Genomic DNA, 57,671 nt, shown 5'->3' on the forward strand with positions numbered 1-57,671 from the left:
AAGGCGTAAATATCAAAGTGTGTTTGTATGAGGCCCTGGGGCGCCCCATGCAACACGTAATTGGGACATAGCCTTTTCTTTTGCCTGCTATTTGCCCTAGAGGCGTGAAGTCAGTGGTGGTGCACGCTGGTCGCTGTTGGCGTGAGCAGATTGTGCAGCCACCGCGCTTTATGTTGTAGTAACAACTCTGTTGCTCATTTGCCTGTCGAGGCCTCTCGTGTCTGCATCCCTATCTAAACCCTGTTGTCTGCTGATGCTCACCCTGCTGCTGGTGGGCTGCGCCACCCCTTACGAGAGTGAAAAGTCATTCTGGAACGGCCAGACCGGTTTTTCCCAGACCCGGCTTGGCCCGGACAAGTGGCAACTGGAGTTTGTCGGCAACGATCTGGTGGACAGGGAGACTGCCCGCAAATATGTGCTCAAGCGGGCAGGGGAGCTGGCACTGGCAGAGGGTTACTCCTGGCTCAAGGTCGATGAGCTGACCATTAACCGCGATGCCGTCAGGGTGACCCCATCACGGCCGATCTTTGGCTTTGACGAGGATGAACCGGATCTCTTTATGGCCCAGATGCAGGTGCAGCATACCATCTCGGCGCTGCTCACTTTTCGCCTGTTGCCACGGGCACTCGATGAGCGAACTCTGAATGCGAAATATCTCGCCGAAATCAAAATAAACAGTGATTAATATTGGTGGTTTGCAAGATCCATATCACATACACCTAATGACAAGATAAAATTCTGGATAAAGCCTCTAGATTTACCCCCTGCTTTTAGGCATTCTCCCAGCATACCAGCCGCCAGGAATCAACGGCTCGGATCACAAAAACGGACTGTAGTGGCTCCCACGCCACTGTTTACGGCTTGCACCAATCAAAACCGGGACTCCCCCATGAAAATGAATAAACTGACGGTCGCCATCCTCATCTCCATGATGTTTGGCATCCTCACCGGCCAGGGCTATCGGATGTTTGCCGCAGATCAGGCTGCGGATTTCGCCAATAACATCACGATCCTGACCGATATCTTCCTGCGCCTGATCAAGATGATCATCGCTCCCCTGGTCTTCACCACCCTGGTGGTCGGTATCGCCAAGATGGGCGACACCCGCACCGTGGGTCGTATCGGTGCCAAGACCCTCGGCTGGTTCATGCTGGCCTCCCTGATGTCCCTGAGCCTGGGTCTGGTGATGGTGACCCTGATGCAGCCGGGTGTGGGTCTCTCGCTCTCCCTGCCCAATGACACCGCCAGCTCGGGTATTGCTGCCGGTGCCATTACCCTGAAAGATTTTGTGACCCACGCCATCCCCAAGAGCGTGGTCGAGGCGATGGCCACCAACGAGATCCTGCAGATCGTGGTCTTCTCCCTCTTCTTCGGTCTGGCTGCCGCCGCGCTCGGCGATCTGGCCAAGCCGGTAGTGGTGCTGATGGCCAGCGCTGCCGAGATCATGCTGAAAGTGACCGGCTATGTGATGAACTTTGCGCCGTTCGCGGTGTTTGGCGCCATCGCCGCCATGGTGGCCAAAGAGGGGCTGGGTATTCTGGTTACCTACGGCAGCTTTATGGCCCAGTTCTATATTGCGCTGGCCTGTCTCTGGCTGCTGCTGATCGCCATGGGCAGCGTCTTCCTGCGTGGTCGCGTCATCAAGCTGTTGGCGATGATCCGCGAACCCATCCTACTGGCCTTCTCGACCGCCAGCTCCGAAGCGGCCTATCCGAAGACCCTGGATCGTCTGGAGAAGTTCGGTTGTGACAAGCGCATCGCCAGCTTCGTGCTGCCGATGGGGTACTCCTTCAACCTCGACGGCTCCATGATGTACTGCACCTTCGCGGTGATGTTCATCGCCCAGGCGTATGGCATCGAGCTCTCCATGGCCCAGCAGATCACCATGCTGCTGCTGCTGATGGTCACCTCCAAGGGGATGGCCGGGGTACCGCGCGCCTCTCTGGTGGTGATTGCCGCCACCCTGAACCAGTTCCATATTCCGGAAGCGGGCATCCTGCTGCTGCTGGGGATCGACCACTTCCTCGACATGGGCCGCTCAGCCACCAACGTGCTGGGCAACGCCATCGCCGCCAGCGTGGTGGCCAAGACCGAAGACAGTCTGGGTGAAACCGTCGCGCTGGGCGAGAGTGAGCCAGCCAAAGCCTGATCACAACGCCATGAAAAATAAACAACAACGGCCCGCCAATGCGGGCCGTTGTTGTTTATGGCTCGTCTACACTGCTAGATAGTTTCCATCTGGAGTGTACGGTTATGAATATTGCTCGTCGACTGCAACTGATAGCGCTGTTGGTGATGCTGACGCTCATTTTTCTCAGTTGGTTCAGTATCAATCGCCTTGGGGCAGGCAACCGTGATTTGAGCTATGTGACGGACAATACGGTGCCCAGTATTTCGCTGATTAAGGAAGTGCAGGCGGTCTTCTATGAGCTGCACTCACGGGTGCAGAGCCATATCCTCAACACCGACAATGACAAGATGCAGCAGATAGAGACGGACATTGCCGATAAACGCAAACAGATTAATTCGTTGTTGGACAAATATAAGGCCGAGATGCTCTCCAATGACGAAGATCGCCGCCTGACCGACGATGATCAGCGCCTTATTGCGCAATATAATCAGGAGATAGACATGGTTCTGCAGCTCTCCAGACAAAACAAGAATGATGAAGCCAGGGACATGTTGGCGGGAGAAGCCACCAGCGTGTTCCAGCAGTTTGCCAAGGCAATCGAGCTTCACGTCAACTTCAATATGGATTTGGGACTGGCGCTCAAGAAGCAGGGTCAGGAGAACTACGACAACAGCCTGCAAACCCTGTTGTTTATCGCCGGTGGTGCCACCGTGCTGACGATGGGGCTGTTTGTCTGGTTGTTCAATCAGGTTGCCAATCCCCTTCGCACCGCCATGGATACCCTGACCCGGATCCAGTGTGACCTCAACTTTACCCTGAGAGCAGATGTAAAACAGCAGGATGAGATTGGCCTGACCCTCAATGCGGTCAACCGGCTGCTCGATACGCTGCTGCAGACATTTACCGAATTTTCCGTCGGCAGCTTGCAGATCAAGAGCACTGCCGAATCCCTCTCTCAAGCGGCGCAGCACCTCGCCAGCTCGGCCAGTCAGGCCAATGATGCTACCAGTCTGATCGCCGCCGGTGTGGAAGAGATGACTGTCAGCATCACAGATATCTCCCAGCGTACCCAGGAGACGAGCCGTATCACCAATGAGTCAGGGCAGCTGGCTAGCGAAGGAAGCAGAACCATAGATCGTACCGTTCATGCCATCAACGAGATCGCCGACTCCATTCGGCAGGCCTCGGCCGAGGTCATTGCGCTGGGTGAGGGCATTTCGCGCATTGGCGGTGTGGTCAACGTGATCCGTGATGTGGCGGGGCAGACCAACTTGCTGGCCTTGAACGCGGCCATTGAGGCGGCGAGGGCCGGGGAGTCCGGCCGTGGCTTTGCGGTGGTGGCAGATGAAGTGCGCAAACTGGCTGAGCGCACAGCCCAATCCACTCAGGAGATATCTGCCACTGTAGAGGCGATCCAGCAGGAGTCGAACAATACGGTCTCCCGCATGCATCTGGTGGAGGAGAAGGTGAGCCAGGGGGTCAACATGGCTACCGAGAGTGGCGCCATTATTGCCGAAATCCGCAGTGCGTCGCACCGGGTGATGGAGCAGGTGGGCGAGATCACCAATGCCATCCGCGAGCAGAGTTCGGCCGCCGAGTCGATCGCTCATCAGGTAGAGCAGATTGCTCAGGTCGTGCAGCAAACCAGCAGCACAGCGGAGGAGACCTCAGCCGCAGCCGAGGAGCTCAATGTCACCACCGAGAGCATCCACCAGCAGATATCCCGCTATCGCATTCAGTAACGCCGAGAGTTGTTATCCATACGCTATCCCCGCCAGCTAGCTGGCGGGGATTTTTTATATGGCCTGCTTAGAAGCCTGAGCCCGGTTGCTGCAAAAATGTCGCCTCTTCAGGTGTGCTGGTGCGACCCAGAATGTCGTTGCGGTGGGGGAAGCGGCCAAAGCGTTCGATGATCACCTGATGGCGGCGGGCAAAGTCGGCAAATCCGGCAAAGGTCGCCTGCGCCGGTGTGCCAGCTTGCTCGGCAGCCAGTGCCTCGAACACCGCCACACTTCTGGCCTGTTGTTCGCGGGATTCGGCATGCTCCAGCGGCAGATAGAAGAAGACCCGCTCCAGTGGTGAGAGGGATTTGTCCGCCCCGATGGACAGCCCTTTCAGGCAGAGATCCCGTGCCAGCGGATCCCGGGCAAAGGCTGCAGGCGTGCCGCGATGGATATTGCGGGGCAACTGGTCGAGCAGCAGGATCAGCGCCAGCCGACCGCTGGGGAGATCGGCCCAGTGGGCGAGACTGCCCTTGGCTGCGGCCTCTGCCTGCTCGCCAAAGCGGCTGGCCAGCAGGGCATCCGTTTCGCTGCTTTTTCCCCACCAGAGCGGGGCTTGCCGTGTGGCCCGCAGGACGTCATCGGCTTCGTCGCCAAACCAGAAATCGATCAGAGGTTGCCAGGGTTGCATGGGAACTCCTTGATGTGATTCAGAGGGAACCAGGAACAAATGGCTCAGGGGTGCTGCCGAAACGGCAGCTTCTCGTTACACTGTGCCATCTTTTGCCCGAAAGACGTAACCCCCCGATGGCGAGCGCCGGATTCTTGGCTCGGCCGATGATGGCCTGCCATCGCCATGAGGTGGCCCTCTTGACCCCGGTGGTTATCGGGACGTACACCTCTCTCCCGGGGTTGTTCTCACTGATATAAGGAATCTCTGATATGGCCGGAACCAGTTTGTTGGCCCTGCTCGACGATATCGCCAGCGTGCTTAATGACGTGGCGCTGATGACCAAGGTCGTGGTGAACAAGCGCGAGACATTTTTCGGGAAGACGTTTCTCACTGATATAAGGGATCTTTGATATGGCTGGAACCAGTTTGTTGGCCCTGCTCGATGATATCGCCAGCGTGCTTGATGACGTGGCACTGATGACCAAGATGGCGGCGAAGAAGACTGCGGGGGTGTTGGGGGATGATCTCGCCCTCAACGCGGAGCAGGTTTCCGGAGTGCGTGCCGAGCGGGAGCTGCCGGTGGTGTGGGCGGTGGCCAAGGGCTCATTTCGCAACAAGCTGATTCTGGTGCCCGCAGCCATCGCCATCAGTGCGCTGGTGCCCTGGCTTATCACGCCGCTCTTGATGTTGGGAGGTGCCTACCTCTGCTTTGAGGGGGCCGAGAAGCTGGCCCACAAGTTCCTGCCCCATGAGGCGAGTGAGGGTGAGGCACACACAGCTTCTATTCCCGATGATCTGGTGGCCTTCGAGCAACAGAAGGTGAAGGGGGCGATCCGCACCGATTTTATTCTCTCAGCCGAGATCATCGTCATCGCCCTTGGCACGGTACAGGGAGCAAGCCTCGCGCTGCAGCTCTCGGTAGTGGCAGGCATCGCCCTGCTGATGACCATCGGGGTCTACGGGTTGGTGGGGCTGATCGTCAAGCTCGATGACATCGGCCTGCATTTGCTGCAAAAGCCCGATGGCAGCGGCCTGCGCCGCGCGGTGGGGCAGGGACTGTTGGTGACGGCTCCCCGTCTGATGCACCTGCTGGCACTGGTCGGCACCATCGCCATGTTTATGGTGGGCGGCGGCATTCTGGTGCATGGCTGGCCCTTTGCCCATCACCTGATTGAAGGCGCAGCCGCTGTCGTTGCCACCCTGCCCACAGTAGGGGCCGTACTGGCGGCGGTGACGCCGACGCTGCTCAACGCCGTGGCCGGTGTGGTGGCGGGTCTGCTGCTGGTTGCCGTGATGACGCTGGTGAGCCGTCTTGCCCCGGCCAAGGGATAAGCGAGCTTGCGGGCCATTTTTTCTTTTTCCTCTCTTCATTTTTTGGCCTTCGGGCTGCCCGGTGTCGGACTTGCTGCCCGCAGGTCTGCTGCGCCTCCCGAGAAAGGCCTTTGCGAGAAGTTATGTATCAACAACTGTGGAATAATGACCATATCTACCCGGGCCTCGACAGCCCAGAGCTGGAAGCGGACATGCGCGCCGCCCGCCACGCGCTGGAAGAGCTGGCCAGCTATATGGCGGGTCTGGACGGGGTGCGCGGCGATGACGCAGCGCTGCAGGATTTCTTGCGGGAAGTGCGGCTGCGCGCCCGTGATATTCGCCATATCGGCTGGAACGTCGCCATTCTGGCCGCCTGCCGTGGCAGTCAGGATGCGCTGGATCCGCAGGCCAAACAGCTGGCGTCCCGTGCCCGCGCCCTTAATGCCGATCTGTTCAAGACGCTCGCGCCGGTGGAAGATCTGATGCTGGCGTTGCCGGAAGAGGAATTCGCCGCGCTGATGGTGGATCCGCTGCTCGGTGAGGAGGCGTACCGCCTGCGCCACGAGCGTCGTTTGCAGGATCAGCGCCTGCCGGTGGAGGCGGAGCAACTGGTGATCGGTCTGGGCACCGATGGCCTGCACGCCTGGGGCAACCTCTACAACGATCTGGTGGGCAAGATCCGCTTGACCATTGATGGCCGCGAGATGGGGCTGGCCGAGGCGAGCAATCTGCTCTCCAGCCCGGTGCGGGCATTGCGCCTTGAGGCGTTTGATGCCATCAGTGCTGGCTGGGAAGATGAGCAGGAGACGGTCGCCGCCATCCTCAATGCCATCAACGGCTGGCGGCTGGAGCTGGCCCGTCAGCGTGGCAAAACCCGTTTGCTCGATGCGCTGGATCTCTCCTGCCACCAGAGCCATATCGAGCGTGCCACCCTCGATGCCCTGATGAGCGAAACCTGGCGAGCCCGTGGGTTGGGCCAGCGTGCGCTGGAGCTGATGGCCGAGCGCCTTGGTCTCGACGATCTGGGGCCGGAGGATCTCTTTGCGCCGCCGCCTGCTTCCAGCAGCCGCGACATTCCTTTTGATGAGGCGATCGAGTTGATTGCCGATGCCTTTAGCCGTTTCGATCCCGAGATGGGGGCATTTGCCCGCATGATGGCCGAGAGGGGGTGGATTGATGCGGCGCCCACGCCAAATCGCCGCACCGGCGCCTACTGCACCAAGTTTGCCGAACCGGTCGAGCCACGGGTCTTTGTTACCTATGCTGGCACCATGGACAACGTCATTACCCTGGCCCATGAGCTGGGCCACGCCTGGCACAATTGGGTGATCCGCGATCTGCCGATGAGCCAGCGCAGCTACCCCATGACGCTGGCGGAGACCGCCTCCATCTTCGCCGAAACCCTGGTGCGCAGCGCCCTGTTCGAGCAGGCGCAAAGTCCGGAAGAGCAGCTGGCCATCGCCTGGGCTGAGGCCGACGGCGCGGCCACCTTCCTGGTCAATATCCCGGCTCGCTTCGATTTCGAGCAGGCCTTGGTGGCCGAGCGGGCGCAGGGTTATGTGTCGGCAGAGCGGCTCAAGACGTTGACCGACGAGGCGTGGGGACGCTGGTATGAGGGGAGCCTGACCCGCTATCACCCCATGTTCTGGGCGGCCAAGGCGCACTTCTCCATCGCGGGGCTGGGCTTTTACAACTATCCCTATCTGTTTGGTTATCTGTTTAGCCTCGGGGTCTATCAGCAGTTGATGAGCCGCAAGGCGGCGGGGGAAGAGGGCATTGCCAAGGCGTATCGCGCCTTGCTGCGCGATACCGGCCGGATGAGTGCCGAAGATCTGGTAGCCAAGCATCTGGGGCAGGATATCCGTGAGGCCGCTTTCTGGCAGGGGAGTCTGGCACAAGTAGCGCAGGCGGTAGAGCGCTTCGCGCAGTTGCCTGCCTGATTGGGTCAGCTGTGATATGAACAACAGGCCCCCGGACAGTCTCGCTGTCCGGGGGCCTGTTTGCTATGCCTGCTCTTGCTGCGGTTTGATGGGACCAACGAACAGAGGACGGGTCTGGTGAGTCAGATCCGGCTGATAGCCGTTGAAGAAGAGGTTGAGCAGCACCGAACTGATGGTGGCCAGCAGGATACCGCTATGAAAAAGCGGTTGTAGCTGCGCCGGAAGCTGTTGGAAAAAATTCCCGGAGACCGTCGGGATCATGCCAATTCCGAGACTGATGGCGACGATATAGAGGTTGTGGCGGTTGCTGTTGTAATCGGTGCGCGCCAGGATGCGGATCCCGGTTGCCAGCACCATGCCGAACATCACGATGCCGGCGCCCCCCAGTACGAAGGGCGGGATGGAGGCGACCAGCACCGACATCTTGGGGATGAGGCCAAAGGCGAGCAGGATCCCCCCCGACATCACGCAGACCCAGCGACTCGATACCCCGGTCACGCTCACCAGACCGATATTCTGGGAGAAGGAGGTGTGGGGGAAGCTGTTGAATATCCCACCAATAATGGTGCCGATGCCATCCACCCGCAGCCCGCGCACGATATCACCGCGTCTGGCCGGATGGCCGACGATGTCGCCAAGGGCCAGAAACATCCCCATCGACTCGATAAAGGTGATGAGCATGATCACCGTCAGGGTGGCGATGGAGATGGGATCGAAGGTGGGCCAGCCGAAGGCGAAGGGCACTATGGGGGCAAACCAGGCTGCCTCGCCGAGGCCATCGAGGCTCACTTCGCCCATGGCGATGGCCACCACGAAACCGAAGATGATCCCGAGCAGCACCGAGATATTGCTGAAAAAGCCCTTGGTGAAGCGGGTCACCAGCAGGATAAAGACGAGCACCAGAAAGCTGGTGCCGATATAGCGCAGGCTGCCATATTCCGGATTGCCCTTGCCCCCCGCCATCCAGTCGATCCCCACTTGCATGATGCTGATCCCGATGGAGGTGATAACCACCCCGGTCACTACGGTGGGGAAGAGCGGCATCAACCTACCTATCAGCGGCACCAGCAGGGTCGAGATGATACCGGCTGCAATGGTGGCGCCGAAGATGCCCGTCAGCCCCAGATCCGGGTTGGCTCCGATGGCCAGCATCGGCATCACGGCGGCAAAGGTGACCGACATGATGACCGGCAGCCGGATCCCGGCAAAGCGGCCAATCCCGACACATTGCAGCAGGGTGACGATGCCGCAGCAGAAGAGATCCGAACTGATAAGGTAGGAGATTTGATCCTTGGGCAGCCCCAGACTGCCGCCAATCACCAGCGGCACCGCCACGGCGCCGGCGTACATCACCAGCACATGTTGCAGGCCGAGGGTAAAGAGTTGGCCCATGGGGAGCATGCGCTCCACTTCATCCACCGGGCGCTTGCGCGCACCCGGTCGGGGGGAGGGGGGATTGGTCTCGTTCATGAACAGATCACTCCTTGAAGCCCGCGCAACTGCTGCAGGCAAGATAGTGAAAGCCGCAGCTTTCCCGGTCATTGATCTCGTGTATTGACAGAGGTGCCAGATCCCTCGGCAGTAGTGAGAGGGATCCGGTGCAGCACGGGTCAGTGCACAAAACATGCACAACGCCACTCACGAGAGAAAACGTTTGGCGATAACGCCTTGTTTTTGCGAAATGAGTCACATACCGGCCAGATAAGTGTCCGGCTGCTGGCAGGGGAAGGAGGTGAGGGCATCTCAGATTGGTAAGGGGTTTATCATTATTGGTCTGGCGATCTCACTTTGATAGCCGGGCACCATAACGTTGCTCGCAATGCGCCCGTCTTCATGTGACGGCGCTCGCGGGCTGCTGGGCGCAATCGGGGGCGGGGGCGTGATCCAAAGCAAGAAAGTTGGATGTTTTGGTGGCGCGCATGGCCGCCGCTGGGGTAGTTTCGATAAAACCGACACAGATCCTGAGGTCTTATCCATGATCATCTATCTGCATGGCTTTGATGCCACCAGCCCAGGCAATCACGAGAAAGTGCTGCAGTTGCAGTTTATTGATGATGATGTGCGTTTCGTGCACTACAGCACGGTTCACCCCCGTCATGATATGAGCCATCTGCTCAAGGAAGTGAAAAAACAGCTCGATATGAGTACCGATCCCAAACCGCTGATCTGCGGCGTGGGTCTTGGTGGCTACTGGAGCGAGCGGATCGGCTTTCTGTGCGGCATTCGCCAGGTGATCTTCAACCCCAACCTCCATCCTGAAGAGAACATGCAGGGCAAGATCGACCGGCCGGAAGAATATGACGATATTGGCACCAAGTGTGTAACTGAATTTCGTAAGAAAAATTCAGGAAACTGCCTGTGTATCCTTTCCGTTCAGGATGAAGTGCGCGATAATCGGGACACTGAACGTGAATTGAAGAACTATTACGACATCGTGTGGGATGAGCGCGAGACTCATAAGTTCAAAAATATCTCGCATCATCTGCAGCGGATGAAGGCCTTCAAAGAAGCCTGATCCATCACGTCGACCGATTTCGTTTTAGGGAGCCAATGGCTCCCTTTCGTTTTGAGGAACCGAGGAAAATCATCATGATGAATATTGTCGTTGTAGGCGGCGGCGCCGGTGGCCTGGAGCTGGCCACCAGTCTGGGTCGCAAGCTTGGCAAGAAGAACAAGGCCAAGATCACTCTGGTCGATCGCAACCGCACCCACCTGTGGAAACCCCTGCTGCACGAAGTGGCCACCGGCTCCATGGACGCGGGCATCGATGCCCTGAGCTACCAGTCTCACGCCAAGAACCACGGTTTCGACTTCCAGCTCGGCACCCTGACCGACATCAAGCGTGACGATAAACGCATCGTGCTGGCCCCGATCCACGACGACAATGGCGACATCGTGGTCAACGAGCGCGAACTGCCCTACGACTATCTGGTGATGGCCATCGGTTCTGTCTCCAACGACTTCAACACCAAGGGCATCAAGGATCACTGTATTTTCCTCGATAGCCCCTCCCAGGCGCACCGTTTCCACAACAGCATGATGAACCGCTTCCTGCAGTTCGCCACCGAATATAAGCCGGGCGACAAGGTGAAGATTGCCATCGTCGGCGGCGGCGCAACCGGCGTCGAGCTCTCTGCCGAGCTCTACAATGCGGTCGAGCAGCTCTACGCCTACGGCTTCAAGAACCTCACCACCGACAGCCTGAAGGTGACCCTGGTGGAAGCGGGCCCGCGCATTCTGCCGGCTCTGCCGGAGCGCATCAGCGGCGCCGCCCATCAGGAGCTGGTCAAGCTGGGTGTGGACGTGCGTACCGCCACCATGATCACCGAAGCGACCAGCGACGGTCTGCACACCAAGGATGGCGAGCTGATTGAAGCGGATCTGATGGTGTGGGCGGCCGGTATCAAGGCACCTGACTTCATGAAGGATATCGCTGGTCTTGAGACGAACCGCATCAACCAGCTGGTGGTGAAAGAGACCCTGCAGACTACCCGTGACGAGAGCATCTTCGTTATCGGTGACTGCGCTGCCTGCCCGCAGCCGGATGGCAAGTTTGTGCCGCCGCGCGCCCAGTCTGCCCACCAGATGGCCAGCCAGGCGTTCAAGAACATTCTGGCCAAGATGAACGGCGGCGAGATGAAGCCCTACCTCTACCACGACCACGGTTCGCTGGTCTCCCTCAGCCGCTTCTCCACCGTGGGCAGCCTGATGGGCAACCTGATGCGTGGATCCATGATGGTCGAGGGCTACATTGCCCGTCTGGTCTACATCTCCCTCTACCGGATGCACCAGATCGCCCTGCACGGCTATGTCAAGACCGGCCTCATCATGCTGGTGGGTCGCATCAACCGTGTGCTGCGTCCGACCCTGAAGCTGCACTAAGCCAAGGTTTGACAGAATTCGGAATACCAAAAGGAGAGGCGATGACCTCTCCTTTTTTATGGGCGCAGATCAGGAAAGAGAGCGTTACTTGCCCAGATAGGTACGGTCGAAGAAGGTATTGACCCAGTGAGGGCGGTAGATGGCCAGCACCGTCATCGCCATGCCGTTGAGCAGGGCTTCGGGGAACAACAGCAGTGGCCAGATGGAGAGGTAATCCGCCGTGATGGTGTGCCAGGGGTAGCTGTCACTCAGCCCCATCAGCAACGCACTGGCGGCCACCTTGACCGAGATGGTGATGGCGCCGCCGAGAAAGGCGGCCACGAAGATATAGACAAAGAGATGGCGCGGCAGCCAGGCCCAGCTGGCCAGAAACAGCAGCCAGCTGGTGGCTACCGGCAGGGCGATGCCAACCAGTGCCTGCCAGCCAAAATCGGCCAGATTGGTGACACCGAAGTAACCGAGCACCAGCAGGGTCAGGCAGGGGGCGAGCAACGCCAGTCGCCAGCCCAGCAGCAGGGTGAGGGAGGTGAGCCCGAGAAAATGGACCTCCAGCCCCTCATGCAGACCGGCCCTTAGATACCAGAGCGGCACCAGCGCGATGGCACTCCCCAGCAGCAGGTGCTGATAGAGGGGGTTGTCATAGAGGGTTTGCCACAGGGAGCGGCGCAGGCTGAAGGCCAGCAGTACCAGCCAGATCAGGAGGGCGGCGAGTTGTCCTTCACTCATCTTGTCGTCCATTTATGCAGTAGAGTCCGGGCGGTCTTCCCGACCGCCCATAGCAGAGCAGGCTGACGAGTCAGCCTGCTTTTACCATCAATATTTGACGTTGTTGTGGTACTTGCCGAGGATGCCCTTGACCCGTTCCATGGTCTCCTTGCTGGGGGGCTTGATCCCGCTCAGCTCGTACGGATCGCCCAGCACGTCCCACTTGTGTTTGCCCAGCTCATGGTAGGGGAGCAGCTCCACCTTCTCCACGCTCTCGCCCAGCTCGGCGATGAACTGGCCCAGCCCTTCGGCGCTCTCGTCGTCGTCGCTCCAGGTCGGCACCACCACGTAGCGGATCCACATGGTCTTGCCTTTGGCTGCCAGATAGCGGGCAAACTCCAGGGTGTATCTGTTGCTGACGTGGGTCAGCGGAATGTGTTTCTCGTCATTGATCTGTTTGATGTCGAGCAGCACCAGATCGGTCTGGTCGAGCAGCTTGTCCACCTGTTCGTCGAGATGACGGACGAAGCCGTTGGTGTCGAGACAGGTGTGGATCCCTTTCTCTTTGCAGGCGGTAAAGAGTTCGGTAATGAAAGCCGGTTGCAGCATGGCTTCACCGCCGGACGCTGTCACGCCACCGCCGGAGGCATTCATGAAGTGGCGATAGCTGGTGATGTCACTCATCAACTCCGGTACGGTCACTTCGCGGCCACCTTCGGTATCCCAGGTATCGCGGTTGTGGCAGTACTTGCAGCGCATCAGGCAGCCTTGCATGAATACGATAAAGCGTATTCCCGGGCCATCGACAGTGCCGCAGGTTTCGACGGAATGGATCCGGCCAACGGTGCCGTGAGCTCCGGCTGGCTGGCTGATTTCAACGGCTGGGATCCGATTAATGACAGACATAAACAACTCCAACGATTCGAGCAGGCCGTTATTTTATTACATAAACCCCTATTGATCCTACACCTTTAGTCCGGTGCCCGGCTGCCAAGCAGCTGCTCCAGCCCCTTGACTGTGAGCGGCCGACTGGTGAGAAACCCTTGATAATGCTGGCATCCCAGCGCTTTGAGGATGGCCAGCTGCGCCTCCTCTTCCACCCCTTCGGCGGTGACGGTAAAACGGAAGACCTGGGCCAGATCGAGTATCGCCTTGACGATGGCTCTGTCCTGTTCGCTGTGTACCAGGGTCTGAATGAAGCTTCTGTCCAGCTTCACCTCATCGGCGGGCAGATCCCGCAGATAGGCCAGCGACGAGTAGCCGGTACCGAAGTCATCGATGGAGATGAGGATGCCGAGCTCCTTGAGCTGGCGCATTCGGGCAATACTCTCCTGCCTATTCTCCAATACTACAGATTCGGTCACCTCCAGCAGCAGGCGGGAGGGGGGCACACCGGTGTCGCGCAAGATGTACTCCACCTGTTGTACGAAGCCTTGGGTGTGGAACTGGCGGGCACTGACGTTGACCGACAGATGGGGGATCTGCAGGCCACGGTTGAGCCAGAAGCTGTATTGGGCACAGGCGGTCTTCATCACCCAGTAGCCGATCTCGAGGATCAGGCTGGTCTCTTCGGCGATGGGGATAAACTCCCCGGGCGGCACCATGGTGCCGTCGCTGCGCTGCCAGCGCAGCAGCGCCTCGATACCCGACAGCGAGCCATTGTCGACCCGGTATTGCGGTTGGTAGTGGAGTTGCAGCTCGTGGTGACGCAGGGCATCGCGCAGCTCATTGGTTAGGGTCAGCCGGTTCTTCTCATGCTGGGCCATCGCCTCGGTAAAGAAGACGTAGTGGCCCTGACCGGCGCGCTTGGCCATGTGGGTTGCGGTGTCGGCCTGTTGCATCAGGACCAGATGATCCGTCTCGTTGCCGGAGAAGAGGCTGATCCCCACCGAGGCGCTGCAGTGCAGTTTGTGATCGCCGATGTCGAACGGGGTGCGAAACAGCCCCATCAGCTCGCGGGCGAAGTGCTCTGCCAGAATTTTGGCGGTGACTTCCCCTTGTCCCAGCTGGGTAAAGAGCAGGGCAAACTCATCCCCCGAGATACGCGCCTGCACCAGATTGTCCTGGGGCAGCTCCCTGAAACGCTGCACCACGGCCTGCAGCAACAGATCGCCGCAGGCGTGACCGAGGGAGTCGTTGATCGACTTGAAGTTGTCGAGATCCACCAGCAGCAGGGCGCCCCACTGGCCGTTGGTGGCGCTCAGGGTCTGCTGCAAAATATGGTTGAGGCTGCGCCGGTTGTGCAGACCGCAGAGATCGTCGTAGTAGGCGAGCTGCTCGATATGTCTGGCCGCCTCTTTTTCCTGGGTGATGTCGTAGAAGCTGCAGATGAAGTGGCTGAGCTCCCCCTGCTCATCCTTGACGCCGTTCACCATCAAGCGAACCGGAAAGAGGTGACCATCCTTGTGCAGGCAGCGCTCCTCCCCAAGCCAGAACTCCTGCTCGTTGACGGTGCGGCTGACATCCTCCTTGAGATGATCCCCGTAGTAGGTGGGGCGCAGCTTGCGAATGGAGTGACCGATCACCTCTACCTCGCCAAATCCGGTGATCCGGCTGAAGGAGTGGTTGACCTTGAGGATGATGCCGTTGTGATCCATCACGATCAGCCCATCGTGGGTATTAAAGGCTACCTCGGCCAGTCGCAGGGCATCGTCGGTGGCGAGGCGCTTGAGTTCGATGGCGGCCCGCTCGTGCTGGCTGCTCAATAGATCCAGCAGCTGTTCGGGCTCCTCAAGGGGGGTATCGAGCAGCAGGGTGATCTGGCCAATGGGGGCGCCGCTCTGGCCATGGAGCGGAATGCCGATGTAGGCGCTGGCATTGAGAGCAAGCAGCCGGGTCGCTTTGGGATAGCGCACGGGCAGATCTTCCACATAGATGGCCTGACCATGCTGGAACAGCTCCTGAGCGGGGCCGGGGTCGAGCTGGATGGGCTTGAGGGTGGAGCAGATCTCCTCGTTGATGACGCAGCGGGGGATGATCCAGAGATCCTGACCGCGGGGTTGGAACTCGCCGATCCAGCCCACCCGGGCACCGCTGGCGCTCATGGCCCAGCTTACCAGCGTCTTGCAGTAGTCGATGCCGGTCTGCTGGTGCAGTTCGGGCGGGAGGGCCAGCTCGGCGCGGTGCTCTTCCGGTTGCCAGTGGCCGAGCAGCTGGGCGCTGCTGCGCACCAGCTGCAACATCTCCTCGCTAAGCGGGGTGGGATCGAGATATTCCAGACTCAGCACCCCGAACAGCTTGTCCTGCTCCAGCAGGGCACCATCGAGGCGTGAGCGCACACCGGCACTGGTCAGATAGAGGTGATTGCTCAGCATCGGCTGGTGGGCGGCCTCCGAGAAACTCAACGCTTTGCGGGTACGCAGGGCGCGGATATAGCGGCTGTCACCACGAATGGGGTAGAGCGCCTCGACCCCCAGGGTGAACACAGGGGTGAGTTGCTCGCTGCCGAGATCACCGTTGGCCTGATAGTGCCAGAGGATGAGCCGATCGGCCCCCAAACTCTCTTTAAGGGCCTCTAGCAGGGGCGCATACTGTTGCTGGCTCGCCATCTGGCTGAGGCGCGGCAGTTGCAATGCCAGATCGGCGATGGGCTCCTGGCGAAGGTTCTGCAGACAGATGAGCCAGAAGCCATCCTGCTCGTGGGCGAGGGCGATATGCCACAACTGGCTGGCAAAGCGCACGGTGATCTTGCCGCCATGGCCGTTGGCCAACAGTTGTTCGATGGGCAGGCGCAGGGCATCGGGCAGCTGGGCAGGCCAGGGGGCGCGCGGTTCGTCGAGCCAGTAGAGCGGGGTTTGCATCACGTCGGTCAGGGCGACCAGCCGTTGACTGCGCAGGTCCAGACGGAAAAAGAGCGGCGTCTGGAGGGCAGGAGGAAGATGACTGAGTGCGGTAGACGACATGAACAAACAACATCCTGTTAAGCAACCGTCGGGGTTGCAAGAATACTGCAAAATGGTGTGAAACAAAATTTCATTGAACTCTAAATTAGAAAAGCCTAATTTATTGCCCATTATCATGTATGAGGAGTCTTGCAGATGAAACGGATCCTGATTATCGGTGGTGTCGCGGGGGGCGCATCGGCGGCGGCTCGTGCTCGTCGTTTGAGTGAAGAGGCAGAGATCGTGATGTTCGAGCGGGGCGAGTTTGTCAGCTTCGCCAACTGCGGTCTGCCCTATCACATCGGGGGCGATATCCCCGACCGGGATGCCTTGCTGCTGCAGACTCCCCAGAGTTTCAAGCGCCGTTTCAACGTCGATGTGCGGGTCTTCCACGATGTGATTGAGATCGACAAGGCGGGCAAGACCTTGCTGGTGCGCAACCTGCAAACCGGTGAAGAGCAGCGCGAGCATTACGATGTGCTGCTGCTGAGCCCGGGGGCGGCGCCGATCCGTCCTCCCTTCCCCGGTATCGACAGCCCCCATGTCTATACCCTGCGCAACATCCCGGACATGGATCGCATTCTGGCGGCCCTGCATCACGATCAGCCACGCCACGTCACCGTGGTGGGCGGCGGCTTTATCGGGCTGGAGATGATGGAGGCGCTGCACCAGCGCAAGCTGGATGTCACATTGCTGGAGCTGGCCGATCAGGTGATGGCGCCGGTGGACAAGGAGATGGCCAACATGCTCCATGCCCGCATCCGGGAAGAGGGGATCGACCTTCGCCTGCGCACCGGCCTCACCGCCATCGAGAGTCTGGATCTGCCTGCCGAGAAGACCTCCGCCGTGCCGACCGCCAAAAGTGGTGGCCTGCGCCTGACCCTCAATGACGGCTCCCATCTTGATACTGGTCTCTTGATCCTCGCCATCGGCGTCAAACCGGAAACCCTGCTCGCCGCCAAGGCTGGGCTGGAGCTGGGGCCGCGCGGCGGCATCAAGGTCGATGCCGGGATGCGTACCTCGGATCCCTTTATCTATGCGGTGGGGGATGCGGTGGAGGAGATTGACTTCGTCACCGGCGAATCTGTGCTGATCCCGCTGGCAGGCCCGGCCAACCGGCAGGGACGCATCGCCGCCGACAATATGCTGGGCCGAAGCGAAACCTACAAGAAGACGCAAGGGACCGCCATCTGCAAGCTGTTCGATCTGGCGGTAGCCAGCACCGGCCTCAACGAGAAGCGACTGGTGCAACTGGGATTGCCGTTCGAGAAGGTTTATGTCCACCCGGGCAGCCACGCCGGTTACTACCCGGGTGCCCACCCGGTCAGCCTCAAGCTGCTGTTTGCCCCGGATGGCAAGATTTATGGCGCCCAGGCCATCGGCAAGGATGGCATCGACAAGCGCATCGATGTGCTGGCGGTAGCCCAGCGTGCCGGTCTCACCGTGTTTGACCTGCAGGATCTGGAGCTTACCTATGCGCCGCCGTTCGGGTCGGCCAAGGATGTGATCAACATGGCGGGCTTTGTGGCAAGCAACCACCTGAAGGGGGACACCCTGCTCTGCCACGTGGCCGAGGTACAGGCTCGTAACCCCCATCAGCTGGTGGTGGATGTGCGCAATGGCCCCGAGCTCGACAAGCTGGGCCGCATTCCGGGGGCGCTGCATATCCCCCTCGACGAGTTGCGTGGCCGCCTCCATGAGCTGCCCAAAGAGAAAGAGCTGCTGATCAGCTGTCAGGTCGGGCTGCGTGGTCACGTCGCTTGCCGCCTGCTGAGTCAGCACGGCTTTAAAGTGAAGAATCTCTCCGGCGGCTTCAAAACCTGGCAGATGGCCACCGCCGAGTAACCGTTTTATTTCTGTGCCTGTTTGCCCCTCTCCCTTGTGCGTGCAAGATGAGGGGCTTTTTGTTTCTGCTTTTCGCCCTTCTTGCATTCCCCTCGTTGCTGCAATATTTCGACACACTTTATTTCCTGTGCCGGACAAAATTAACGTTTTGTTCAGGGGATGGGTGCTATAACCCCTGCCTCGTTCATGATGAACCGTGTAGTAGGGAGAGTGACATGCTGGATATGCTGATGGCCATTTGGCATCAGGATTTTGACGCCCTGGTTCAGATGCAGGCGGTCCCCCTGTTGATCAGTTGCCTGATGCTGGTACTGCTGCTGGAGTCCGCATTCGTCTTCCTGCCCCTGCCGGGGGACAGCCTGGTACTGCTGGCCGGTGGGTTGGTGGGCATGGGGGTGTTTGGCCCCGAAGTGACTCTTGTCTATCTGCCGTTGGCTGCGGGCATAGGTTCCGTGCTCGCCTACTGGCAGGGACGGGCACTGCAGCGCACCCGCTTTATGGATCATATCGAACGAATGTTGCCTCCCGACAGCCTGCCCAAGGCGACCCGGCTGCTGAAAAAGTACGGTTTTCTGGCGATGTTCTCCTCCCGTTTTATCCCGTTCGTACGGGTACTGACCCCCATGCTGATGGGGATTGGCCGCCTGAGCGTGCTGCGGATGTGCGTGGCCAGCTTTGCCAGTGCCTTTATGTGGGCGCTCTGCCTCAGTTTGGTGGGCAAGCTGGCGATGAATACCCCCTTCTTTCTCCACCACAGCGAACTGTTGACCCGGGCCCTGCTGATTACCTCGCTGGTGCTGTTTCTGGCGGCCGTCATGGCCATCCTGTTTCGCTGGTTCAAAGGCGGAGCGAAAAACGAGACCAGCCACGACTAAATGACAACCCTTGCTGCACTGGATCTGTGGGCATGGGGGTTATCGTGCTGCAGGGGTGCGGAATTGTGCCCATTCGGGTAATGAGCTTTGTGTCGGGTGAGCAGGATGCCTTATCCTGTTTCCAGCCACGCTGCGTTTGCAGCGCTCCAACTCGGGATGGAACCTATGCGCCTCTTCGACTCTCCCTCTGCTTCTCACCGATCTACCGCTGAAACCTGCGCTCTGCGCCGCCGCTGGTCGGCCCTGCTGCTATCCGGGCTGACAGGTTTGCTGCTGGCAGGTTGCGGCCCTGACAAGCCCGCCAGCCAAGTACCGACCACGGAATCCACAGCCCGGCAGGAGGTCGGGGCGCCAACTTCTGTAGTGCAGGCCAATGCCCGCCAATATCGCGATGCCCCGGCGCTGGCGCTGGTCTTCTCCGGCCCCCTGGCGCCCAAGGCAAACTGGCAGAGTTGGCTCGGGGTCAGTGAGGGGGGCAAGCAGGTGCAGGGGGAGTGGATCCTCGCCGACGATGGTCGCACCCTCTATTTCCCGAACGTCCAGCCCGACAAAAACTACGAGGTGAGCCTCAAGGCGGGGCTGGGTCCATCCCCCCAGAGCTGGACTCTCAAGACCCGGCCGCTGGAGGCGGGAGCCTCTTTTACCGCCAGTGGCATGGTATTGCCGCTGCGCGACGAGCTGCGCCTGCCCATCAGTGCGGTCAATGTGGATGAGGTCAATATCGACTTCTTCCGGGTCGATGCCGAATACCTGCCCCGTTTCCTGGCCGAGTATCGCCCCGGTGCCGGCATGGGCAACTGGGAGCTCGAGCAGATCACCAAGCGGGCCAAGCGGGTGTTCAGCGGCCGCTATGCGCTGGAGCTTGATGCCAACCGGCGCGAGACCCGCCTCATCAATGTGAAGGAGCCGCAGCTGGCGGAGGCCGGCGTCTACTTTGCGGTGATGTCGCCCCTTGGCAACTACGACTGGCGCAAGGAGACCACCTACTTCGCGGTGAGCGACATGGGGCTCAGTGCCCGTCGTTACCGCGATCAGCTGGAGGTGTTCGTGAGCTCCCTGGCCAGCGCTGACCCGCTCAAGGATGTGCAGCTCTCCCTGCTCGACGAGAAGGGTAACCGGCTGCAGGTGCAAACCACGGATCCGCAGGGTCATCGTCGCTTCGATCAGGTGCAGGGGGCCCGCCTGCTATTGGCCGAGCAGGGCAACCATCTGGCGGTGCTGCGCCTCGATGGGGCGGCGCTCGATCTCTCCACCTTCGATCTCGGCACCCAGCCCTGGCGGGCCCAGCAGTTGTATCTGTTCAGTGGACGCGATCTCTATCGCCCCGGCGAGCGGCTCGACAGCGAAATCCTGCTCAAGGGGCAGGATGGCCAGCTGCTGCCGGGGATGGCGGTGGAGCTGGAGGTGAAGCAGCCGGACGGCCAACTGCTCGAACAGAAACGGCTGCTGCCGGACAATTTGGGCGCGGCCCACTACGGCCTGCGCCTGCCGGATGATGCGCCGCTCGGGCGCTGGACCATCAACCTCAAGACCGCTGCCGGTAGCCGCTTCGAGTGGCCTTTTCTGGTGGAGGAGTTTCTGCCGGAGCGGCTGAAACTGCAGCTTGGCAAGGGGCCGGATGGGGAAGTGACGAGTCTGGACGCCGCCCTGACGCTGCTACTGCAAGGCGACTATCTCTACGGTGCGCCAGCGAGCGCCACCAAGGCCAAGGCGGAGGTGAAAATCAGCCGCGCCACCATGCCCTTTACCCAGTGGCAGGAGTTCACTCTGGGTGACGTGCTGCTTGCCGAGCAGGCCAAGGATCTTGAACCGCTCAATCTCACCCTCAATGCGCAGGGGCTGGGGACTTTTTCGCTTGCTGATGAACTCGATGGGGTGCGCGCCCTAGGGCCGCTGGAGGTGGCCTATCGGGTGTCGCTCGCCGAGCCCGGTGGCCGCGCTGTCAATCGCAGCCGCACCCAGTATGGCTGGCCCGCGGGCAGCCAGTGGCCGGCGCTCAAGGCCGACTTCGTGGCTGATCGGGTAGAGGGGGGCAAGCCGCTCCCCTTCCAGATCCTCAACCTTGATGAGCAAGGCCAGCCGGTGGCGGGGGCGGTGAAGGTGCGCCTTGTCAACGAGTACCGCGACTACTACTGGCACTACGCCGATGGCGAGGGGTGGAAGTACGAGTTCAACAGCCAGCCCTATCTGGAGCAGGAGCAGACCCTGCAGTTGGATGGCAAGGGGCCGACCCCGCTCACGCTGCAACTGGCGGCGGGCTGGTATCGGTTGGAGGTGGAGAACAGTCAGGGCCATCAATCCAGCCTGCGGGTGGAGATCGGCAGTTACGCCTGGGGCGGCGGTGGCGAGCAGGCGCGCCCTGACAAGATTGCCATCACCCTCGACAAGCGCGCCTATCTGGCGGGCGACAAGGCCAAAGTGACCCTGGTGGCCCCGCGCCCCGGCAAGGGGTTGCTGCTGGTGGAAGATGGCGACGGTCTGCGCTGGTGGCAGCGCATCGAGCTTAAGGGGGCCGGTGGCGATGCCAAGGATGCTCGTGGCGAGTTCGAGATCCCGGTTAGCCCCGAGTGGCAGCGTCATGATCTGCACATTTCGGCCCAGATCGCCGCGCCAGACAGCGCCTCCAAACCGGCTGGCAAGCAGCAGAGCCTGCGCTCGGTCGGGCTGGTGCCGCTCACCCTGGATCGGGAAGCGCGCCGTCTGCCGCTCAGCCTGAGCGCGCCTGATAAAGCGGTGCCGCTTACCCGGCTGGAAGTGACCGCCACCTCCATCCCCAATAGCCAAGGGCGGGTGGTGCTGGCGGCGGTGGATCGGGGCGTGCTAAACATCAGCGATTACCAGCCTCTCGACCCGTTCGAGATCTTCTTTGGCCGCAAGCGCTTCTCCCTAGATTTGTTCGACAACTACGGGCAAGTGATCCCGCCGCAGGATGGCAAGCTGGCCCGCCTCAACTATGGGGGCGACCGTGCGCCGCTGAAAAAGGGTGGTGCGCTGGAGAGCCGGGTCGAGATCGCCGCGCTCTGGAGTGGCGAGGTGAGTTTTGACCAGCAGGGCAAGGCGGTGATCCCGCTCGATTTGCCCAACTTCAACGGCGAACTGGCTCTGATGGCGCTGGCCTGGAACGAACAGCAAGTCGGGGAGGCCGAGCGCGCCGTCAAGGTGGTGGCGCCCTTGGTGGCCGAGATTGGCTGGCCGCGCTTTGGCGCCAGAGGCGATGAGACCCGGGCGCTGGTGCAGCTGCGCAACATGAGCGGCGAGGATCAGACCCTTTCTCTTTCCTGGACCCTGAACGGTGGGCTCAAGGCAAACGGCGAGCTGCCCGGCACCCTTTCCCTTAAAAATGGCGAAGAGCAGTGGCTGACCCTGCCGCTCACCGTGACCGGGGCGAGCGGTGTGGCAAGCCTGCAGTTGGCTGCCAGCGGCAAGGATTTTGCCATCAACCGCGACTGGACTTTGCCGCTGCGATCCCCCTGGCCTGCCGAGACTCGCCAGCGTTATCAGATGCTGGCCCCCGGCCAGCAGATGAGCTTTGCGCCAGCTGAGCTGGCCGGGCTGGATCGCGCCAACCTGCAGGGGCTGCTCAGCCTCTCCGGCACCCCGCCCTGGGATCCGGCAGCCCAGTGGCAGGCGCTGGCCGATTACCCCTATGCCTGTCTGGAGCAGACCTTGTCCCGTGCCTGGCCTTACTTGCTGACCACGGCCGATGAGCGGGCCGCCTGGAGCAAACCCGCAGAGGGCAAGAAAGCGGCGAGCGAGGCGGACGTGCAACGTGCCCTGTTGCAGCGGCTGCAGCGGTTGCAACTGCCCAGCGGCGGTTTTGGTCTCTGGGATGGTCGCTCCGATGAGGAGCAGTGGCTCACCGCCTATGCCGCCGACTACCTGCTGGCGCGCAAGGAGGCGGGCGACGCAGTGCCGGAGGCGATGCTCAATCAGTCTTTGAACCGGCTGCAAAGCTATCTCACCGACAGTCAGTATGGCGAGCGCTGGAGCAGTGCCCCCGAGCACAGCCGGCTGGCCTATCAGGCTTACAGCGCCTATGTGCTGGCCCGGGTGGGCAAGGCGCCGCTCGCTACCCTGCGCCTTATCTGGGAGCAGCAGGCCGATCACGCTCGCTCCGGTTTGCCGCTTTTGCACCTTTCGCTTGCGCTCTCGGCCATGGGGGATGAGCAGAACGCCGGCAGGGCCCTCAGCCGGGCATTGGCGACCGAGCGCGGGGACGACTATCTGGGGGATTACGGCTCGCCGCTGCGTGATCAGGCCCTTGAACTCTCACTGCTGCGCCAGCACAAGCTGGCTGCGGAGCGCTGGCTTGATCTCAGTGCCAAGGTGGCCGACACCCTGGCTCACCGTCAGTGGCTCAGCACTCAGGAGCGGCTCGCCCTGTTGCGACTCGCCCGCTTCGATCCGGCCGTCGACTGGCAGGCCAAGGTAACTTCCTCTCTTGGCAGTGAATCCCTGAGCGGTTCGGCTCCGCTACAGCAGGGTGCCCCCGAGGCACTGGCGGCGAGCGCCGTCACCAACGAGGGCAAGGGCTCGCTCTATGTGCAGCGCACCCTGATCGGCTACCCCGAACAAGCGCCAGCACGGACCAGCAAAGGGATGAGCGTGACCCGCAGTTGGTTCAACAGCGACGGTCAGCGTTTTGACCCGGCCAAAGTGAAGGTGGGCGATCTGGTGGTGGTGCGACTCAACGTCAGCAGCGAATCTGCCGTGCCCGATGCCCTGCTGGTGGAGATGGTGCCCGCTGGCTTCGAGCTGGAGAACCCGGCCCTTGGCAACAGCATCAAGCTGGAAGAGCTCTCCATCGAGGGGAAGCCGGCGTGGCAGAGTGAGTGGAACGACTATCTCAAGCATCAGGAGTTTCGCGATGACCGCTACACGGCAGCGCTGGATCTGAGCGAGGGGAGCAACCAGCAACTGGTCTACCTGATGCGGGCGGTGACGCCGGGTCGCTATCAGGTGCCGCCGACCCAGGTGGAGGATATGTACCGCCCCGAACTGCGTGCCGTGGGTGAGGATATTCACGAGGTGCGTATCTCTGAGTAACAAACCCTCACTTGAGCGGGTTCGCCCGCTCACTTTCTGGCAGCGTGGCTGGCTGAAATTAGTTCGCACTGGCCACGCTTGCTGGCGCTGGCTTGGTCGCCTGCCACGCTGGCTGCTCTTCTCGGTGCTGGGAGTTGTAGCACTGCTGCTGTCATTGCTGGCGCTGGATCGCATTTTCCCGCCGCCGCCACTAGACCCCGCCTACGCACGGGTGGTGCTTGACATGAAAGGGCGACCGCTGCGTGCCTTTGCCGATACCAGCGGCGTGTGGCGTTACCCCGTGACCCTGGAGCAGATCTCCCCCCGCTATATCGAGGCGCTGCTGGGCTACGAGGATCGCTACTTCTGGCGTCATCCCGGGGTCAATCCGGTGGCCATGGTGCGCGGGGTCTGGCAGTGGCTGCGCTATGGGCGGGCTGTATCGGGCGGCTCGACCCTTACCATGCAGGTGGCGCGTCTTATCGAGCCCTACCACCGGAGCGTGCCCGGCAAGCTGCGCCAGATGGCCCGCGCGCTGCAACTGGAGTGGCACTACGACAAGCGCACCCTGCTCACCGTCTACCTCAACCGGGCGCCGTTTGGCGGCAATCTGGAGGGGGTGCAGGCGGCAAGTTTTGCCTATCTCGGCAAGAGTGCGGCCAAGCTGACCTATGCCGAGGCGGCGCTGCTGGCAGTGCTGCCGCAGGCCCCCAGCCGCAACCGGCCTGACCGGCATCCTGAGCGGGCCCGCACCGCCCGTGACAAGGTGATGCAGCGGCTGGTAGCGCAAGGCGTCTGGCCCGAACAGGTGTGGCTGGAGGGGCGTATCGAGCCGGTGCTGGCCCGCGGTCACTTCACGCCGATGGAGGCGCCGCTCTTTGCCCGTCTCGCCGCCGACAATCAGGCCGGGGCGCTGGTGCACACCACCATTGATGGCGATCTGCAGCGCTGGTTGGAGGGGCGGGTGGCGAGCTACATTCGCCGCTTCCCCGAGCAGACCTCAGCGGCGTTGCTCTTGGTAGATAACAAAACCATGGCGGTGCGTGCCTATGTGGGCAGCGCCGAGTATGGCAATTTGCGCCGCCACGGTTATCTCGACATGGTGCAGGCGATCCGCTCTCCCGGCTCCACCCTCAAGCCCTTTATCTACGGTCTGGCTATGGACGAGGGGCTGGTGCACTCGGCCTCCCTGCTCTCCGATGCGCCAAGGCTGGGATCTGATTATCGCCCCGCCAACTTTTCCGGCGCCTTTCAGGGGCCGGTGACCCTCGCTCAGGCGCTGCAGCAATCCCTCAACGTGCCGGCGGTGCAGGTGCTGGAGGCGCTCGGGCCCGACAAGCTGGTCAGCCGCCTCGACAACGCCGGGGTGCGGCTGGCCCTTTCCGACAAGCCAAATCCGGCCATCGCGCTGGGGGCAGCGGGCATTAGGCTCGAGCAGCTGGTGGCCCTCTACAGCGCACTGACCCGGCAGGGGCAGGTGGCGATGCCGGTCTGGCTGGCGGGGCAGCAGGCGGTGTCACGCCCCTTGCTGAGCCCGGGAGCGGCCTGGATCATCTGGCAGATATTGAGTGCCCAGGGGCGCGCGGATCAGCCCTTTGCCAGTGAGGCGACCGGCCGGGTCAACAGGCTGGCCTGGAAGACCGGCACCAGCTACGGCTATCGCGACAGCTGGGCGATGGGAGTCTCCGGTCGCTGGACCATCGGCGTCTGGCTTGGGCGCCCCGACGGCACCCCCATGCCCGGTTTTTACGGCCAGAGCGCAGCGGTGCCGCTGCTGCTCTCGGTCTACTCGCGATTGGCTGACAACAGCCCCTTGCCGGCACAACCCAACACGGTGAGTGAGGCCGAGATCTGCTGGCCGCTGGGGCGCAAAATGAGCGCGACCCTGCCTGAGGCCTGTTTGCAGCGCCAGAGCGCCTGGTTGCTGGAAGGGCGCGATCCTCCCACCTTGCCGGATCCCATGGACTGGCCCTCGCCGCTGCGCCAGGTTGCACTCACTGCCGAAGGCAAGCCGACGCTGATCCGTTGCCACGATGCGGCACAATCCGGTTTTCGGGCGCTCTGGCCGCTGTCGCTGGAGCCGTGGCGAACGCCCGGCGAGCGACGACAAGCGCTGCTTGCCAGCGGTTGCAAGGGAGAGGGGCAAAGTGCCGAGCTGCAGGCCCCTATTCGCATCGTGGCGCTGGGGGAGGGCAATCTTATCCGCAGTCAGCGCTACCGGTTGCAGCCGAAGGTGCTTGGCGGTGTTGGCAAGCCAGCCTGGTTTCTCAACGGCCAGCGGCTGCGCTGGGACGGGGATCAGGTGCTGAGCGTGGCGGGGCGCTACCAGTTGGTGGTGGTGGATGAAGCGGGCAACAGCGATCGTATCGAGTTTCGCGTGGTGCATCCTGACGGTGATGCCGGCACCATCACCCGTTGAGCGTTTTGCCGACAGCCATTGAGGTGAATGTAATTAACCATTTGAAATGCATCAATATTTGATTGGGTGAATTAATTTGTGAATAATTACGAATTCATTCAAATCCAATCGGGAGTTCTCTTTTGCTGCGTGTTCTGTGTCCCTTGCTGGTGCTGATGAGTTCGGGTTGTGCCACAACCAATCATGGTGATCACCATGTTTCTCCTGAACGTACCGGGTTCTATTCACCTTTCGAACCTGCTTCCGAGAGTTTTGCGCGTTGCTATCAGAAACAGTTTGCCTGTACCCCTGCCAATATCCGCCGTGACAGGGCGATGGAGGCGCGCAGGCAGGCGCAAGAGCAGGCCAATCATCGTGGTGATGATTGGTAGGCCACAGATAACGAGAGGGGTTGGCAAATGCCAACCCCTTTTTCATTCCGCCAATTCAGCCCGGTTGGCGCAGATGGCCGAGCCGGGTGAAGAAGTGCAGGCTCTTGCGCTGGTGAAAGTGGCTCTTCTTGATGGGATGGAAGATGAGGTTGCTTTCGGGGTGGATCGCCTTTAACTGGTGGAGCATGGCCACGGCGGGCAGGCTGGTGCTGACCAGGGTGGTGAGTGGCATGCTGAGGGTCTCGGGCCCGAGCAGTTGATTGAGCCCTTGCTGAGCCTGCTCAAAGCGGGTCAGGGCCGCCGGGTCGGCATAGCCGCTATCCAGCATGGCGAGCAGGTTGTCGATGGCCAGATGAAATTCGGCCAGCTGTTGGCGAAAGCCGCTGCGCCCGCGCAGGGCAATCAGCTCTGCAAACGGAATATCGGCTAGGTGAGTGGGCACTTGCAACGGGATTTCGAGGTGGAAGCAATCCTGACCGCCGCGATTGTGGTAGCGGGATTCGAGCAAATGGAGCAGTCGGTCGAGATAGTCGTGATCGGTAATAAGCGCCCCGTCATTGGCGAGTGCCCACTCACGGGCGAGACGCATGGAGAGCAGATTGGCAAAGCGTCGCGCCATTCTGATCCCCCCTTCATCCCGGGTCGCAAAGCCGTGAGTCAGGCAAAAGCCGTGCAGCCGCTCCAGCCCCGCCTGATCCGGGCAGAAGCAGTCGTGGTTGGCCTCCTGACGCCAGCGACCAATCAGCTCCTTGTTGCCAAACACCTTGTGGCGGACGAAATCGGGGGCCACAAGGCCGCTTATCTGGCTCTCCAGTTGCGGGGTAATGGCGGCAAAGAAGGCGGCATCGGGCCGCTCGGCCAGCAGATCGGTCTGCTGTTGAAGGGTATCGAGCAGGGCGGTGAGACCGCTCTTTTCGCTGACGGTGAAGACAAAGGCAAGCCTCTCCAGATAGAGCAGGGCAAATTTGAGCCAGAGCTCGTCGCGTACCTCCATGCCGGGGTAGTAGATATAGGTCTTCATCGGATCAGTCTGTTGTCAAAAATCTGGCGAGGCGCAGGGTCGGGAATATACGCAAGATTGCGGTCGCGCGGCAAACACTGCGTGGGGGAATGTGAGCAAACGCTCATCCAGTAGGCGCTGGCCACAAAGTTCTGATATAATTCGCGCCCTTAAATCAAGGTCACCCGAGTCATTACCATGAAGTTCATTATCAAGCTGTTCCCGGAAATCACCATCAAGAGCAAGTCGGTTCGCCAGCGCTTTATCAAGATCCTGCAGGGCAATATCCGCAATGTCCTGCGCCGCTTCGACGACGATGCCCGCGTACGGATGGATTGGGACAAGCTGATCGTGAGCTCCCGCAATGACCAGTTCCGCGAGCAGGCAATCGAAGCCCTGGCCTGCATTCCCGGCATTCAGGCCTTCCTCGAGGTACAAGCCAGCAAGTTTACCGATCTGCACGACATCTTCGAGCAGGTGAAAGCCGTGTGGGGCGACCAGCTCAAGGGCAAAACCTTCTGCGTGCGCGCCAAGCGCCACGGCAAGCACGAGTTTTCCTCTCTCGAGATTGAGCGCTATGTGGGCGGTGGACTGAACCAGCACTGCGAAAGCAATGGTGTGCGCCTCAAGAACCCGGATGTGAAGATCAACCTCGAGATCGACGGCGAAGAGCTCTTTATTGTCAGCGCCATCCATCAGGGCCTGAGCGGCATGCCCATCGCGACCCAGGAAGATGTGCTGAGCCTGCTCTCCGGCGGTTTTGACTCCGGCGTGGCATCGTTCCAGTTCATCAAGCGCGGCTGCCGCGTGCACTACTGCTTCTTCAATCTGGGCGGTGCTGCCCACGAAATCGGCGTCAAGCAGGTGGCCTACCACCTGTGGAACCGTTTCGGCTCCTCCCACCGGGTACGTTTCACCGCCGTGGACTTCGAGCCGGTGGTTGCCGAGATCCTCGAGAAGATCGACAACGGTCAGATGGGCGTGGTGCTCAAGCGGATGATGATGCGTGCCGCTGCCAAGGTGGCCGATGAGTTCCAGATCCCGGCGCTGGTGACCGGCGAGTGTGTGGGTCAGGTCTCCAGCCAGACCCTCACCAACCTGAACGTGATCGACCGGGTCACCGACAAGGTGATCCTGCGCCCGCTCATTACTTGGGACAAGCCGGATATCATCAGTGAAGCCCGCCGCATCGGCACCCTGGAGTTCGCCGAAACCATGCCGGAGTATTGTGGGGTCATCTCCAAAAAGCCGACCGTTAAGGCCGATCTGGCGCGCATTGAAGAGGAAGAGGCCAACTTCGACTTCTCCATTCTGGACAAGGTGGTGGCCGAGGCCCGTTACCTTGACATTCGTCGCATTGGTGAAGAGACCGCCGCCGAGGTGCAGGAAGTGGAGACTACCGCCGAGAGCGGTGACAACGAGGTGATCCTCGATATCCGCTCCATGGACGAGCACGACGAGAAGCCATTGCTGGTGGAAGGGCGTGAGGTCATGCATATCCCCTTCTTCAAGCTGGCCACCGCCTTTGGCGATCTGCCCAAGGAGAAGACCTACCTGCTCTACTGCGATCGCGGCGTGATGAGCAAGCTACAGGCGCTTTACCTGAAAGAGAAAGGCTTTGCCAACGTCAAAGTTTACCGTCCGTAATTTGACGCTCAATCTCCCATAAAAAATCCGGCCAATGTGCCGGATTTTTGTTTTATAGCTCGGAGCTTGGATTTATGGACAGGGAACGGGAGTGAAGGAGTGCTCCCCCAGGCAGCGCCAACCCATTTCCGCTCCCCGCATTTGCCAAAGGTTATCGCTGCGATAGAGAGTCAGGATATAGAGCATGTCGTTCTTGCTGCCATCGAGGGCAACCGAGAGTACCAGATCATTATCCAGTTGCTGGGCATGGATGCGACTGGGGATGTCGCTATGACCGACAAAACGAAGTGCTACCTCACGGTAGTCATTGACCCATTTCTGATGTAGCTCGTTCGCCTGACGTATCTGCTGGTTGAACTGCTGCACTGGCGCCGATGCCAGTCGTCCAAAAACGGCTTGTGCTTCGGCATGTGCTGCCGTCACGTTCGCAAGGAGGAGAGTGGTAAGCATACCGATTTTGTGCATGAGAATATCCGGCTAACAACGACTGCTTCTATGACAACAGAAAAGCCCATTTGGTTCAACGCACAACCCACAGAGCCATATTCCACTGCGGGTGTGCTTTCAGTTGCGTTGCAGCGAGAAGGTTGGTAGCGACAGGTGCCAGTAGATAGCAGCTACCCGCAAACCGAACACGGCTGTCATACAGATGAGCATGGCGGTTACTCTGTCCATGTTCGCCTCCAGTGCCAGGGTGTAGAGGATTCCGCCCAAAATGCAGGCTGTTGCATAGATCTCTTTTTGCAACACCATAGGCACTTCCCTGGCCAGTACATCACGGATCATGCCGCCTGCTACCCCTGTCATGGTCCCCATCAGCACGGCGATCAGTCCCGGGGTACCGAAGTTGAGGGCTTTTTGCGCCCCAATCACCGTAAAGAGGGCCAGTCCGAAGGCATCCGCCACCGGCAGCACATACCAAGGCATTCTGCGGGGCAGTTTGACCATCCACATACCGATCAGCGCCGTTGCAATGACCACCCAGATATAGAGAGGATCGCGAACCCAGAACACCGGGGTTGCTCCCAGGATCATGTCGCGGATGGTACCACCGCCGATGGCGGTGACTGCCGCCAACACCATGACGCCAAATCCGTCCATTCTGAGCCGGCCCGCCACCAGAACCCCTGAAAACGCGAATACCGCAGTACCAAACATATCGCTGATGTAAACAATCTGCTCAACCAGTGTCTGCATGGAAAACAACTCACGCCAAATTGTTGATGGGGCCGCGATTTTAGGGGCTGGAGAGCCCAATCGCCAACTGTGCTCGACAAAATTGAGAGTCGACACCGCTTTTTTCTCGCATCATGGACAAGGAGGGGCTCGAGTGTGCCTGTTTACCTCCTTGTTGGAGGAGGGGCGCGATGAGTTTCTGCCACGTTTTAGTGGGCGTTTTTTTCCTTAAGTTTATCCCCGACCTGTCGATATATAGGGTAAGCGGCGTTAACGTGATGAAGCGTTGAAAAAAATGCTAAAGACATCGAAAAACGGGCCGTTAAATAAGACGCATCGGGCACAGAAAATAATAAAGCCAGAGCAAATAGAAGAGTAAATTTAATAGCTTAGGAGAATAGTCATGGGCCTTTATATCAACACTAACGTTTCATCACTCAACGCTCAGCGTAACCTGATGAACACGACCAAATCACTGGATACATCCTACACTCGACTGGCATCCGGTCTGCGTATCAACAGCGCCAAAGACGATGCCGCCGGCCTGCAAATTGCCAACCGTTTGACCTCCCAGATCAACGGTCTGGATCAAGGTAATCGTAATGCCAATGACGGTATTTCTGTTGCCCAAACTGCCGAAGGGGCAATGGATGAAATTACTTCCATGCTGCAACGGATGCGTACGCTGGCTCAACAGTCAGCCAACGGCTCCAACAACACAGATGACCGTACCGCGCTGCAGCAAGAGTACACTCAGCTGATGACTGAGATCGACCGGGTAGCCAAAGATACCACCTTCGGTGGCCAGAACCTGCTCAATGGCGGCTATGTGGGCACCTTCCAGGTGGGGGCAGACGCAGGGCAGACCATCACCTTCCGGATGACGACCGCCTTTACTATCTCGGGCATGGCCTCTGCCACCAGTGGTAGTGCGACAGTGGCAACCACGACCTCGGGCGAGCCGTATAACATCACGAAGACAGCAGGAACGCCGGTCACATCTACCAGTATGTCGACCATTACAGCTGCAAGCTCGGCCCAGTCGGCTATGGCCAACCTGGATTACATGATAAAGGTGGTGGACAGCAAGCGTGCTGAATTGGGGGCGGTACAAAACCGGTTTGACTCGACCATTCGCAACCAGGCGAACGTCTCCGAAAACGTTAGTGCTGCACGCTCACGTATCCGTGATGCAGACTTCGCCACCGAGACTGCAAACTTGACCAAGCAGAATATCTTGCAACAGGCCGCATCAACCATACTGGCCCAGGCGAACCAGCGCCCCCAGTCAGCTCTTTCGCTGCTGCAAGGCTAACAAAAGAAAACAGGGCGGTTGTTCAGGCCGCCCTGGTCAAGAGATGGAACAAAGGGGTGTTCGGTTCGCACTCTGTTCTATCGGGAGAGATATAATTCTCTACTAGTAATGCCAAGTGTTGTCCAGCTGTTCAGTTCTGTCACGCTTGGTCATATTCTCCTGAGCATATGCTCATCTTTAGGCCGGTTTACCGGCCTCTTTTTATTGTGTCGTCAAATCGACGTCACTCTACCCAACCTAAGCACAAACCGTGCCACAAAAATAATCCTGTCACACCATCTTGCAACCCCTCTATTACGTCTTGCACTATGTTTGCCATCTGGCTTTCCTTGCCATGTACCGGAGAAAAATTGCCGCGTTAGGCAACAATTTTCCTAAAGCTTGCCTCTGCACTGCCGTTAAACAAGGTGAAGCAATCGAGGGGTGTTCGGAATCCAACGTTTGCACTACTGCGGGTGACCTGTCCGTTCAAACAGACACCCGCCAGAAGACTCAGGCTCGTTCAACCTGTTCTTCTAACGGTGGGACGCCGCTTTGACGGCGCAACCCGCAGTCGCATGTTCTTCGGGAGAATATTTTATGGCCATGTATATCAACACGAATACTTCATCACTGAACGCCCAGCGTAACCTGATGAATACCAACAAGTCTCTGGATACCTCTTACACCAGACTGGCATCGGGACTTCGTATCAACACTGCCAAAGATGATGCTGCCGGTTTGCAGATCTCCAACCGTTTGACTTCCCAGATCAACGGTTTGGATCAAGGTAACCGCAACGCCAACGATGGTATCTCGGTTGCTCAAACGGCTGAAGGGGCCATGGATGAAGTGACCAGTATGCTGCAGCGTATGCGCACGCTGGCACAGCAATCTGCTAACGGTTCCAACAACACCGATGACCGTACTGCATTGCAGCAAGAGTTTGACCAACTGACTACAGAGATCAATCGTATCTCCAACGACACCACTTTCGGTGGCCAGAAGCTGCTGGATGGCAACTACAAGGGGTCGTTTCAGGTGGGGGCGGATGCTGGTCAGACTATCACCTTCAAGATGACTTCCGCCTTTACCATCAGTGGGATTGCGGCATCAACCAAGGGAAGCGCGACCGTTGCTACCAGTGCCTCTGGCGAGCCCTATACCGTGACCAAGGGAACATCTGCAGTAACCTCTACCAGCGTCAGCAGCATCAGCTCTGCCAGCGCCGCCCAGCTGGCCATGGCCAACCTTGATTTCATGATCAAGGCGGTAGACAGCAAGCGGGCAGAGCTGGGTGCGGTGCAGAACCGGTTTGACTCCACCATTCGCAACCAGTCCAACGTCTCTGAAAACCTGAGCGCAGCACGTTCTCGTATTCGTGACGCAGACTTTGCAACCGAGACCGCTAATCTGACCAAGCAGAACATTCTGCAACAGGCTGCTTCCAGCATCCTGGCTCAAGCCAACCAAAGACCGCAATCAGCCCTGTCCCTGCTGGGTTAACAGGCTGTGATGAGATAAAAAAGGAGCGACGATATGGCCAATGAAATTGGAATTCCGTCATCGGTCACTCCTTCTTCTCTTCAGTCAAGTAGCAAGAGCGGCCAGTCGGCCGCTCAAGTGCTATCTGGCACAGCAGAAGAGCAGCGGGGGACGGCAAAGGACATGGAAAAGCAACAGGGGCTGCCTGAGCAGGAGAGGGCTGGCAAGCCGAAGATTTCAGACAAGGAAATTGAGAAAGGGGTACAAAACTTGCAAGAGTTCAGTCAGTTGCAAGGATGGACCGTCAATTTCAGTGTTGAAAAGGAACTGGAGCAGGTTGTTATCAAGGTTATGGATGCCGATACCAAATCAATGATCCGTCAGATACCAAGCGAAGAGTTGCTGGCTATCAGCAAACGAATCCAGGCTCTGCGCGAAGGTGATGTGATTGGCGGTGGCTCTCGAGTCGGGTTATTGCTTGATAAAGAGATTTAATAGTTACGTTTGCGAGGAGAGTGAGTATGGCTACTATTACGTCTGCTGGTGCGGGCTCTGGACTGGACTTGGAGTCTGTCATCGCTGCAAGCGTTGATGCCAAAAAGGCGCAGCTGTTGCAGCCAATTACCACCAAAAAGACCAACGCCCAGATCACTCTCTCAGGGGTAGGCCAGCTGAAGTCAGCGATCGCGACTTTTGTCACCACTCTGCAGGCTATGTCAAAGGATGACGCGTTTAACAAACGTGCGATAAACATCACCCAGGATAAAGATAATCCGGTTCTCAAGGTGGAGAGCAAGAGTGGCGCTTCCAACGGGCAATATGACATCAGTGTCGAAAAATTGGCGAAGACCAGCAAATTTGAAGGTAGTTTCGCCTCTTCGACCACGCCCATGATCACTCAAGATGGCACCCTGACATTCAAGGCAGGTGACAAGACCTTTGATGTGGATGTTAAAGCAGGGGATTCACTCCAGTCCATTCGCAAGCGGATCAACAATGATAGTGACAACTTTGGTCTTAGCGTCAATATCATGAATACCTCCGATGGCAAGGCGGCCCTTGTGATTGACTCCGGTGTCAGTGGAACAGGTAAAGATCTGCAGATAACCGGCAGTACACCTGAACTGACTGACAATTTCATCTCCAAGCTGACCCAGAAGCAACAAGCCCGTGATGCCGAGATAAGCGTGGATGGCAATAAATTGACCAGTGCGACCAACACCTTTGATGGCACCATTGTGGGTCTCAAGATTACGGTGTTGAAAGAGTCGGAGAGCACCACTACCACGAACCCGAGTGATGGTACCGTGACGACCACTTACAAGCCAAACAGAGTGGATGTGACGACAGACAAGGCTGGCATCAAGACCATGGTGCAGAGCTTCATCGATGGCTATAACGCTCTGGTGAAGAAGAGCACCGATCTGGGCAAACGCAGCTCTATCGTGGCCGGTGTCAGCCAGAATGATGGTGGAGCCCTGGCGGGGGATGCGACGACCAAGGCTGTGACCAACCTGATGAGTGGCACCGTCACCGAGCCTTCTAACAACTCTTCGACCTTCTCTACCATCTTTCAGTTGGGGGTCAAGATGGACAACAAGGGAGTGCTCTCACTTGATTCGACGAAATTCGATGAAGCGGTCGAGAAGAACTTCGACCAGGTAGTGGCTGTATTTGGTGGCAAGGACGGTGTTGCTGGCAAGTTGGCCAGCCAGCTTGAGACCTACTCCAAGACAGGGGGACTGCTTGCCAAGCGGGAAGAGACACTCAATTCTGATCTGCGTGATGTCAACCGCAAACAAGCAGATGTCGCGGCGCAGCTCACCAAGTATGAAGAGACGTTGAGGGCACGCTACGGCAGTCTGGATACCTTGCTGGCCAAGATGAACAAATCTGCCTCCTATCTCAACCTGCTCAATACCAACAACAAAACCAGTTAATTTGTAGTCAGGAGCTGAGTCTCGTATGTATCGAAAAACGATCAAGGCCTATACAACCCAGAGTTTGCAGTCTGAGCTGGCAGTGGCGGATCCCTATCGCGTGATCCAGTTATTGATGCAAGGGTGTCTCGAACGTCTCGCTCAGGCTCGCGGTGCAGTCGAGCGTCGCGATTTCGAGGGTAAGTCCCAATCTATCTCCAAGACGCTGGCCATTATCAATGGTCTGCAAGATTCACTTGATCTCTCTTATGGCAAGGTCCCCGAAGACCTGTTCGCACTTTATGACTATATGAAAGTGCGCATGATGGATGCCAGCCGTGACATGGATGTAGGCGCCATTGATGAAGTGATGAACCTGATGCTGACGGTCAAGAGCGGTTGGGATGCCATCCCTGTCGATGAGCGAGACAAGGCGCTGGCACAGCAAAAGGTAGGCAGACCGGCATGAATGAGGTCAATAGTACTTCTGTGTCTGCCTTGATGAGACAGGGCGAGCAGTTGCAGTCTCTACTGGTGCAAGGTGAGCTGGTTGCAGCAGAACAGCTGGCTGAACTTTATCTGCATGCTCTGGAAGAGGTATTCGGGTCACTGCCTTGGGGAGAGACTCTCAATGTGGAACAGCGGCAGGCACTGATGCAGTTCCAGCTTATTTATGATTGGGTGGGTCAGGAAAAGCAGCAGGCTGAAGCACAATTACGACAATTCTCCCAGGCCGGACGTGCATCCGGTCTTTACAAGCTGAATGCAGGTTAGTCTGACATGGATATCCATCACAAGATTCATGATGTAGAAAGTGAACTGGCACGCCTGGCTCTGCAAAAGCAGCAGGAGGCCGCCATGCTGGAAGTACTCCCCGTTCGTTATGAACTCAATATGGCTGCGTTTGCCAAATACATGCCCGCCATTCATGACTTTTTCAAGGAGTACCAGCCTGCCAGGCCTTTTCGTTTCTTCTGTAATGAAAATGGCGTTCCCAATATTCTGTGGCTCGACGAGGGTATCTCGCTTTATGGGGATGATCCATTTAGCGAGGTTCAGTCGCAGATTGCCGAGGTCATTGAACACAGTGTCTTGCAGTGCATCGATTTTGTGCCCCAGTGGTATATCGATGGCCAAATCCATATCAAATACAACAATGAAATCTCCAAATTAAAAGAGAAGTCAGCTCTGGAAGGGTTGCGTCTAAAGGCAGCATTACATACCGATATTCCTCTGGCACTGATGTATGGCATTGGTTTGGGCTACCAGCTCGGTTGCTTGTATGAACAGTGCAAGATCAAGAATCTGTTTGCTTTCGAGCCTGATCTTGACATGTTTTACGCCTCGCTCTTCTGTTTTGATTGGCATCAGCTGCTCGCCTACATGGAGGAGGAGTCGATCAGTCTGCACCTCTTTATCGGTGTTGACGAGCGATTGCTGGTCGCTGACATGATGGAGGCGCTGCATCGCAAGGGGGCATTCTGGTCGGCAAGCTATTTCTCGTTCTGTCATTACCATTCCCCCAAGCTGCACGCCTTGATAACACAGGTGGAAAGGGAGTTCTATCTGCTCAAAACGGGGTGGGGGTTCTTTGATGACAACATCTATGCACTTGCCCATAGCCACACCCATCTGCAAGACGGCACCCCCTTTCTGAAACGGTGGCGCGATAGCCGTGCCTTCGAGCAGATCCCTGTCTTTGTGGTTGGCAATGGCCCCTCGCTGGATCAGAGCATCGAGTTCATCCGGCAGCATCAGCAGCAGGCAATCATTATCGCCTGCGGTACTGCGGTCAGTGCACTCTACAAAGCTGGCGTAAAACCGGATATCTACGTTGCAGTGGAGCGCACCAAGAGCTCAGCCGATTTTCTGAGCATTCTCAATGCCGATGACTTTATCAAGGACACCGTGTTTCTGAGCGTTGATGTCATTCACCCTGAATGCAAGCGCTTCTTTCGTAAAACAGGGTTGGCGTTCAAGCCCAACGAGCCGATGTTCTCCATGCTGATTAGCGCGTTTGGTCAGGCATTTGAGTACGATACCATTGAATTTTCCAACCCGTTCGTCGGCAATACCGGCCTCAATTATGCGGCCTTGCTTGGTTTCAAGCAGGTGTATTTGTTTGGTATCGACAATGGCTATAAAACAGCCGGACAGCATCACTCCAGCCTGAGTCTCTATTACAACGACAAGCAAGAGGCGAAATACGAGGAAAATTTAAAGGATACTTTCCCGGCACCGGGTAACTTTGGCGACGAAGTGCGTATCAATCATCTGTTTGGGCTAGCCATTCACAATATGGCCAGTGTATTGCGTGATTATCCCGAGATGCAGTGCGTCAACAGTAGTGACGGCGCTTATATAGAAGGGGCAATCCCTCGTCGTGTTGAATCGTTGCAACCTGAATGGCCGGTACTCGACAAAATCCCGCTCATGGATGAAGTGATGGCCACTTGTTTCCAGTCCTTTGACATGAGCAGCGTTGATTTCGCTGCTGCATTGCAGGTGCCGCTGTTCGTTGAGCTGGTAGACAAGTTGCGCGATGACTGGCGCCAGGTAGCCTGTGAACACAATGCGGTATTGGCCATGATGCAACGCCATCACGACTATCTGCTCTATCTGCTGATGAGCCGCGAATCACATCTCTATCGTGTGTTGATTGGTTCAATTAACTATTTCTACGCCAATATCATCAGCCTAATGATGGCGCAGGTGACAGCAGAACCCGAGGTGCTGGCGGGCAAGATAAAAGAGGCGCAGGCAATTCTGGAGTTATTCTTCGAGGATAGCAAAGTGATGTATGCCGATGCGTTCGATGGCCATGATACCACCTATTTTACCGGCCTGGATGTGTTCAAGCGCTAGTCCTTGAATCGGATGGGGATGACTCTGTTCATCTCCATTCCCTAACAGTATGATATAGAAGTATTTAATCCTTTCAGGTGCATATATGGCCACCCTTTCCCTGGCATCCACCGCATTTCTCATGCCCGGTAATGTGGCATGGGCTCCTTTGGCCCGACATGCACAGTTGCAATTTTGCCCTCAAGGTCAATGGCAGCCGATGGCCGCTTGTGACGGACATCTGGTGCTCTGGTTTTGGGAGCAACTGCTGACCGACAGCGAATGCCAGCATTGGTACACCTTGGCTGAACCCGCATTGTCCGAGACCATCGACACCTGGTTGGAAGCATTGCTCTCGCCACTGCGGGGGCTCCCTCATCTTTATCTTGGTGCCTGTTCACTGCAAGGCGGTGGTGTGAGTAGCGCTCTTCATCCCTGGATGATGCAGCTGGATGTCTGCTTTACCCGAGCGCTTGCACGTCACCACATTAGGGATTTGGGGCTGGGTCGCTGGCTCTCTGAGCAGGGGCGAGCCCATTGTGTGGACGAGCGTAATCGTTACCTTCTTTCTTGTCCTCTCTCGATGCACGGCTTGACCAGCCTTGCCGACTGGATTGCCGCGCGTTGGATGCTTGATCAGGCGCCAATACGCAAGGTGCTGGTGCTCGATTGTGACAATACCCTGTGGGGGGGGGTAGTGGGTGAAGAGGGGTTGACTGGCCTTTACCTTGGTCAGGACGGTCTCGGCAAACTCTATCAGTCGTTTCAGGATGCGGCGCTCTACTGGTATCAGCGCGGCGTGTTGTTGGCATTGTGCTCTAAAAACGAGCCTGCAGATGTTTGGCTGGTGTTTGAGCAGCATGGCGCCATGAGACTCAAAAGGCGAAATATTGCAGCATCTGCCATTGGTTGGGGCTCTAAATCTCAAGGTTTGCGACATATTGCTGCCAGCCTCAATCTGGGGCTTGAGGCCTTGGTCTTCTGGGATGATTCCCCCCTGGAAAGGGCTGAAGTTCGCCATGCCCTGCCACAAGTCGATGTCATTGAACCACCAGCAGATATTTGGGCATGGCCTACAACCTTGCTCACTTATGGGGGGTTCTCGCGCATATTCAGTGGTGATGATGCTCTTCGTCAAGCCTCCTATCTGGCATTGGCAGACGCCGCCCGGTTACGTAGCGAGGTTGGCAGTGAACAACATTTTCTCGCCTCCTTGTCGTTGCGTGCGGCGATACAGCCGTTGGCGGTGGATAACCTTGCTCGTGCCGAGCAGATCATCCATAAAACCAACCAGTTTAATCTCTCCTGTCTGCGATATGAGGCGAGCGAGCTCAAACGGCTGGCGCAGTCTGGCTGGTGCTGGCTAGTGTCGTTGCAGGATCGCTTTGCCGATCATGGCTTGGTTGGCTTGGTGCTGATCATAAACATCACGCCCAAACTGGCATTGCTCGATACGCTGGCTCTGAGTTGCAGAGTGTTGTCCAGAGGACTCGAATATTGGTTACTGGATAGCGTCTCGGCTGCATTGCGCGAGGCGGGGATCGAGCGTCTGGTTATTGGCTCGAATCGTTGTGCACGTAATGAACCTGCGCTGACATGGTTGGCATCCCTGCCGTTGACCCCCTGTGATAATCCGGATCCCGCCCGTTTTTCCCATGAGCATTACCATAGTCTGGCGCTCGAACAGCTGAATTTGCCTTTTTTGGAGTTTTATCACCATGACTGATCTCTTCACTTTGTTGGAACAGCAGTTTCCTTCTGCAACCGTCACGCGAGGCGACTATCAGTTGGGACTTGGGGCCTTTCCGGAATGGGATTCGCTTGGTCATTTCAATTTTCTGCTGCTGGTTGAGCAGACGTTCTCGGTACGCTTCGAGCCTGAAGAGCTGGCGAAGATGAAGCAACTTCAGGACATTCGTGATGCGCTGTTGCGGCGTGGTCTTGTGCTGTGATTGAAGCTCTCTCTCATGTTCTTGGCTCCCTTGGGATCGCACGAGGGAGCGCTATCATGGTTCACACTGACGCCATGGCTGTGGCCCAGTTTCCTGGACGGGGCAATGAAGCCGGCATGCATGCTTTTTGGTTGGGGATGCAGGAGTGGCTTGGAAACGAGGGCACTCTGCTGGTGCCAACATTCACGTATAGCCTGACTCGCCAGAGCTGTTTCGACAGGGCGACATCCCCCAGTGAAGTCGGGTTGATGACGGAGCAGTTTCGCACTCTGCCAGGGGTTGCGCGGACCCGCGATCCCATCTTCAGCGTTGCGGTATGGGGCGCGGGGCGTGACCAGGTGGTTGCAGCAGGGGGTCATGACTGCTTTGGTGAAGAGAGCCCCTTCGCCTGGTTGGCGGCTCACGATGGCTGGATTGCCGGTTTTGCCTGTCATCCCGATCGCATTACCTTCACCCACTATGTCGAGCAGCAACTAGGTGTCGATTATCGCTTTATGAAACGCTTTGAGGGTGATGTCCGCGAGCAGGGAATGGTGCGCCCCTGGCATTGTGACTACTTTGTGCGAAGACTCGATCTGGCCAGCGAGATAGATCTTTCCCGTCTGGTTGAAGCCCTTAAAAATCAGGACAAATGGCACCAGGGGTTATTTGGCCGTTTACCAGTCTGGGCCGTTCGCTGCGCCGACTTTGCCGCGGTGGCAAAAGAGCTGATCGCTGTCCATCCCCATGCGCTTATCAGGGAGGGGAGATGAAACTGCACCATATTGGACTGGTGGTGGCCGAACTGGATCTTGGCGTACGTTATTGTTGCGAGACCCTCGGGCTTTCCCGCTTTAGCGAGCCGGTGCTCGATCCGTTGCAGCGGGTGCATATCTGTTTTGCCTATGATGATGCGGGGATTTGCTATGAACTGATTGCACCTGCCAGTGATGATAGCCCCGTCAGTCAGGCGCTACGAACCCGTCATAACCTGCTCAATCATCTGGCCTATGAGGTGGCAGACCTGGCAATGGCTGCCGAAAAACTGCGGGCCCAGCGTCATCTTCCCCTCGGGCCCAGCCAGCCAGCCATCGCGTTTGGCGGCGCCCACGTCCAGTTTTTCCTGAGCCCCCTTGGCCACATTGTCGAATTGATCGAGGCACCCACCCCATGAGTTTTTCACCCAAGAGCGGCTATCTGCCCACCGACTGGGACGACCAGGCACAAGTCGGTGAACAGCTGCATCGGCTGCTCACCCTGCTGTTTCCGCTCAATCGCAGCCTGACCGGGGACGGGGTTCGGCAGTCGCTGGCCCTGTGGCGCGAGCACTGCCTGCCCGAGCTGCGGATCCATGAAGTGGCCAGCGGCACCGAGTGCTTCGACTGGACAGTGCCTGACGAGTGGAACGTGCGGGAAGCCTACATAGTGGGGCCGGATGGACGCAGAGTGGTGGACTTCCAGGATCACAACCTGCATCTGGTCGGTTACTCGGAGCCGGTGCGCTGCACCCTCTCGCTTGCCGAGCTGCAGCCCCATCTCCACTCTCTGCCCGAGCAGCCGGATGCCATTCCCTATGTGACCTCCTACTACAAGCGCCGCTGGGGCTTCTGTCTGCCCCATCGGCTGCGTGAAGCGCTGCCGGAGGGAGAATATCAGGTGGTGATCGATGCCACCCTGGCCCCGGGCTCGCTCACCTATGGTGACTGGGTGCTGCCGGGGGAGAGCGAGCAGGAGATCCTGCTGTCGAGCTACACCTGCCACCCCTCCATGGCCAACAACGAGCTCTCCGGCCCCTGTGTCGGTGTATTCCTGATGGCCTGGCTTGCGTCACTGCCCACACGTCGCTACAGCTACCGGCTGATGCTGGTGCCTGAAACCCTGGGGGCCATCGTCTATCTCTCCCGTCATCTGGACCAGCTCAAGCAGCGCACCTTGGCCGGCTTCAACCTGACCTGTCTTGGCGATGACCGCAGCTACTCCTTCCTGCCCTCACGCCAGGGCAACACGTTGGCGGATCGCATCGGTCGCCATGTGCTGGGTCATCTGGCGCCGGGCTACAAGGCTTACAGCTTCCTGGAGCGGGGATCCAACGAGCGGCAGCTGTGCGCGCCCGGCATCGATCTGCCGGTCACTTCTGTGATGCGCAGTCGATACGGCTGTTATGCCGAGTACCACACCTCGCTCGATGACCTCTCGCTGGTGACGTCGGCCGGTCTGGCCGGCGGCTTCATGGCGCTGCGCCGTGCCATCGAGTGTCTGGAGCTGGACGAGCGCTGCGAGGTCACTGTGCTGGGTGAACCCCAGCTCGGCAAGCGGGGGCTCTACCCGGATTTGTCGACCCGCTATTCGGGCTGGCAAGTGAGGGAGATGATGAATCTGCTGGCCTACAGCGACGGCAAGCTGACCCTGTTCGAGATCGCCGAGACCATAGGGGCGCCGTTCTGGCGGGTGGAGCCGCTGGCGCGGATGCTGCTGGAGGCCGGGCTGCTGCGTCGTCTCAGCCCGCAACCGGACTACTCGATCACCAGATAGGCTGGTCCCGGGTTGTGCGGGGTGCGACGGATGGCGTAGCGATCCAGCCCCAGCACCTCCTTGAGGGCCAGAGTCTCCCCCGGAAAGGCGGGCCAGTTGAGCTCATCGAATGCCAGCACCGACCCCTTGGTCAGGTGCGGCTTGATGAGCTCGAGGCAGCGGCGGGTCGGCTCGTAGAGATCAAAGTCAAAATAGGCCAGCGCTATCATTGTTTCCGGCTGACGAGCCAGATAGGCCGGCAGCGTCTCGGTCACATCCCCCTTCACCAGCTCATGCTTGACGATATGGTCCAGCGGGCTTTCCGCCTCATGGGCGGCGAGCAGTTGGGCCAGATGCTGCTCATAGCCCGGCGTCACCCCGTAGGCACCGGGCTGGATTGCGGCATCACTGCCATCTTGCGGAGCGTGGGAAGGGAAGCCGCTGAAGGTATCGAATCCCACCAACTTGCGGTTGTAGTTGTAGGGCTCATACATGCCGCGAAACGAGGAGAAAAGCGCCAGGTTCTGACCCCAGCGGGTACCGAAATCCATGATGACGCCGTGGACCGGCACGATCTTCTGATACAGCTCGTGCATGAACAGGATGCGGGAGAGCGACTGGCGCTTGAGGTAGAGGCCCAGGTTGTTCTGCAGCTCGGCCGCGGGCAGCGGGCTGGCGTGCAGCAACTCGCTGAAGGTCTGGCGGCGTGACAGCTCCTGCTCGGAGGCGTTGGAAATGGCCTTGATCATCAGTGGTCTCCTGTGGTGGTGTCGCCGGCCGGGGTCGACAGGCAGTGCACCACTTCATATTCGAGGTAATCGGCCAGCCCCAGCCAGTCCTGGCGCTCCTGGCACTGCAGCAGTGCGGCTACCAGTCCGGGTGGCAGGTTGCCCTGCTCGGTGAGCACCTCTTGCAGCAGTTCCGGCAATGCCTGACTCGCTGCAACCGACTGCCCCAGCCGAAACTGGTGCGCCAGGGCGGTGAGGCGGGTGATCTGGCCGTTTTTCATTGCACGTACTCCGGGTGATAGCGGCAGCCGGCGATTTCCGCCCCTTCCCGGCTGCAGTTCCAGAACTGCACATCGGTGTGGCGCGCTATGTAGCGCTCGAGCTCGGTGCGGTAGGCGGAAAAGTTTGGATTGGTCTTGACCCGCCGGCCATGGCCGTCGAGGGCCCAGCTGAGGGCCAGCGCGGCGCTGGGGCCGAGCGCACCGTCGGCCCAGCCCGAGTGGGTGAGCTCGCCGGGAAAGGCGAAGTCAGTGCCCAGCAGGATGACCTGGCGGCAACCCATCTGCACGGCGAGATCCACGGCGGGATGAATGACGCTGCCGCCCGAGTGCAGCACGCCCTTGGGGATCGTCTGTCGCAGCTGCTGATACATGGGGCTGCGGGAGTAGGCGGTCATGCGTGGCCCCTGCCAGGCCAGCAGGGCTGCCGTGGGAACCGTGGGGTAATAGACCAGGGTGGTCTGGGCCGACTGGGCGGCGGGCAGCCGGTTGCCGTGGATGGCGTCATCGATGGTGACGACGATGTCGGGCCGGATACCGTGGCTGAGCAAAAACGCCAGCGCGGTATCGACGCTAATCAGAAGATAGTCCTGCCGACGGCGCTGCAACTGGGCCTGCAGGGTGGCCAGGTTGTGCTGCAGGGTTGGGCCACTCGCCACGATCAGCGCCTGCTTGCCCTGAGCCAGACCGAACAGGGAGGCCACATCGCCGTCGCCGGCCAGCAGATCGCGGTTTTCCGCCAGCCGCCGGGTGATGTCGGGGTGCTCGGCGTCGAACCTGGCCCGGGCGAACGGCAAATCGATTTCACTCACCAGCCGGTCGCGGATGCGGGCGGCAGCATCTTCCACCAGCAGCAGCTCGGGCGGCAGGGCGAAGAAGGGCAGCCGCACCTCCCCTTCGTCGCCGGCCATCATCAGCTCGACCCTGGGGTCCGTCAGCCAGTCCTGCTGGTCTAGCAGCCGCAGTACAAGGGCAAACAGGGCGCCATTCATGATCTTCACTTCCAGCCGCTTGAGGCTACTGCGCCCCAGCAGGGTGCGCGGCAGATCGCCGAGCCCGGTGCCGTAGAGGTGCAGCACCGGCTGCTCGGGCAGGCTGGCGGCCTGCAGCTCGGCTTCCTTCACCCGGTCGTGCCGGCTGGTGAGCTGTATGCCGTGGAGGCTTAGGGTGGAGCCGAGACCTTCGGTCAGCTCGGCCGGCAGGCTTTCAACGTCCTGTGCCAGCAAGCGGGGCCAGAGGGCGGGCCAGCGCTGGCTGATGAGCCTACCGTGCTGGTTGAAGAGATCATCACTCATCGTTGTCTATCCACTCCCAGCTCAGCGGTTGATTGGCACTCAGGCTGCGGTTGACCCGCTTGCCGATGAGCCGATCGTAATCGGCCGGGGGCAGGCCGAGGGCGGGGCGCACCGACTTGATATGCGCTGCGGTGAGCTGCTCGCCGGCGGCCATCTCCTTGACCAGATAGAGGGAGCGGCGAAATGCACGGTTACCCTGTTCACTGGCGGTGAGCTGGTAGTCAGCCACCCCAAGGGCGGCATGGGCGGTATTGACCGAGGCCACCAGCTCGGTGAGCTCGGCCGGTTCCATGGAGAAGGCGCAATCCGGTCCGCCGTCGGCGCGGGCCAGGGTGAAGTGTTTCTCGATGAGGGTCGCCCCGAGCGCGGTGGCGGCGATGGCGGTGGCAGAGCCGAGGGTGTGATCGGAGAGCCCCACCTCGACCCCGAAGCGCTGGCGCAACATGGGGATGGTACGCAGGTTGTACTCGGCTGCCGGCGCCGGATAGCCGCTGACACAGTGCAGCAGGGCCAGCTGGCCGTTGCCATGCTTGAGCGCAATATCGACCGCGGCGGAGATCTCGGCCTCGTTCGCCATGCCGGTGGACATGATAAGCGGCTTGCCGGTCTGGGCGGCGTAGCGAATGAGGGGCAGATCCACCAGCTCGAAGGAGGCGATCTTGTAGGCCGGGCAGTCCAGTGATTCAAGCAAGTCCACCGCACTGAAATCGAACGGGCTGCTAAAGACAGTCAGCCCCAGCTCGCGCCCTTTGGCAAACAGCGCTTGGTGCCATTCCCAGGGGGTGTGCGCCCACTCATAAAGATCGTAGAGGCTGTGGCCATCCCACAAACCGCCGTGGACCTGAAATTCCGGTCGATCACTTTTGAGGGTGATGGTATCCGGGCGGTAGGTTTGCAGTTTGACGGCGCTGGCACCCGCTGCTTTGGCGGCGGTCATAATGGCCAGGGCGCGGTCCAGATTGCCATTGTGGTTGGCCGACAGTTCGGCAATCACATAGGGGGCCTGTTCCTGGTTGATGGGGCGATGATCGATCTGCATCTGTGTTCAGATTCCTGTGCCAAGTTGCCAGCCTTGCGGCGCCGGCTGCCAAGGGGCAGGGGGCGCTATCTGCGGTGGCTCGGCAAGATAGAGGGGAAATTGGGAGAAAATTGTCTGCAAGCGATGTGCCAGCTCTTGCCACACCAGTGGTTGAAGTGGCCGGGCGGCCTGCCATGTCAGATGCTGACCGTCCAGAATCAGGGTGAGCAGCAGTTGGTCATCATGGCGTAGTTGCCACTGTTGGCCATCCGGTGACAGTTGATAATCGGGTTGTGGCAGCAGCCAGGCGGTGAGGCGATCCAGCCCCAGCCCGTCCACCTGCTGCTGCCCGCGGCGGCGGTAGTCGTCTGACTGTTGCTCAAGCCGGTGCAGGGCTTGCAGCAGCCGCTCAGGTTCGGCCAGCTCGCTCAGGGTCAGCCGCTCAGCCAGCTGGAAGCGGGCGATCACATCGTCGTTGAACTGCTGATTGTCGACGATGGGCACCGTCAGGGTCGGCAGGCCGAGACAGGCTCGCTCCCAGGTCATGCCCCCCGCAGCACCGATGGCGAAGTCGTGCCGGCTCATCAGGTCGGCCATCTGGTCGCTCTGGCGCAGCAGCACCAAACCGAGGTTGGCCAGCTCGGCCACTCTCTGCTCCAGCTCGGGCCAGAAAGGATTTGCCCCACCGGCTACCAGAGTCCAGCTGACGGTTTTAGCCCATGGCAGTCGAGCCAGCGTGTTGAGGGTGATGAGGCAGGCTCCGGCCGGATCGGCACCACCAAAGCAGATGAGGCCATGTCGCCACCGGCTGGCCTTTTGGCGTGCTAGCTGGCGATAGGCAGGGCGCAGCAGGGCATAGTCGGTGCCCAGCAGCAGCCGACAGTCAGCAGGGACGAGAGACTGGTAATCGGCTGTGCTGCGCAGCGGCCCCTGATCCAGCAGCAACTGACCATGATGAGGGCGATCGGCCAGATCGTCGATCACCAGCAACTGACCACAGTGACTTGCCAGTGTCTGCTCGATTTGCCGATCAATCTGGTAGTGATCACATACCAGCCACTCCGGACGCAAGGTGGGCAAGGGGCCTGCGTCGTCCAGAGCGCAAAGAGGGTGATGTTGGTGGGCTTGCAGCAGTGGCAGCAGGTGAGTCGGTAGTTGATAGCAGAGAAAGTGGCACTCGGCGCCAGCCGTTTTCAGCCGGTCGGCGATGGCCAGACAGCGCATCAGATGACCCAGCCCAATCTCGGCGCCAGCGTCGAGCCGGAAGGCAACCTTAAACGTCATCTTGGGCCAGCACTTGATAGAGAAGTTCGGCCAGGTGCCAATCTTCCTGTGTATCGATATCGACCACCCTGTGTCGCGGCAATATGTGGCCAATCCCTTCTCCCCCCACCGGGCTGATCCCTCCCAACCAGGCCGCGCGGCTGCCCCAGTAGAACTGGCCGGCATCCTGATAGGCAGGCTCCAGATCCTGAGAGCGTTTCGCCATCTGTTCTGGCCAGAAGGGGGTGACCCGGCCCAGCTCATCCATGCGCACGGCGCGCTGGATAGGGAAGCCGAATTCGGCCACGGTGTAGACAAAGGGAGCATTACTTGCGATCAGTCGCTGATGGGCGGCCTTCAAGTCATCGGCTTGAATAAGCGGGACAGTGGCATAGATGCAGCAGTAGTGCTCTGCCTGGATGCCGAGCTGGTCGAGCCGCTGGATAGTGTCGATCACCACAGGGGTGGTACCTGTGTGATCATCGGCGAGACTGGCTGGCCGCAGAAATGGTACTTCCGCGCCCAGTTGACGAGCGACCTTGGCAATCTCCTCATCATCGGTGGAGACCACCACCTTGCTGAAACAGCCAGATTTCTGCGCCGCCTGGATGGCATAGGCGAGCATGGGCTGGCCGCAGAAGGGGCGGATATTCTTGCGTGGAATGCGTTTGCTGCCACCCCGGGCCGGGATAATGGCGATGGCCATGATGGGCTCTCTCCGCTGGATCAATGACTGGCCAAAGCCAGGATAATCGATGACAACTCTTTGATTATTTTTGATATTATACTGGTTTTTCTGCTTGTATTATCGATTTTTGCTACGGAATGGCAGCAGTGTGGTCGATAAGAGAGACAGGTCATTAAAAGTGGATGGCGTTTAAGATGAGCTATGGCGTTGAGTTACGCCCGATAGAGCCGTGGGATCTTCCTGCCTTGCGACGTTGGCGCAATCAGGATGAGGTGCGAATGCAGATGGTATCCCAGACGCGTATTTCGCCACGGCAACAGCGCCAATGGTTCGCCGCCACCCGTGAGCGACAGGATCAGCTGCACTGGGCGCTCTGGTGCAAGGGCGTGCGAGCGGGTTACGTCAATCTGAAAGGTGAGTGCCAGGGCAAGCTGCAGGGTCAGGCGATTGCCGATGCGGGACTCTATCTGGGCAACTCGACCGTGCGGCATCCCATGTTGGCGATTGCTGCTGCCTTATCCCAGCTTGATCAGGGTTTTGATGAGTTGCACATCGGTTGTATCCGCACCCTGGTTCGGGAGAACAATCGCTCTGCCCTGCGCTTGAATGAACAACTGGGTTACCGCCAAGTTGGGCAAGAGAATGGATTTTTTGCATTGGAACTGCTGCCGGCGAATTATTATGCCGCCCGTGAGCGGCTACGGAGATTTTTCAGATGACAATCGCATTGGAACAGGTTTTTGCCGAGGCGCTGGGTCTCGATATCGGCAGCGTCAGCGATGGGCTGGCCTACAACAGTATCCCGCAGTGGGATTCTGTCGCCCACATGGGGCTGATTGCCCAGTTGGAGGATAACTACGGCGTGCTGCTCGACACCGATGACATTATCGACATGAGTTCGGTCGGCAAGGCGCGCGAGATCCTAGCCAAGTATGGAGTCGCTTTCTGATGCAGGGGCTGTTGCAGGGCAAGCGGGTGTTGATCACCGGTGCCGGGCGTGGCATCGGTCTTGCCATCGCCCGCCAGTTTGCCTCTCAGGGGGCTGAACTGTGGCTGGGAGGCCGTGATGAGGTGACCATGAGCCAGCTGGTGACCGCGATTGGTACCGAGTTTGGCGTGCCTTGCCAGCCTCTCTGTTTTGATGTGGCTGATCCGTCGGCGGTCAAGCAGGCTTTTCAGCAGCTGTTTGCTCAGACTCGTCAGCTGGACGTGTTGGTCAACAATGCCGGCATGCTGGAAGAGGCGTTATTGGGAATGGCGAACCAGACCCATCTGCAAAAGACATTCAGCAACAATACCTTTAGCGTGATCTACTGCAGCCAGTATGCCGTCCGCCTGATGCAACGCAGCGGTGGTGGCAGCATCATCAATCTCGCCTCCCTGATGGGGCAGGTGGGGGCGGCGGGGCTCAGCAGCTATGCCGGTAGCAAGGCGGCGGTGATCGGTATTACCCAGTCACTGGCCAAGGAGCTGGCTGCCAGCCAGATCCGGGTCAATGCGATTGCCCCGGGTTTTATTGATACCGATATGGCGCACGCTATCCCGGAAGAGAAGTTTGCCGAGCGGGTGGCCAGCATCGCCATGGGACGGATTGGCACGCCAGATGAAGTGGCCAAAGTGGCCCTGTTTCTCGCGTCCGACTTGTCGAGCTATGTGACCGGGCAGGTGATTGGGGTCGATGGGGGGATGGTGATTTGAACCGGCCTGATTTGCTGACCCATCTGGTTGACGACATTGACGAGCCCGCCTGGCGAGACCCGCAAGAGGGGTGGCTCAGTTATGGTGAGCTGGCTCGGCGTGTGGCGCAGTTGGCCACCACCTATCCTGCTGGCCGCCATTTGGTCTACCTGCCATTTGTGACGTCTACCCTGCATCTGCTGCACTACTTGCTGGCCCTGCGTGATGGCCACGCCATCATGCTGGCCGATCCTGCACAGGATGCCCGGTTGCACCATGAGCAGTGCCAGCGCTTTGGTGTCAGCCTGCGGGTATTGGAAGATGGGGCAGTTGCGCATCTTGGCGATGCGCCCTCGCTTCACCCTGAGCTGGCCATGCTGCTGCCGACATCGGGCAGTACCGGCTCCTGCAAATGGGTGCGATTGTCGCGAACCAATCTTGATGCCAATGCCACGGCCATCGCCGAATATCTGGCGCTGAACGGGCGTGAGCGAGCCATCACCTCGTTGCCACTTTTTTACTCCTTCGGGATGTCGGTACTTAACAGCCATCTTTTGGTTGGCGCCTCGCTGGTTTCATGCACTGCCAGTCCCCTTGAGCGCCACTTCTGGGATGAGGTCAATCGCCACCAGGTCACCAGTGTGGCGGGGGTACCCTTTACCTTTCAGATGCTAAACCGCTTGCGTTTTGACTGGGCCCGCTATCCCAGTCTGATGACCCTGACCCAGGCCGGAGGACGACTTGAGCCAGCACTGGCAAAACAGTTTGCCGAGCAGGCCGCTGCACTGGAACGCCGTTTTTTCGTGATGTATGGCCAGACCGAAGCGGCACCGCGCATCGCCTGGTTGGCACACGATGAAGTGATGATTGCCCCGGATGCCATCGGCCGTGCCGTACCGGGCGGGCGTCTCTCTCTGCGTCATGAGCCCGGCTTTCCCGACGGGGAAGGGGAGTTAGTCTACCAAGGGCCAAACGTGATGCTGGGCTATGCGGAGCGCCCTGAAGATCTGGCTCGGGGGCGTGATATGGATGCGCTCTTTACTGGCGATCTGGCTCGTTGTGATGAGGCGGGCCGATTCTATCTGACCGGACGGCTCAACCGTTTCCTGAAGCTGTTTGGCAAACGGGTGAGCTTGGCTGAATTGGAAGCCTGGTTGCAGGGGAGGGGCTATTCCTGCGCCGCGACCGGCCGCGATGATCGCCTGTTGGTAGCCATCGAGGCAGACGCGTGCCCCTGTGACGCACTACAGCTGGAGGTGGCCCGCTGGCTGATGGTGCCACCATCAAGCGTGCGTATCTACCAACACCATTTGCCACGACGCAGCAATATGAAGATTGATTATCCGGCCCTGTTAACAGAGCTGGAGCAACTATGAACAAGCTGTTTGATGCGCCGGTTTTTGGGCTGCCCCAACAGGAAAAAAGTGGGCTGCTCCTTGCTCGCCTGAATGAATTGACGCAGCGCCATGGGCAGGGGTGTCCAGCTTTTGCCAATATTCTGTCGGCGTTTGGCTGGGGTCAGGCCTCGACCTACCAAGAGCTTCCCTATCTGGCCGCCCGCCTGTTCAAATTGGCCCAATGGCAGAGCGTGCCGCAAGAAGAAGTATTCAAGGTGCTCACCTCGTCGGGCACCACGGGGACGCCGTCACGCATTGTGCTGGATCGGGATACAGCCGCGTTGCAGAGCAAGGTGCTGGTGAAGATCCTGCAAGAGTTCGTCGGCAAGCAACGGCTGCCTATGCTGCTGGTGGAGCAACCCGCCCTGATTCAAAACCGCAGCGGTTTTTCCGCTCGGGGAGCCGGTGCGCTGGGGCTCTCCTTCCTTGGCCGTGACCATACCTATGCCCTCGATGAGCAGATGCGGCCCAACTGGCCTGTCATCGAGGCGTTTTGTGACAAATATGCGGGCCAGCCGGTCCTGCTGTTCGGCTTCACCTTCATGGTCTGGCAATGTTTGCTGGAGCCGCTGCGTGAGCGAGGTCTGCAACTGCCGTTGACGCACGGCACGCTTTTTCACAGCGGTGGCTGGAAAAAACTGCAACACCTCGCGGTGGATAATCCGGCTTTCAAGCAACGTTGCCATGAACAGCTGGGGCTGAGTCGGGTGCACAACTTCTATGGCATGGTGGAGCAGGTGGGGTCGGTATTTGTCGAGTGTGAGCATGGCCATCTTCATGCTCCCCTCTTTGCCGATCTGCTGGTGCGGGATCCGCTGACTCATCGACCGCTCGGGGTCGGCCAACCCGGCTTGCTGCAGGTGATCTCTGCCATTCCCCAAAGTTATCCTGGCCACAGCCTGCTGACCGAGGATCTCGGCGTGCTGCTGGGGGAGGATGATTGCCCCTGCGGCCGTCGTGGCCGTTATTTCCATGTATCAGGACGTCAGCAAGGCGCCGAGGTGAGGGGATGCAGCGACACTTTCCAGTGAGCCGATCAGATGTAGAAGATGCCATCTGGCAAGCGGGGCCAGAAGTCGCTTTCGTAGCTCCCGTCAGCGGTTGGCAAGGTTTTGTCATTCGCCCGTTGCCAAGCTTTGCGCCCGTCATCTGCGACTTTGTGGCTGCGCTCTCTGCACGTCTGCTGAAGGAGGGGCGAGAGAACCCTGATCTGGCCGCCTTTGGCTTTTTGTTGCGGCCGCGCCAGATTGAGGTACAGCGCAAACGCATGGCAGGGCGTGCACCCTTGGGGATGGTTTTTCATCTGGTCCCCTCCAACGTGCCGACCGTCGCGTTCTACTCCTGGATCATGGCGCTGCTGATGGGCAATGGGTCCGTGGTACGTCTCTCATCGCGCATCGACCCGGTGCAAGAGGCCATGCTGGCCATCCTGAACGAGCTCTTCTCTCTGCCCGAGTGGCAAGAGATTGCCTCCCGTACCCGTTTTATCCGCTATGACCACGACGAGGGCATCACCGCCTGGCTGTCGGCCCGGTGTCGGCTTCGCATTATCTGGGGAGGTGATGAAACCATCAGCCGGGTACGGGCTATTCCGCTCTCACCCCGCGCTCAGGAAATCGTGTTTCCGGATCGCCGCTCCATGGCGGTGTTGGATAGCCAATGGCTCGCCAACCTGGATGCTGCTGCGTGGCGGCAAGTGGTCGCGGCTTTGCAACAAGACTTTACCCGTTTCAATCAACAAGCCTGCGCCTCACCCACTACGATTTGCTGGTTGGGCACTCCCGCCAGCACGTTGCGCCGTCGTCTGCTCGAAGGGATCTTCGCCCCATTTGCAGATAATCCCTCCCTGATGATGGAACGCCTTATCAATAGTCAACAAAATGCCGCCCATGATGGCCAGATGCAGCTGGACACCTTTTCTGGCGTCACCTTATTGACTCCCACCGCCTCTTTGCGGCTTGCACACATCGGAGGAGGTACAGTCGCCGAATTTGTTGCCGATAACCTTGATGAGTTGCTGCTACAGCCTTGGGATATGCAGACCTCTGTCTGGGCTGGCCCAGATAAAACGCAGCTTGAGCATGCGCTCCTGGTATCGCCAGGTTGTCGTATCGATAGGGTGGCAAGTCCGGGACAGGCGCTGGCATTCGAATGGCTCTGGGACGGCATCGACATGCTAGCCGCCTGTAGCCGTCGGCTTGCCCGCATTGAATAGTGGATGCCAGGTCACATAAATCAAGTCATATCAATCAATTAGCTTGGTCAGGCACAGCTCTTGCAGTAATTATTGTGATGAAGGGCAGGAAAGGTTGACAGAGACCGTGCGGTAGCCTTGTCCATTTTCTTTGTTTTGCTTCTTTTTTACTCAAACCCTGGGTTTCCTTATGAAAATCAGCATACTGGTGCCGGTATACAACCTCGGGCGCTTCATTGAACCTTGCCTGCTTAGCCTGCTGGAACAAAAAACGGATTTCGAATTCGAGGTGATCGCCATTGATGACGGCTCGAGCGATGACTCCTGGGCCATTATGCAGCGGTTGGCGTCACAGTGGCCTCGGCTACGGGCACTACAGAACGCGCAAAATATGGGGTTGGCTAAAACCCAGAAACGCTTGTTGAGAGAGGCGAACGGCGAATATATCGCCTATGTCGACGGGGATGATCTGGCCCTGCCGGGCAAGCTGCAGCGTCAGGCCGATTATCTGGACGCGCATTCCGGTTGCACCCTTTGCTACCACGAAGCGGAGATGTTTGATGATGAGACCGATGCACGGATCAAGCTCTTCACCCGCGATTATTACAATGCTCGCTATCTCGAACTAGTGATGACGCGGGAGGCATTAATCCGCTTCGGGGTGTTCGTCAATGCCAGTTCCATTATGTTTCGCCGTTATGAAGGGATGGAGAACGCCATCGATGAGGGGTGCAAGATCATCCTCGATTATCCCTGGCATATCTTGAACCTCTCCCACAATCCGGGGACGCTGGATTTTATCCCCGAATTATTGGGCCGCTATCGCTTCCATACTCAGAGTTTTGGCGGGCAAACCCGCAAATCGGCTGAACGTCGTGAACAGTCGCTGCGCGATTTGCTGCGTGCCTGTGACAATGCGGCGGCATTCGGTGCTGATCCCGTGATCATTGCTCAGGGGCGTGCCCATCACTACTACTCTGCCGCGCTCTACTTTTTGCGGCAGGATGATGTCGTGCGCTTCACTCAGCTTATCGAGCAGTCGGTCGATGCTGTGGCAAGGCTAGCCCCGGGTTGGTTCTTCGACGAACGACATCAGTTGGCATGGGCAGAGCGGGCCCATCCCGCGCGTGTCATGCAGCAACTGTTTGGAGATAGAGCGTGAGCTATCAGGCGATCGTCATCGGCGCTGGGCTTTCGGGTGCCGTCATGGCTGAACGAATGGCCAGCCAGCTTGGCTGGAAGGTGCTGGTGCTGGAACAGCGCGATCATCTCGGGGGTAACTGCTTCGACGCGTATGACGAGCACGGCGTGCTGATCCATCGTTATGGGCCACACCTGTTCCATACCGACAAGCAGGAAGTCTGGGATTACCTGTCGCAGTTCACCGAGTGGTTGTCTTATGAGCATCGCGTGCTGTCACGGATAGATGGTCAGTTGGTGCCCATCCCGTTCAACCTGACCAGCATTGAACGCTGCTTTCCGGCGGAGAAGGCAGCGGCCATGATTGAGGCCCTTCAGGCCAGATTTGGTGAGGGGGCCAGAGTGCCCATCATGGCACTGCGGCAGGAAGCTGAGCCTCTGCTGGCTGAGCTGGCCCAGTTCATCTATGAGCGAGCCTTCGTCAACTACACCAGCAAGCAGTGGGGTGTATCGCCAGAGCAGGTCTCGCCCGAGGTCACTGCGCGCGTGCCGGTTGTCGTCAATCGTGATGACCGTTACTTTATTGATCCCTGGCAGGCGGTGCCCGCGCAGGGTTATACCGCCATGTTCGAGCGCATCTTGGCGAACCCCTTGATTGAGGTGAGGCTATCCATTCCCATGGGGTCCCGCGTCTGTCTGGATTGGCAACAGAAACGGATACTGCTGGATGGCGTGCCCTTTGCCGGGCCCTTGGTCTATACGGGGATGCTGGATCAGCTGATGCCGGCGGGGCACGACGGCTTGCCGTACCGTTCACTGCGCTTTGAGCACTGTCATCTGCCGCAAGCTCAATTTCAGCCGGTGACCACGGTCAATTATCCGAATGAAGAGGCCTATACCCGCATCACTGAATTCAAGCATCTGACGGGGCAGCAACATCCCGGCACCAGCATCGTTTATGAATACCCCTGCACCTATGTGGCCGGGCAGGGGCTGGAGCCTTACTACCCGCTGTTTACCGATGCAGCCAAACAGCATTATCAGACTTGCCGCGATGAATTGGCCGAGTTCCCGCAACTGATTGCTTTGGGCCGCCTTGCCGAGTATCGCTATTTCGATATGGATGATGCAGTGGATAACGCGCTGAACAATTTCTCTCAATTGGTTTCCGATGCCTGTTTTGCCGTTTTAAATAAGTAATGAATATAATCTATTGCAGAGATAGATATTTTCATTCCGCAAAAGTATTCGAGTTTTTGAGTGTGAATGCTTTTTATGTGATTTCTTTTATTTTGATGCATGTGTAGGTATATATGAGTCATTATGCGGTGATGTCTCCCGAGTTGCGTGATTTACTAGAAAATAGCCAGTTTCTAACTGCTCTTGATCAGTATCTTTGCATTGATAAAATAACACATATTTCATTGGATGTTTTTGATACATTATTGCGTCGTGCATGTGATGAACCCTCGTGGGTTTTTGAGGAAGCAGCGAGACGGTTGCTAAATAGAGGTCTTAATCTGCCAATAGAGGCAGAAGATTATAGATTTTGCCGCCTCGAGGCTGAAGCTCGTGCTCGCAAACTAATTTCAGGTGAAGAAATTAGTTTTGACGATATTTTTGAACAGCTGCCTTTTAGTGATGAAATTAAGGCGGTGCTTAAAGTTGAAGAGCTGAAAGTAGAACGAGAAGTTCTTTATCCAGACCCGATTATTCAAGAAGTTTTGGTACGTGCACAACGTAAAAATAAACAGATTGTTTTTATTTCCGACATGTATTTGCCAGAAGTTTTTTTGCGCGACTGTATTTCAGAAAAATGCCCTGAAATTTCTTATAATTATCTGTTTGTTTCATCAAGTGTTGGGTTGACCAAGCAGAGTGGCGCTCTCTTTAGCCATGTAATTACTCAGATAAAGCTGAAACCAGAGCAAGTTTTGCATATCGGTGACAATCCCAGGGCTGATGTGCAGTCGGCACGGCAACATGGTTTGGCTTCATTGCATTTTGATATCCCAGAGAATCTGTCTGAGGTGTTGGAAAACGAGAAAGTTTATCGGGTAAATGTGCCATCGACCATGCAACATGCCAGGAAGCTGGCCGTCCTGTCGATGCCACAACAGCTTTCCGAGGAGGAGCAATTTTTCTACACATATGGCGCCTTCATCCTTGGACCCGTCCTGACGGCATTTGCCAAGTGGGTTCTGCAGTCAGCCAAACGACTGCAGGTAAAAAACATTTTGTCGCTGATGCGAGAGGGCGGGATCTTTGCTGCCTGTATCAACCGCCAGGTCGATTTTCAATCACAGCAGTACCCAGATATACGCTGTCAGACCTGTTATGCCTCACGCAAGGCAACCTATTTGCCCGCGATAGATGATAGCCAAGTGGAAGAGGCTGTTTCCCAGACCTTGATGCGCCGCAATTACACCGTTCGTGACTTTTTCAATGAATTTGGTGTTCAGGATGTCAGGTTGGCATCCTTTCTTGACACGCCACTGGCGCTTTTGGATCAAATTGCCATCGATGGGCAAGATGGTCTGCAACTGATGGCTGAAGTGTTTGAGCAAAATATCGAGCAGATCAAGAGCAGTATTCAGCAAAGCAGGCTGGACATGCGAGATTATTTTGTTGGCTTGACGGGAGATGCTCCCTATCTGCTAGTCGACTTGGGTGGCGGTGGGACGATTCCCTCTCAAATTAGCAAGGCCATGTTGCAACAGCCAATGAGCAGTCTGTTGCTCTACTGTAACCATAGAGGCAGCAAAAACTCCGTTATCACGCCGATCAGTGCCTTTATTCCGGTGCGTAACGATACCATAAAGGGGATCAAGAAGATTGCCCGTTCACCAGAGATTTTTGAAATTGTTCTCGTTGGTTTGGAAGGGAGCACACTGGGGTATCGGCGCACAGCGGAAGGGAAAGTTGTGCCGCGACAGGCAGAGGTTCGCTACAGTGTCCAGCATCAGCAAAATATCCGGAGTTTTGAGGCTGGAGTTAATGCCTATCAGTTATGGGACCAGTCGCTGGGCATCGCCGAATCCGATTTGAGTGAGCGCATCTCTTTTTTACGCATGATGGAGCGTCTGGTCGAGTGTCCGGTATCGAGCGAGGTGCACTATCTTGGTAATCTGGTTCATGAAGACAACTTTGGCTCGGAGCGTAGTTACAAGGTTATTAATTCCTCCGGGTTGGCGCGGATCCACTCAGAAGGAATAGAAACCTTCTATCGCAAGTTCAGTAAAAACATGTCTTATGGTGAGCGTTGGTTGGCTTGGCCACAAGGTTCCCTGAGTCGGCTGGATCCTGATTTGATGATGGATTTTGTCGGCTTACGCGATGCACGTTATAAGCATGCCCAAGCGATCGATAGACTTCTGGAATTGATGCAAAGTCAACATGCCACCGAA

At 58.4% G+C, this 57,671-nt stretch carries 49 protein-coding genes (1 of these 49 running past the window's edge); 35 read left to right on the forward strand and 14 right to left on the reverse strand.

The window, feature by feature from the left end; translation table 11 throughout:
* The first annotated feature begins 217 nt into the window (after positions 1-217).
* The 3 genes from G5332_RS17265 (at position 218) to G5332_RS17275 (ending at position 3,873) form a co-directional block, all read left to right on the forward strand.
* Positions 218-685 carry a CC0125/CC1285 family lipoprotein gene (locus G5332_RS17265; RefSeq protein ID WP_421173031.1) on the forward strand — a complete coding sequence of 156 codons (468 nt, stop codon included), beginning with the start codon at positions 218-220 and terminating at the stop codon, positions 683-685.
* Between the two features lie 204 nt (positions 686-889).
* Positions 890-2,149 (forward strand): dicarboxylate/amino acid:cation symporter, encoded by a 1,260-nt coding sequence (locus G5332_RS17270; protein ID WP_005334018.1) that lies wholly within the window; start codon positions 890-892, stop codon positions 2,147-2,149.
* 104 nt (positions 2,150-2,253) lie between these two features.
* A complete protein-coding gene (locus G5332_RS17275) occupies positions 2,254-3,873 on the forward strand; it encodes a methyl-accepting chemotaxis protein (protein WP_421173032.1) in 1,620 nt (539 codons plus the stop codon).
* A gap of 67 nt (positions 3,874-3,940) precedes the next feature.
* On the opposite strand, the gene G5332_RS17280 is transcribed toward G5332_RS17275, so the two are convergent.
* Complete coding sequence (locus G5332_RS17280; RefSeq protein WP_421249881.1) at positions 3,941-4,543, reverse strand: DUF924 family protein; 603 nt, start codon at positions 4,541-4,543, stop codon at positions 3,941-3,943.
* A gap of 251 nt (positions 4,544-4,794) precedes the next feature.
* Between G5332_RS17280 and G5332_RS17285 the strand changes: the two genes are divergently transcribed.
* The 3 genes from G5332_RS17285 to G5332_RS17295 all read left to right on the forward strand — a co-directional run bounded on the left by G5332_RS17285 (position 4,795) and on the right by G5332_RS17295 (position 7,776).
* On the forward strand, positions 4,795-4,935 hold the full coding sequence (locus G5332_RS17285; RefSeq protein WP_421173034.1) for a hypothetical protein: 141 nt from the start codon (positions 4,795-4,797) through the stop codon (positions 4,933-4,935).
* A 1-nt stretch (position 4,936) separates the two neighbouring features.
* On the forward strand, positions 4,937-5,857 hold the full coding sequence (locus G5332_RS17290; RefSeq protein ID WP_421173035.1) for a DUF808 domain-containing protein: 921 nt from the start codon (positions 4,937-4,939) through the stop codon (positions 5,855-5,857).
* A gap of 122 nt (positions 5,858-5,979) precedes the next feature.
* Positions 5,980-7,776, forward strand: coding sequence for a M3 family oligoendopeptidase (locus tag G5332_RS17295; RefSeq protein ID WP_421249882.1), 1,797 nt, complete (start codon positions 5,980-5,982; stop codon positions 7,774-7,776).
* Between the two features lie 63 nt (positions 7,777-7,839).
* On the opposite strand, the gene G5332_RS17300 is transcribed toward G5332_RS17295, so the two are convergent.
* A complete protein-coding gene (locus tag G5332_RS17300) occupies positions 7,840-9,246 on the reverse strand; it encodes a nucleobase:cation symporter-2 family protein (protein WP_005353050.1) in 1,407 nt (468 codons plus the stop codon).
* Positions 9,247-9,751: 505 nt separating this feature from the next.
* On the opposite strand from G5332_RS17300, the gene ycfP reads away from it, so the two are divergent.
* Together ycfP and G5332_RS17310 are read left to right on the forward strand one after the other, a co-directional pair.
* Positions 9,752-10,291, forward strand: coding sequence for an alpha/beta hydrolase YcfP (ycfP, locus tag G5332_RS17305; protein ID WP_005334000.1), 540 nt, complete (start codon positions 9,752-9,754; stop codon positions 10,289-10,291).
* Positions 10,292-10,365: 74 nt separating this feature from the next.
* Positions 10,366-11,658 (forward strand): NAD(P)/FAD-dependent oxidoreductase, encoded by a 1,293-nt coding sequence (locus tag G5332_RS17310; RefSeq protein WP_421173037.1) that lies wholly within the window; start codon positions 10,366-10,368, stop codon positions 11,656-11,658.
* 84 nt (positions 11,659-11,742) lie between these two features.
* Here G5332_RS17310 and G5332_RS17315 read toward each other — a convergent pair whose 3' ends face one another.
* The 3 genes from G5332_RS17315 to G5332_RS17325 all read right to left on the reverse strand — a co-directional run bounded on the left by G5332_RS17315 (position 11,743) and on the right by G5332_RS17325 (position 16,265).
* A complete protein-coding gene (locus G5332_RS17315) occupies positions 11,743-12,384 on the reverse strand; it encodes an energy-coupling factor ABC transporter permease (RefSeq protein ID WP_257699128.1) in 642 nt (213 codons plus the stop codon).
* 87 nt (positions 12,385-12,471) lie between these two features.
* On the reverse strand, positions 12,472-13,269 hold the full coding sequence (gene pflA / locus G5332_RS17320; RefSeq protein ID WP_005333994.1) for a pyruvate formate lyase 1-activating protein: 798 nt from the start codon (positions 13,267-13,269) through the stop codon (positions 12,472-12,474).
* Positions 13,270-13,334: 65 nt separating this feature from the next.
* Complete coding sequence (locus G5332_RS17325; protein WP_421249884.1) at positions 13,335-16,265, reverse strand: EAL domain-containing protein; 2,931 nt, start codon at positions 16,263-16,265, stop codon at positions 13,335-13,337.
* Between the two features lie 135 nt (positions 16,266-16,400).
* On the opposite strand from G5332_RS17325, the gene G5332_RS17330 reads away from it, so the two are divergent.
* The 5 genes from G5332_RS17330 (at position 16,401) to G5332_RS17350 (ending at position 26,779) form a co-directional block, all read left to right on the forward strand.
* Positions 16,401-18,089, forward strand: coding sequence for an FAD-dependent oxidoreductase (locus tag G5332_RS17330; RefSeq protein WP_005344666.1), 1,689 nt, complete (start codon positions 16,401-16,403; stop codon positions 18,087-18,089).
* A 215-nt stretch (positions 18,090-18,304) separates the two neighbouring features.
* The gene (locus G5332_RS17335; RefSeq protein WP_005353037.1) at positions 18,305-18,964 is read left to right on the forward strand and encodes a DedA family protein; all 660 of its coding nucleotides are present in this window, start codon (positions 18,305-18,307) and stop codon (positions 18,962-18,964) included.
* 165 nt (positions 18,965-19,129) lie between these two features.
* Entirely contained in the window at positions 19,130-24,010 is a 4,881-nt protein-coding gene (locus tag G5332_RS17340) for an alpha-2-macroglobulin family protein (RefSeq protein WP_421249885.1), read from the forward strand.
* The gene (pbpC, locus tag G5332_RS17345; RefSeq protein WP_421259548.1) at positions 23,976-26,408 is read left to right on the forward strand and encodes a penicillin-binding protein 1C; all 2,433 of its coding nucleotides are present in this window, start codon (positions 23,976-23,978) and stop codon (positions 26,406-26,408) included. The genes G5332_RS17340 and pbpC overlap by 35 nt, the downstream gene beginning before the upstream one ends.
* Before the next feature lie 122 nt (positions 26,409-26,530).
* Positions 26,531-26,779 (forward strand): hypothetical protein, encoded by a 249-nt coding sequence (locus tag G5332_RS17350; protein ID WP_421249887.1) that lies wholly within the window; start codon positions 26,531-26,533, stop codon positions 26,777-26,779.
* A 55-nt stretch (positions 26,780-26,834) separates the two neighbouring features.
* Here the strand turns inward: G5332_RS17350 and G5332_RS17355 are convergent, their stop codons facing one another.
* A complete protein-coding gene (locus tag G5332_RS17355) occupies positions 26,835-27,800 on the reverse strand; it encodes a hypothetical protein (RefSeq protein WP_421311445.1) in 966 nt (321 codons plus the stop codon).
* Positions 27,801-27,977: 177 nt separating this feature from the next.
* Here G5332_RS17355 and thiI point away from each other — a divergent pair, with 177 nt between their 5' ends.
* A complete protein-coding gene (thiI, locus tag G5332_RS17360) occupies positions 27,978-29,426 on the forward strand; it encodes a tRNA uracil 4-sulfurtransferase ThiI (protein ID WP_421173042.1) in 1,449 nt (482 codons plus the stop codon).
* 72 nt (positions 29,427-29,498) lie between these two features.
* On the opposite strand, the gene G5332_RS17365 is transcribed toward thiI, so the two are convergent.
* Positions 29,499-29,891 carry a hypothetical protein gene (locus G5332_RS17365; RefSeq protein WP_042053183.1) on the reverse strand — a complete coding sequence of 131 codons (393 nt, stop codon included), beginning with the start codon at positions 29,889-29,891 and terminating at the stop codon, positions 29,499-29,501.
* 99 nt (positions 29,892-29,990) lie between these two features.
* Positions 29,991-30,623: a trimeric intracellular cation channel family protein gene (locus tag G5332_RS17370; protein WP_129503709.1), complete on the reverse strand. Its 633-nt coding sequence runs from the start codon at positions 30,621-30,623 to the stop codon at positions 29,991-29,993.
* A 382-nt stretch (positions 30,624-31,005) separates the two neighbouring features.
* Between G5332_RS17370 and flaA the strand changes: the two genes are divergently transcribed.
* The 12 genes from flaA (at position 31,006) to G5332_RS17430 (ending at position 42,607) form a co-directional block, all read left to right on the forward strand.
* On the forward strand, positions 31,006-31,917 hold the full coding sequence (flaA, locus tag G5332_RS17375) for a flagellin A (protein ID WP_129503710.1): 912 nt from the start codon (positions 31,006-31,008) through the stop codon (positions 31,915-31,917).
* A 579-nt stretch (positions 31,918-32,496) separates the two neighbouring features.
* Positions 32,497-33,402: a flagellin B gene (gene flaB / locus G5332_RS17380; protein ID WP_129503711.1), complete on the forward strand. Its 906-nt coding sequence runs from the start codon at positions 32,497-32,499 to the stop codon at positions 33,400-33,402.
* A gap of 33 nt (positions 33,403-33,435) precedes the next feature.
* Positions 33,436-33,876 carry a flagellar protein FlaG gene (locus tag G5332_RS17385; protein WP_129503712.1) on the forward strand — a complete coding sequence of 147 codons (441 nt, stop codon included), beginning with the start codon at positions 33,436-33,438 and terminating at the stop codon, positions 33,874-33,876.
* Positions 33,877-33,902: 26 nt separating this feature from the next.
* On the forward strand, positions 33,903-35,321 hold the full coding sequence (fliD, locus tag G5332_RS17390) for a flagellar filament capping protein FliD (RefSeq protein ID WP_216954022.1): 1,419 nt from the start codon (positions 33,903-33,905) through the stop codon (positions 35,319-35,321).
* Between the two features lie 25 nt (positions 35,322-35,346).
* Complete coding sequence (gene fliS, locus G5332_RS17395; protein WP_005346697.1) at positions 35,347-35,769, forward strand: flagellar export chaperone FliS; 423 nt, start codon at positions 35,347-35,349, stop codon at positions 35,767-35,769.
* Positions 35,766-36,074, forward strand: a complete 309-nt coding sequence (locus tag G5332_RS17400) for a hypothetical protein (protein WP_129503714.1) — start codon at positions 35,766-35,768, stop codon at positions 36,072-36,074. Before fliS ends, G5332_RS17400 begins: the two co-directional genes overlap by 4 nt.
* A 6-nt stretch (positions 36,075-36,080) precedes the next feature.
* Positions 36,081-38,165, forward strand: coding sequence for a 6-hydroxymethylpterin diphosphokinase MptE-like protein (locus G5332_RS17405; RefSeq protein WP_421173043.1), 2,085 nt, complete (start codon positions 36,081-36,083; stop codon positions 38,163-38,165).
* An 85-nt stretch (positions 38,166-38,250) separates the two neighbouring features.
* Positions 38,251-39,870, forward strand: coding sequence for an HAD-IIIC family phosphatase (locus G5332_RS17410; protein WP_421173044.1), 1,620 nt, complete (start codon positions 38,251-38,253; stop codon positions 39,868-39,870).
* Positions 39,863-40,096, forward strand: a complete 234-nt coding sequence (locus G5332_RS17415) for an acyl carrier protein (RefSeq protein ID WP_227340795.1) — start codon at positions 39,863-39,865, stop codon at positions 40,094-40,096. The genes G5332_RS17410 and G5332_RS17415 overlap by 8 nt, the downstream gene beginning before the upstream one ends.
* Positions 40,093-40,848 carry an AAC(3) family N-acetyltransferase gene (locus G5332_RS17420; RefSeq protein WP_408082949.1) on the forward strand — a complete coding sequence of 252 codons (756 nt, stop codon included), beginning with the start codon at positions 40,093-40,095 and terminating at the stop codon, positions 40,846-40,848. The genes G5332_RS17415 and G5332_RS17420 overlap by 4 nt, the downstream gene beginning before the upstream one ends.
* Positions 40,845-41,249 carry a VOC family protein gene (locus G5332_RS17425; protein ID WP_005346679.1) on the forward strand — a complete coding sequence of 135 codons (405 nt, stop codon included), beginning with the start codon at positions 40,845-40,847 and terminating at the stop codon, positions 41,247-41,249. The genes G5332_RS17420 and G5332_RS17425 overlap by 4 nt, the downstream gene beginning before the upstream one ends.
* Positions 41,246-42,607: a DUF4910 domain-containing protein gene (locus G5332_RS17430; protein ID WP_227340793.1), complete on the forward strand. Its 1,362-nt coding sequence runs from the start codon at positions 41,246-41,248 to the stop codon at positions 42,605-42,607. Before G5332_RS17425 ends, G5332_RS17430 begins: the two co-directional genes overlap by 4 nt.
* Here the strand turns inward: G5332_RS17430 and G5332_RS17435 are convergent.
* The 6 genes from G5332_RS17435 to pseF are packed head-to-tail and all read right to left on the reverse strand — an operon-like array spanning position 42,589 to position 47,874.
* Positions 42,589-43,335, reverse strand: coding sequence for a crotonobetainyl-CoA--carnitine CoA-transferase (locus G5332_RS17435; protein ID WP_005306746.1), 747 nt, complete (start codon positions 43,333-43,335; stop codon positions 42,589-42,591). The two genes, G5332_RS17430 and G5332_RS17435, sit on opposite strands and share 19 nt — an antisense overlap.
* Entirely contained in the window at positions 43,335-43,595 is a 261-nt protein-coding gene (locus tag G5332_RS17440) for a hypothetical protein (RefSeq protein ID WP_010635733.1), read from the reverse strand. Before G5332_RS17440 ends, G5332_RS17435 begins: the two co-directional genes overlap by 1 nt.
* Positions 43,592-44,887 carry a motility associated factor glycosyltransferase family protein gene (locus G5332_RS17445; protein WP_227340792.1) on the reverse strand — a complete coding sequence of 432 codons (1,296 nt, stop codon included), beginning with the start codon at positions 44,885-44,887 and terminating at the stop codon, positions 43,592-43,594. Before G5332_RS17445 ends, G5332_RS17440 begins: the two co-directional genes overlap by 4 nt.
* Positions 44,880-45,926, reverse strand: a complete 1,047-nt coding sequence (gene pseI, locus G5332_RS17450) for a pseudaminic acid synthase (RefSeq protein WP_421311448.1) — start codon at positions 45,924-45,926, stop codon at positions 44,880-44,882. The genes G5332_RS17445 and pseI overlap by 8 nt, the downstream gene beginning before the upstream one ends.
* A gap of 6 nt (positions 45,927-45,932) precedes the next feature.
* A complete protein-coding gene (gene pseG / locus G5332_RS17455) occupies positions 45,933-47,189 on the reverse strand; it encodes a UDP-2,4-diacetamido-2,4,6-trideoxy-beta-L-altropyranose hydrolase (protein ID WP_323912166.1) in 1,257 nt (418 codons plus the stop codon).
* Complete coding sequence (gene pseF, locus G5332_RS17460; protein ID WP_421249890.1) at positions 47,179-47,874, reverse strand: pseudaminic acid cytidylyltransferase; 696 nt, start codon at positions 47,872-47,874, stop codon at positions 47,179-47,181. The genes pseG and pseF overlap by 11 nt, the downstream gene beginning before the upstream one ends.
* A 164-nt stretch (positions 47,875-48,038) precedes the next feature.
* Here pseF and G5332_RS17465 point away from each other — a divergent pair, with 164 nt between their 5' ends.
* From G5332_RS17465 to G5332_RS17505, 9 genes are all read left to right on the forward strand, one after another.
* Positions 48,039-48,575, forward strand: a complete 537-nt coding sequence (locus tag G5332_RS17465) for a GNAT family N-acetyltransferase (protein WP_323912163.1) — start codon at positions 48,039-48,041, stop codon at positions 48,573-48,575.
* Complete coding sequence (locus G5332_RS17470; protein WP_021230851.1) at positions 48,572-48,805, forward strand: acyl carrier protein; 234 nt, start codon at positions 48,572-48,574, stop codon at positions 48,803-48,805. Before G5332_RS17465 ends, G5332_RS17470 begins: the two co-directional genes overlap by 4 nt.
* Complete coding sequence (locus G5332_RS17475) at positions 48,805-49,554, forward strand: SDR family NAD(P)-dependent oxidoreductase (RefSeq protein ID WP_421249891.1); 750 nt, start codon at positions 48,805-48,807, stop codon at positions 49,552-49,554. The genes G5332_RS17470 and G5332_RS17475 overlap by 1 nt, the downstream gene beginning before the upstream one ends.
* Positions 49,551-50,909, forward strand: coding sequence for an AMP-binding protein (locus tag G5332_RS17480; protein ID WP_421173047.1), 1,359 nt, complete (start codon positions 49,551-49,553; stop codon positions 50,907-50,909). The genes G5332_RS17475 and G5332_RS17480 overlap by 4 nt, the downstream gene beginning before the upstream one ends.
* Complete coding sequence (locus tag G5332_RS17485) at positions 50,906-51,961, forward strand: acyl-protein synthetase (RefSeq protein ID WP_421173048.1); 1,056 nt, start codon at positions 50,906-50,908, stop codon at positions 51,959-51,961. The genes G5332_RS17480 and G5332_RS17485 overlap by 4 nt, the downstream gene beginning before the upstream one ends.
* Positions 51,940-53,145, forward strand: coding sequence for an acyl-CoA reductase (locus G5332_RS17490; RefSeq protein ID WP_323912156.1), 1,206 nt, complete (start codon positions 51,940-51,942; stop codon positions 53,143-53,145). Before G5332_RS17485 ends, G5332_RS17490 begins: the two co-directional genes overlap by 22 nt.
* A gap of 169 nt (positions 53,146-53,314) precedes the next feature.
* Entirely contained in the window at positions 53,315-54,286 is a 972-nt protein-coding gene (locus tag G5332_RS17495; protein ID WP_421173049.1) for a glycosyltransferase family 2 protein, read from the forward strand.
* The gene (glf, locus tag G5332_RS17500; protein WP_421208249.1) at positions 54,283-55,464 is read left to right on the forward strand and encodes a UDP-galactopyranose mutase; all 1,182 of its coding nucleotides are present in this window, start codon (positions 54,283-54,285) and stop codon (positions 55,462-55,464) included. Before G5332_RS17495 ends, glf begins: the two co-directional genes overlap by 4 nt.
* Before the next feature lie 113 nt (positions 55,465-55,577).
* A protein-coding gene (locus tag G5332_RS17505; protein WP_421208251.1) for an HAD family hydrolase crosses the window boundary here: on the forward strand, positions 55,578-57,671 show its 5' portion. 267 nt of this gene lie beyond the right edge of the window; 2,094 of the gene's 2,361 nt are visible here — the first part of the coding sequence; it begins with the start codon at positions 55,578-55,580; its stop codon lies off the right edge, out of view.

It is taken from the genome of Aeromonas sp. 603757, from assembly GCF_049171255.1.
GTDB lineage: Bacteria > Pseudomonadota > Gammaproteobacteria > Enterobacterales > Aeromonadaceae > Aeromonas > Aeromonas veronii_A.

Coding starts and splice junctions, on each gene's coding strand:
- flaA (WP_129503710.1), top strand. CDS start 31,006: ATGGGCCTTTATATCAACACTAACGTTTCATCACTCAACGCTCAGCGT.
- G5332_RS17330 (WP_005344666.1), top strand. CDS start 16,401: ATGAAACGGATCCTGATTATCGGTGGTGTCGCGGGGGGCGCATCGGCG.
- G5332_RS17475 (WP_421249891.1), top strand. CDS start 48,805: ATGCAGGGGCTGTTGCAGGGCAAGCGGGTGTTGATCACCGGTGCCGGG.
- pseI (WP_421311448.1), bottom strand. CDS start 45,926: ATGCAGATCGATCATCGCCCCATCAACCAGGAACAGGCCCCCTATGTG.
- fliD (WP_216954022.1), top strand. CDS start 33,903: ATGGCTACTATTACGTCTGCTGGTGCGGGCTCTGGACTGGACTTGGAG.
- G5332_RS17410 (WP_421173044.1), top strand. CDS start 38,251: ATGGCCACCCTTTCCCTGGCATCCACCGCATTTCTCATGCCCGGTAAT.
- G5332_RS17285 (WP_421173034.1), top strand. CDS start 4,795: ATGGCCGGAACCAGTTTGTTGGCCCTGCTCGACGATATCGCCAGCGTG.
- G5332_RS17435 (WP_005306746.1), bottom strand. CDS start 43,335: ATGATCAAGGCCATTTCCAACGCCTCCGAGCAGGAGCTGTCACGCCGC.
- G5332_RS17425 (WP_005346679.1), top strand. CDS start 40,845: ATGAAACTGCACCATATTGGACTGGTGGTGGCCGAACTGGATCTTGGC.
- G5332_RS17275 (WP_421173032.1), top strand. CDS start 2,254: ATGAATATTGCTCGTCGACTGCAACTGATAGCGCTGTTGGTGATGCTG.
- G5332_RS17400 (WP_129503714.1), top strand. CDS start 35,766: ATGAATGAGGTCAATAGTACTTCTGTGTCTGCCTTGATGAGACAGGGC.
- G5332_RS17340 (WP_421249885.1), top strand. CDS start 19,130: ATGCGCCTCTTCGACTCTCCCTCTGCTTCTCACCGATCTACCGCTGAA.
- G5332_RS17315 (WP_257699128.1), bottom strand. CDS start 12,384: ATGAGTGAAGGACAACTCGCCGCCCTCCTGATCTGGCTGGTACTGCTG.
- flaB (WP_129503711.1), top strand. CDS start 32,497: ATGGCCATGTATATCAACACGAATACTTCATCACTGAACGCCCAGCGT.
- G5332_RS17335 (WP_005353037.1), top strand. CDS start 18,305: ATGCTGGATATGCTGATGGCCATTTGGCATCAGGATTTTGACGCCCTG.
- G5332_RS17415 (WP_227340795.1), top strand. CDS start 39,863: ATGACTGATCTCTTCACTTTGTTGGAACAGCAGTTTCCTTCTGCAACC.
- G5332_RS17310 (WP_421173037.1), top strand. CDS start 10,366: ATGATGAATATTGTCGTTGTAGGCGGCGGCGCCGGTGGCCTGGAGCTG.
- G5332_RS17485 (WP_421173048.1), top strand. CDS start 50,906: ATGAACAAGCTGTTTGATGCGCCGGTTTTTGGGCTGCCCCAACAGGAA.
- G5332_RS17385 (WP_129503712.1), top strand. CDS start 33,436: ATGGCCAATGAAATTGGAATTCCGTCATCGGTCACTCCTTCTTCTCTT.
- G5332_RS17470 (WP_021230851.1), top strand. CDS start 48,572: ATGACAATCGCATTGGAACAGGTTTTTGCCGAGGCGCTGGGTCTCGAT.
- G5332_RS17370 (WP_129503709.1), bottom strand. CDS start 30,623: ATGCAGACACTGGTTGAGCAGATTGTTTACATCAGCGATATGTTTGGT.
- G5332_RS17365 (WP_042053183.1), bottom strand. CDS start 29,891: ATGCACAAAATCGGTATGCTTACCACTCTCCTCCTTGCGAACGTGACG.
- pseG (WP_323912166.1), bottom strand. CDS start 47,189: ATGACGTTTAAGGTTGCCTTCCGGCTCGACGCTGGCGCCGAGATTGGG.
- G5332_RS17295 (WP_421249882.1), top strand. CDS start 5,980: ATGTATCAACAACTGTGGAATAATGACCATATCTACCCGGGCCTCGAC.
- fliS (WP_005346697.1), top strand. CDS start 35,347: ATGTATCGAAAAACGATCAAGGCCTATACAACCCAGAGTTTGCAGTCT.
- G5332_RS17495 (WP_421173049.1), top strand. CDS start 53,315: ATGAAAATCAGCATACTGGTGCCGGTATACAACCTCGGGCGCTTCATT.
- G5332_RS17490 (WP_323912156.1), top strand. CDS start 51,940: ATGCAGCGACACTTTCCAGTGAGCCGATCAGATGTAGAAGATGCCATC.
- G5332_RS17270 (WP_005334018.1), top strand. CDS start 890: ATGAAAATGAATAAACTGACGGTCGCCATCCTCATCTCCATGATGTTT.
- G5332_RS17280 (WP_421249881.1), bottom strand. CDS start 4,543: ATGCAACCCTGGCAACCTCTGATCGATTTCTGGTTTGGCGACGAAGCC.
- G5332_RS17325 (WP_421249884.1), bottom strand. CDS start 16,265: ATGTCGTCTACCGCACTCAGTCATCTTCCTCCTGCCCTCCAGACGCCG.
- pflA (WP_005333994.1), bottom strand. CDS start 13,269: ATGTCTGTCATTAATCGGATCCCAGCCGTTGAAATCAGCCAGCCAGCC.
- G5332_RS17445 (WP_227340792.1), bottom strand. CDS start 44,887: ATGAGTGATGATCTCTTCAACCAGCACGGTAGGCTCATCAGCCAGCGC.
- G5332_RS17290 (WP_421173035.1), top strand. CDS start 4,937: ATGGCTGGAACCAGTTTGTTGGCCCTGCTCGATGATATCGCCAGCGTG.
- ycfP (WP_005334000.1), top strand. CDS start 9,752: ATGATCATCTATCTGCATGGCTTTGATGCCACCAGCCCAGGCAATCAC.
- thiI (WP_421173042.1), top strand. CDS start 27,978: ATGAAGTTCATTATCAAGCTGTTCCCGGAAATCACCATCAAGAGCAAG.
- G5332_RS17465 (WP_323912163.1), top strand. CDS start 48,039: ATGGCGTTTAAGATGAGCTATGGCGTTGAGTTACGCCCGATAGAGCCG.
- G5332_RS17405 (WP_421173043.1), top strand. CDS start 36,081: ATGGATATCCATCACAAGATTCATGATGTAGAAAGTGAACTGGCACGC.
- G5332_RS17430 (WP_227340793.1), top strand. CDS start 41,246: ATGAGTTTTTCACCCAAGAGCGGCTATCTGCCCACCGACTGGGACGAC.
- pseF (WP_421249890.1), bottom strand. CDS start 47,874: ATGGCCATCGCCATTATCCCGGCCCGGGGTGGCAGCAAACGCATTCCA.
- G5332_RS17355 (WP_421311445.1), bottom strand. CDS start 27,800: ATGAAGACCTATATCTACTACCCCGGCATGGAGGTACGCGACGAGCTC.
- G5332_RS17440 (WP_010635733.1), bottom strand. CDS start 43,595: ATGAAAAACGGCCAGATCACCCGCCTCACCGCCCTGGCGCACCAGTTT.
- G5332_RS17300 (WP_005353050.1), bottom strand. CDS start 9,246: ATGAACGAGACCAATCCCCCCTCCCCCCGACCGGGTGCGCGCAAGCGC.